Origin of the sequence: Streptomyces sp. NBC_01460, assembly GCF_036227405.1 — a bacterium.
GTDB lineage: Bacteria > Actinomycetota > Actinomycetes > Streptomycetales > Streptomycetaceae > Streptomyces.
In genome coordinates this window covers 917345-975015 of the sequence record NZ_CP109473.1, presented here as the reverse complement: position 1 = coordinate 975015, position 57671 = coordinate 917345, and the positions used below count along the sequence as shown (strand labels likewise).

Annotated in this window: 44 protein-coding genes and 2 pseudogenes (2 of these 46 running past the window's edge); 16 read left to right on the top strand and 30 right to left on the bottom strand. The window is 71.5% G+C overall.

Annotated elements, in window-relative coordinates:
* On the bottom strand, nucleotides 1–931 hold the beginning of the coding sequence (fxsT, locus tag OG488_RS04380) for an FxSxx-COOH system tetratricopeptide repeat protein (protein ID WP_329226088.1). 4595 nt of this gene lie to the left of the window's left edge; only the first 931 of its 5526 coding nucleotides appear in the window; it begins with the start codon at nucleotides 929–931; the stop codon falls past the left edge of the window.
* 221 nt (nucleotides 932–1152) lie between these two features.
* Nucleotides 1153–2604: a PucR family transcriptional regulator gene (locus OG488_RS04375; protein ID WP_329226086.1), complete on the bottom strand. Its 1452-nt coding sequence runs from the start codon at nucleotides 2602–2604 to the stop codon at nucleotides 1153–1155.
* Nucleotides 2605–2706: 102 nt separating this feature from the next.
* On the opposite strand from OG488_RS04375, the gene OG488_RS04370 reads away from it, so the two are divergent.
* The 5 genes and pseudogenes from OG488_RS04370 to OG488_RS39220 form a co-directional block, all read left to right on the top strand.
* Entirely contained in the window at nucleotides 2707–4242 is a 1536-nt protein-coding gene (locus OG488_RS04370) for a purine-cytosine permease family protein (RefSeq protein ID WP_329226084.1), read from the top strand.
* Between the two features lie 60 nt (nucleotides 4243–4302).
* Entirely contained in the window at nucleotides 4303–4704 is a 402-nt protein-coding gene (locus tag OG488_RS04365; protein ID WP_329226082.1) for a YybH family protein, read from the top strand.
* 14 nt (nucleotides 4705–4718) lie between these two features.
* Nucleotides 4719–6158, top strand: a complete 1440-nt coding sequence (locus OG488_RS04360) for a gamma-aminobutyraldehyde dehydrogenase (protein ID WP_329226080.1) — start codon at nucleotides 4719–4721, stop codon at nucleotides 6156–6158.
* Between the two features lie 170 nt (nucleotides 6159–6328).
* Nucleotides 6329–7789: an alpha/beta hydrolase family protein gene (locus OG488_RS04355; protein WP_406461004.1), complete on the top strand. Its 1461-nt coding sequence runs from the start codon at nucleotides 6329–6331 to the stop codon at nucleotides 7787–7789.
* 86 nt (nucleotides 7790–7875) lie between these two features.
* Nucleotides 7876–8145, top strand: a pseudogene (locus tag OG488_RS39220) (maleylpyruvate isomerase N-terminal domain-containing protein); the annotation flags it as partial.
* Nucleotides 8146–8175: 30 nt separating this feature from the next.
* On the opposite strand, the gene OG488_RS39215 reads toward OG488_RS39220, so the two are convergent.
* Together OG488_RS39215 and OG488_RS04345 are read right to left on the bottom strand one after the other, a co-directional pair.
* Nucleotides 8176–8904 carry a hypothetical protein gene (locus tag OG488_RS39215; RefSeq protein WP_443074208.1) on the bottom strand — a complete coding sequence of 243 codons (729 nt, stop codon included), beginning with the start codon at nucleotides 8902–8904 and terminating at the stop codon, nucleotides 8176–8178.
* Nucleotides 8905–8977: 73 nt separating this feature from the next.
* A complete protein-coding gene (locus OG488_RS04345; protein WP_329226075.1) occupies nucleotides 8978–11974 on the bottom strand; it encodes a LuxR C-terminal-related transcriptional regulator in 2997 nt (998 codons plus the stop codon).
* Between the two features lie 654 nt (nucleotides 11975–12628).
* Between OG488_RS04345 and OG488_RS04340 the strand changes: the two genes are divergently transcribed.
* The 3 genes from OG488_RS04340 (at nucleotide 12629) to OG488_RS04330 (ending at nucleotide 15442) form a co-directional block, all read left to right on the top strand.
* On the top strand, nucleotides 12629–14236 hold the full coding sequence (locus OG488_RS04340; protein ID WP_329226073.1) for a S8 family peptidase: 1608 nt from the start codon (nucleotides 12629–12631) through the stop codon (nucleotides 14234–14236).
* Between the two features lie 363 nt (nucleotides 14237–14599).
* Nucleotides 14600–14812: a hypothetical protein gene (locus OG488_RS04335; RefSeq protein ID WP_329226071.1), complete on the top strand. Its 213-nt coding sequence runs from the start codon at nucleotides 14600–14602 to the stop codon at nucleotides 14810–14812.
* 60 nt (nucleotides 14813–14872) lie between these two features.
* Nucleotides 14873–15442: a hypothetical protein gene (locus tag OG488_RS04330; protein ID WP_329226070.1), complete on the top strand. Its 570-nt coding sequence runs from the start codon at nucleotides 14873–14875 to the stop codon at nucleotides 15440–15442.
* A gap of 121 nt (nucleotides 15443–15563) precedes the next feature.
* Here OG488_RS04330 and OG488_RS04325 read toward each other — a convergent pair whose 3' ends face one another.
* From OG488_RS04325 to malX, 5 genes are all read right to left on the bottom strand, one after another.
* A complete protein-coding gene (locus OG488_RS04325; RefSeq protein WP_329226069.1) occupies nucleotides 15564–16691 on the bottom strand; it encodes an NADAR family protein in 1128 nt (375 codons plus the stop codon).
* 174 nt (nucleotides 16692–16865) lie between these two features.
* Nucleotides 16866–19427: an FUSC family protein gene (locus OG488_RS04320; RefSeq protein WP_329226067.1), complete on the bottom strand. Its 2562-nt coding sequence runs from the start codon at nucleotides 19425–19427 to the stop codon at nucleotides 16866–16868.
* Nucleotides 19428–19612: 185 nt separating this feature from the next.
* Entirely contained in the window at nucleotides 19613–20083 is a 471-nt protein-coding gene (locus tag OG488_RS04315) for a MarR family winged helix-turn-helix transcriptional regulator (protein WP_329226065.1), read from the bottom strand.
* Between the two features lie 178 nt (nucleotides 20084–20261).
* On the bottom strand, nucleotides 20262–21479 hold the full coding sequence (locus OG488_RS04310; RefSeq protein WP_329226063.1) for a MalY/PatB family protein: 1218 nt from the start codon (nucleotides 21477–21479) through the stop codon (nucleotides 20262–20264).
* Nucleotides 21480–21481: 2 nt separating this feature from the next.
* Nucleotides 21482–23089 (bottom strand): maltose/glucose-specific PTS transporter subunit IIBC, encoded by a 1608-nt coding sequence (malX, locus tag OG488_RS04305; protein ID WP_329226062.1) that lies wholly within the window; start codon nucleotides 23087–23089, stop codon nucleotides 21482–21484.
* Between the two features lie 405 nt (nucleotides 23090–23494).
* Between malX and OG488_RS39210 the strand changes: the two genes are divergently transcribed.
* The gene (locus OG488_RS39210; RefSeq protein ID WP_371604899.1) at nucleotides 23495–23572 is read left to right on the top strand and encodes a 50S ribosomal protein bL37; all 78 of its coding nucleotides are present in this window, start codon (nucleotides 23495–23497) and stop codon (nucleotides 23570–23572) included.
* Nucleotides 23573–23702: 130 nt separating this feature from the next.
* Here the strand turns inward: OG488_RS39210 and OG488_RS04300 are convergent, their stop codons facing one another.
* The 3 genes from OG488_RS04300 to OG488_RS04290 form a co-directional block, all read right to left on the bottom strand.
* The gene (locus tag OG488_RS04300; protein ID WP_329238425.1) at nucleotides 23703–25670 is read right to left on the bottom strand and encodes an ABC transporter ATP-binding protein; all 1968 of its coding nucleotides are present in this window, start codon (nucleotides 25668–25670) and stop codon (nucleotides 23703–23705) included.
* Nucleotides 25671–25958: 288 nt separating this feature from the next.
* Entirely contained in the window at nucleotides 25959–26504 is a 546-nt protein-coding gene (locus tag OG488_RS04295) for an AAA family ATPase (RefSeq protein ID WP_329226061.1), read from the bottom strand.
* A gap of 69 nt (nucleotides 26505–26573) precedes the next feature.
* Entirely contained in the window at nucleotides 26574–27281 is a 708-nt protein-coding gene (locus OG488_RS04290; protein ID WP_329226059.1) for a DUF2470 domain-containing protein, read from the bottom strand.
* Nucleotides 27282–27533: 252 nt separating this feature from the next.
* Between OG488_RS04290 and OG488_RS04285 the strand changes: the two genes are divergently transcribed.
* Nucleotides 27534–27887 (top strand): VOC family protein, encoded by a 354-nt coding sequence (locus OG488_RS04285; protein ID WP_329226057.1) that lies wholly within the window; start codon nucleotides 27534–27536, stop codon nucleotides 27885–27887.
* 323 nt (nucleotides 27888–28210) lie between these two features.
* On the opposite strand, the gene OG488_RS04280 is transcribed toward OG488_RS04285, so the two are convergent.
* From OG488_RS04280 to OG488_RS04270, 3 genes and pseudogenes are all read right to left on the bottom strand, one after another.
* Complete coding sequence (locus OG488_RS04280; protein ID WP_329226056.1) at nucleotides 28211–28645, bottom strand: hypothetical protein; 435 nt, start codon at nucleotides 28643–28645, stop codon at nucleotides 28211–28213.
* 75 nt (nucleotides 28646–28720) lie between these two features.
* Nucleotides 28721–29564, bottom strand: a pseudogene (locus tag OG488_RS04275) (IS5 family transposase).
* Between the two features lie 818 nt (nucleotides 29565–30382).
* Nucleotides 30383–30571, bottom strand: coding sequence for a hypothetical protein (locus OG488_RS04270; protein ID WP_329226054.1), 189 nt, complete (start codon nucleotides 30569–30571; stop codon nucleotides 30383–30385).
* Between the two features lie 604 nt (nucleotides 30572–31175).
* Between OG488_RS04270 and OG488_RS04265 the strand changes: the two genes are divergently transcribed.
* Nucleotides 31176–34565 carry a CARDB domain-containing protein gene (locus OG488_RS04265; protein WP_329226052.1) on the top strand — a complete coding sequence of 1130 codons (3390 nt, stop codon included), beginning with the start codon at nucleotides 31176–31178 and terminating at the stop codon, nucleotides 34563–34565.
* 164 nt (nucleotides 34566–34729) lie between these two features.
* Here OG488_RS04265 and OG488_RS04260 read toward each other — a convergent pair whose 3' ends face one another.
* Complete coding sequence (locus OG488_RS04260) at nucleotides 34730–35491, bottom strand: DeoR/GlpR family DNA-binding transcription regulator (RefSeq protein ID WP_329226051.1); 762 nt, start codon at nucleotides 35489–35491, stop codon at nucleotides 34730–34732.
* 213 nt (nucleotides 35492–35704) lie between these two features.
* Here OG488_RS04260 and OG488_RS04255 point away from each other — a divergent pair, with 213 nt between their 5' ends.
* Together OG488_RS04255 and OG488_RS04250 are read left to right on the top strand one after the other, a co-directional pair.
* On the top strand, nucleotides 35705–37171 hold the full coding sequence (locus tag OG488_RS04255; protein WP_329226050.1) for an L-fucose/L-arabinose isomerase family protein: 1467 nt from the start codon (nucleotides 35705–35707) through the stop codon (nucleotides 37169–37171).
* A gap of 49 nt (nucleotides 37172–37220) precedes the next feature.
* Nucleotides 37221–38360, top strand: coding sequence for a winged helix DNA-binding domain-containing protein (locus OG488_RS04250; RefSeq protein ID WP_329226048.1), 1140 nt, complete (start codon nucleotides 37221–37223; stop codon nucleotides 38358–38360).
* A gap of 142 nt (nucleotides 38361–38502) precedes the next feature.
* On the opposite strand, the gene OG488_RS04245 is transcribed toward OG488_RS04250, so the two are convergent.
* Nucleotides 38503–39024, bottom strand: coding sequence for an ATP-binding protein (locus OG488_RS04245; RefSeq protein WP_329226046.1), 522 nt, complete (start codon nucleotides 39022–39024; stop codon nucleotides 38503–38505).
* Between the two features lie 181 nt (nucleotides 39025–39205).
* Here OG488_RS04245 and OG488_RS04240 point away from each other — a divergent pair, with 181 nt between their 5' ends.
* Together OG488_RS04240 and OG488_RS04235 are read left to right on the top strand one after the other, a co-directional pair.
* On the top strand, nucleotides 39206–39850 hold the full coding sequence (locus OG488_RS04240) for a dihydrofolate reductase family protein (protein ID WP_329226045.1): 645 nt from the start codon (nucleotides 39206–39208) through the stop codon (nucleotides 39848–39850).
* A gap of 311 nt (nucleotides 39851–40161) precedes the next feature.
* Nucleotides 40162–40293, top strand: coding sequence for a hypothetical protein (locus OG488_RS04235; RefSeq protein WP_329226044.1), 132 nt, complete (start codon nucleotides 40162–40164; stop codon nucleotides 40291–40293).
* Between the two features lie 20 nt (nucleotides 40294–40313).
* Here the strand turns inward: OG488_RS04235 and OG488_RS04230 are convergent, their stop codons facing one another.
* The 8 genes from OG488_RS04230 to OG488_RS04195 form a co-directional block, all read right to left on the bottom strand.
* Nucleotides 40314–40940, bottom strand: a complete 627-nt coding sequence (locus OG488_RS04230) for a dihydrofolate reductase family protein (RefSeq protein ID WP_329226042.1) — start codon at nucleotides 40938–40940, stop codon at nucleotides 40314–40316.
* Nucleotides 40941–41160: 220 nt separating this feature from the next.
* Nucleotides 41161–42159, bottom strand: coding sequence for a nuclear transport factor 2 family protein (locus OG488_RS04225; RefSeq protein ID WP_329226040.1), 999 nt, complete (start codon nucleotides 42157–42159; stop codon nucleotides 41161–41163).
* Between the two features lie 115 nt (nucleotides 42160–42274).
* Entirely contained in the window at nucleotides 42275–43618 is a 1344-nt protein-coding gene (locus tag OG488_RS04220; RefSeq protein ID WP_329226038.1) for an MFS transporter, read from the bottom strand.
* Between the two features lie 442 nt (nucleotides 43619–44060).
* On the bottom strand, nucleotides 44061–44867 hold the full coding sequence (locus OG488_RS04215; RefSeq protein ID WP_329226036.1) for an HpcH/HpaI aldolase family protein: 807 nt from the start codon (nucleotides 44865–44867) through the stop codon (nucleotides 44061–44063).
* Nucleotides 44864–45637 carry an SDR family NAD(P)-dependent oxidoreductase gene (locus OG488_RS04210; protein ID WP_329226034.1) on the bottom strand — a complete coding sequence of 258 codons (774 nt, stop codon included), beginning with the start codon at nucleotides 45635–45637 and terminating at the stop codon, nucleotides 44864–44866. Before OG488_RS04210 ends, OG488_RS04215 begins: the two co-directional genes overlap by 4 nt.
* Nucleotides 45634–46944 (bottom strand): histidinol dehydrogenase, encoded by a 1311-nt coding sequence (hisD, locus tag OG488_RS04205; protein WP_329226033.1) that lies wholly within the window; start codon nucleotides 46942–46944, stop codon nucleotides 45634–45636. Before hisD (OG488_RS04205) ends, OG488_RS04210 begins: the two co-directional genes overlap by 4 nt.
* 89 nt (nucleotides 46945–47033) lie before the next feature.
* Complete coding sequence (locus OG488_RS04200; RefSeq protein WP_329226031.1) at nucleotides 47034–47780, bottom strand: alpha/beta fold hydrolase; 747 nt, start codon at nucleotides 47778–47780, stop codon at nucleotides 47034–47036.
* Nucleotides 47777–48916 carry a hypothetical protein gene (locus OG488_RS04195; RefSeq protein WP_329226029.1) on the bottom strand — a complete coding sequence of 380 codons (1140 nt, stop codon included), beginning with the start codon at nucleotides 48914–48916 and terminating at the stop codon, nucleotides 47777–47779. Before OG488_RS04195 ends, OG488_RS04200 begins: the two co-directional genes overlap by 4 nt.
* A 310-nt stretch (nucleotides 48917–49226) precedes the next feature.
* On the opposite strand from OG488_RS04195, the gene OG488_RS04190 reads away from it, so the two are divergent.
* On the top strand, nucleotides 49227–50225 hold the full coding sequence (locus OG488_RS04190; protein WP_329226027.1) for a LacI family DNA-binding transcriptional regulator: 999 nt from the start codon (nucleotides 49227–49229) through the stop codon (nucleotides 50223–50225).
* Between the two features lie 103 nt (nucleotides 50226–50328).
* On the opposite strand, the gene OG488_RS04185 is transcribed toward OG488_RS04190, so the two are convergent.
* The 5 genes from OG488_RS04185 to OG488_RS04165 all read right to left on the bottom strand — a co-directional run.
* On the bottom strand, nucleotides 50329–51780 hold the full coding sequence (locus tag OG488_RS04185) for an amino acid permease (RefSeq protein WP_329226025.1): 1452 nt from the start codon (nucleotides 51778–51780) through the stop codon (nucleotides 50329–50331).
* Between the two features lie 207 nt (nucleotides 51781–51987).
* Nucleotides 51988–53349 carry a histidinol dehydrogenase gene (gene hisD / locus OG488_RS04180; RefSeq protein ID WP_329226023.1) on the bottom strand — a complete coding sequence of 454 codons (1362 nt, stop codon included), beginning with the start codon at nucleotides 53347–53349 and terminating at the stop codon, nucleotides 51988–51990.
* Between the two features lie 89 nt (nucleotides 53350–53438).
* Nucleotides 53439–54350 (bottom strand): LysR family transcriptional regulator, encoded by a 912-nt coding sequence (locus OG488_RS04175; RefSeq protein WP_329226021.1) that lies wholly within the window; start codon nucleotides 54348–54350, stop codon nucleotides 53439–53441.
* Between the two features lie 180 nt (nucleotides 54351–54530).
* A complete protein-coding gene (locus OG488_RS04170; protein WP_329226019.1) occupies nucleotides 54531–56483 on the bottom strand; it encodes an amylo-alpha-1,6-glucosidase in 1953 nt (650 codons plus the stop codon).
* Nucleotides 56480–57671, bottom strand: the 3' portion of a protein-coding gene (locus OG488_RS04165; protein ID WP_329226017.1) for an MGH1-like glycoside hydrolase domain-containing protein. 200 nt of this gene lie beyond the right edge of the window; the window shows 1192 of its 1392 coding nt (coding positions 201–1392); its start codon lies off the right edge, out of view; the stop codon is at nucleotides 56480–56482. The genes OG488_RS04170 and OG488_RS04165 overlap by 4 nt, the downstream gene beginning before the upstream one ends.

Here is a 57671-nt window from a genome sequence, read left to right as displayed (position 1 = left end):
GGGCGACCGCGCGGGCCGCCGCGCTGTCGCCCCCGAAGCCGGCCTCGGCCTTGTGGGTCAGCTTCGCCCGATAGGCGGCGAGCCCCGTCCGGGTCTCCCTCAGGTAGGCGCGTGCCTGTGCCAGAGCCAGAGGCAGGTAGCCCAGGTCGTCCGCCAGCAGCTCGGCCTCCGCGCGCTCGGCGGGTGTACGTCCTGGCGGGATGTGATTGTCCTGAACCGTACCCGGCGCACAGAGGAGATCCACCGCCGCGTCGTGGCTGAGCACATCGAGGCTGATCAGCTCGGCGCCCTCGGGCCAACCGTCACGACACCTGCTCGTCACCAGCTGGTGTCCCCGGGAGAGCAGCCGCCCGAGGAAGGGAGTGAGGTGCTCCGGCCGTTCGACGTTGTCGTAGACCAGCAACCAGCCGGGGTGCGCCTCCAGCCAGGTCAGCGCCCACTCCGTACGTTCCTTCGGGGTGGCCCGTCTCGCCCAGACCGGGTGCAGGGCGAGCGTGAGGTCGGCCAGGCCGGAGGCGATCTGCTCCTCGCTCTCCGAGGTGATCCACCAGACGAGCGCGTACTCGTCGCGCCGCTCGTGCGCGTAGTGCAGCGCCAGCGCCGTCTTGCCGATGCCGCCCAGGCCGCTCACCGTGGTCGCCGACTTCTGGGTGATGACTCCGCCGCCGTCCTCCAGGGAGGCGGCCAACCGGGTGAGGGACTCGGAACGGCCGACGAAGGGCTGCTTCGAGGGAGCGGGCAGATTGTCGAGCCCCGGCCGAGGGGGGATCCGGACGGCGGCCGCCTTCGCCTCGTCGGACAGGACCGTCGTGTGCTGTTCGGCATGCGGATCGCTGCCGGGCCGGGAACTGTCGCCCTCCTGGCCCAGCAGGGTGGGATGGCTGCGGACGGCCTCCGCCACGGCAGTGCGCGACTGCTCGGTGATGATCATCGCTCCCCCAGGCTGCCGACCACCTCGTACCCGTGTGATCGCGCGCTGTGCCGGAGCCACCGTCACCGGGCGACCGGCCTCGGCGTCCTTGACAACGCGCGAGACGCGGGAAGGTCACTGTAGGGACGCGCGGTGGGGCTGTCACGCCCGGAAGGCCGTCACCGGAGGGAATCAGCCAGCTCCCGCCGGGGTCGATTCCCCCGCCCCGGGCCCCGCCCCGGTCAGTCGGTGAGGCCCAGAGCCCCTGCCGCCTGGATCGCCAGCCAGACCTCCGCCAGGGCACCCGTCGACGTCAGATCGCGCCGGGACAGGGTGCCGAAGCGGCGCAGCCGGTAGGCCAGGGTGTTCGGGTGGATGTGGAGCGCGGCCGCGGCCGTCTCGGTACGACGGTCACGCTCCATCCAGGTGCGGGCGGAGACCAGCAGGTGCGAGTCATGGGCCTCGTCGTACCGCAGGACCTCGCCGAGCACGTGCTCGACGAGCGCGCTCAGGACGGCGGGGTCGTCGGGGAGCCATCGTCCCGTCGCGTCGTCGCCGTACCGGACGACCGGGCGGCCCGACTCCACGGCCTTCGAGACCGCCCAGAGCGCCTCGCGCTCGGCGACCTTCAGCGCGACGCCCGGCAGGAAGGGGCGGCTCATCCCGGCCGCCACGGACGGCAGCCCGCCGACGGCCTCCGCCAGCTCCGGAGCGCCCAGGACATAGCGGTCCTCGCCCCAGGTGAGCAGCAGATGGGGGTGGTCCTCCAGACAGCGCGGCAGCGCCTCGTCGCCGGCGTTGCGGACCACGAGGAGCACGGCCTCACCCTCGATCGCGTGCCGGGCGAGCCGACGCCGGGCCGCCTCCGGATCGAGCACCTCCTGCAGCAGCTCCGCCAGCGTCTCCGCGCCCTCGCGGCGCAGCACCTCGCGCTCGTTGCGCACCATCGCCAGCCGCAGCGCCGCCACGGTGGCGATGTGCTGGACGACGGCGAGCCCCGCGGGCTGCGCGCCCTGACGCTCGTACGCGACGAGGAAGCCCGCAGGGCCGCCGGGCGCCGGCACCGGGAGGACGAAGCCGCCGGGCACCGTGGGCGGGGCGTCGACGGAGGCGGGCAGCACACCGGGATCCGGCGTGGGGACGCCCGGCAGGAGGGGGCGGCCCTGCGGCGTACAGAGGTAGACGTCGTAGCCCGACAGCCCTTCGAGCCGGCGTAGCAGCGCCGGGGTGTCGAGGTCCTCGGCGACCAGCCAGCGCAAGGAGCCGAAGACCTGGAGCTGCGCCCCCAGCCGGTGCCGGGCGTCCTCCTGGACGGAGGCGGCGACCTCCTGCGAGACCGCGATGAAGGGGACGGCGAGCGGCACCTCCAGGACGGGGAAGCCCCGCTCCTCGGCCGCCTCGAAGAAGGCGTCGTGCAGGGGAGGCATGTGCAGCTGAGCCGAGAGCGCGAGGCCCGACACCCCCGCGTCGTCCAGCCGCTCCAGATAGGCGCGCTGCCCGGCCGCGGTGCGGGGGACCGCCAGACCCGCCGTCATGATCACCTCGGCACCCAGCAGCCAGGGCGTCGGATCGGCGAGCTCGCTGGCGTGCGCCCACGACACGGAGCGGCCCAGACCGCTGCTGCCGGCCTTCACCGAGAGCTGGAGCGCGGGGAAGGAGAGCAGATCCTCGACGGTGAGTTTGTTGCTGGCCACATAAAGGAGCGTACATCTCTGTGCCGGACACAGTTGTCGCCGATCATGCAGGGCCACAGACTGCTGGGACGCCCCTACGCATGAACGGAAGGTGGAGCGTCCGTGACGACCTCGATCACCGAAATCGAGACCTATGGTGTCGAGCGGATCCCGGACGCGGACCGCACCGCCCGCCCGATCGATCTGTTCCGCCTCGCCTTCGGCGGCGCCAACACCTTCGCGACCTGTGTGCTGGGCGCCTTCCCGATCCTCTTCGGCCTCTCCTTCTGGCAGGGACTCGCCGCGACCCTCCTCGGGCTCGTCGCGGGCGCGCTGCTGCTGGCCCCGATGGCACTCTTCGGACCGGCCAACGGCACGAACAACGCCGTCTCCTCCTTCGCGCACCTCGGCGTGCACGGCCGGGTCGTCGGCTCGTTCCTCTCGCTGCTCACCGCCATCGCGTTCTTCTCGATCTCGGTCTGGTCCTCGGGCGACGCCCTCGTCGGCGGCGCGCACCGGCTCGTCGACGTACCCGAGTCCGACCTCAGCTACGGCATCGCCTACGCGGTCTTCGCCGGTCTCGTGCTGGCCGTCTGCGTCTACGGTTTCCGGTTCATGCTGCTGGTCAACAAGATCGCGGTGCTGGCCGCCTCCGCCCTCTTCGTGCTCGGGGCCTTCGCCTTCGCGGGCGACTTCGACCCCGGTTACGCGGGAGCCTTCGCCTCGACCGCCGACCCGCTGTTCTGGCCCTCGTTCATCGGCGCCGCGCTGATCGTGCTCTCCAACCCGGTCTCCTTCGGCGCCTTCCTCGGCGACTGGTCCCGCTACATCCCGGCCGGGGCCTCGCGCCGCCGGGTGATGGGCGCCGCGTTCCTCGCCCAGATCGCCACCCTGCTGCCGTTCCTCTTCGGCCTGGCCACGGCGTCGATCATCGCGTCGAAGGCCGCGAAGTACGTCGATCCTGCCGCCCCCAACTACGTGGGCGGACTGCTCGCGATCTCGCCGGGCTGGTACTTCCTGCCGCTCTGCCTCATCGCCCTGATCGGCGGCCTCTCCACCGGCACGACGGCCCTGTACGGCACGGGGCTCGACTTCTCCAGCGTCTTCACGCGGTTCAGCCGCGTCCAGGCCACCTTCTTCATCGGCGTCCTGTCCATCGCGTTCATCTTCGTCGGCCGCTTCGCGCTCAACCTCGCACAGTCCATCTCCACCTTCGCGACACTGATCATCACCTGCACCGCGCCGTGGATGATCGTGATGGCGCTGGGCTACGTCACCCGGCGCGGCTGGTACGACGCGGAGGCCCTCCAGGTCTTCAACCGCCGTCAGCGCGGCGGCCGCTACTGGTTCACGCACGGCTGGAACTGGCGCGGCATGTCCACCTGGCTGGTGTCGGCGGTCGTGGCGCTCCTCTTCACCAACCTGCCGGGCCAGTTCGTCGGCCCCCTCGGCGACCTCGCGGACGGCGCCGACATCTCCCTGCCGGTGGGCCTCGTCCTCGCGGCCGTCCTCCACCTCACTCTCCTCACCCTGTTCCCCGAGCCGCGCGCCGTGTACGGCCCGGACGGTCCCCGCTTCGTGCGGGCGTCCGACACGCCCGTGCCGCCGATCACCGGCGCCGGCGGCGAACGCGTGACCGACCCCGCCCCGGCGCTCTGACCCTCGCCGTCCCACCCATCCGCACCCCGGGCGGACGACGCCCGTGACCAGGAGCAGATCATGAGCACCACCACCGTCCAGGAGGTCCGGGCCGCCGCTGACGCACTCGTCGCGGCCTTCGCCGAAGGCCGCCTCGACGACTACTTCGGCGCGTTCGCCCCGGACGCGACCTTCGTCTTCCACACCACTGCCCGGCGGCTCGGCTCCACGGCGGAGTACCGCGCCCTCTGGCAGGAATGGGTGGAACGGGACGGCTTCCGCATCCTCGGCTGCACGTCGTCCGCCCCGCTGATCCAGCCCTTCGGCGACACGGCCGTCCTCAGCCACGACGTGGAGACACGGATCGCCACGCATGTCGGGGAGGAGACGGTCCATGAGCGGGAGACCATCGTCTTCGCCCGCGCCGATGACGGCCGCTGGACCGCCGTCCACGAACACCTTTCCGCCCGTACCACCGCCTGACCGGGAGACGTTCCATGAGCACCACGTTCCGCAACTACATCGACGGTGCGTTCGCCGACGCCTCGGACGGCCGCACGCTCGACGTGGTGGACCCCACCACCGGCGCCGTCTACGCGACCTCCCCGCTCTCGGGCGAGGCGGACGTCGACGCGGCGATGGCCGCCGCGGCCGCCGCCTTCCCGGTCTGGCGCGACACCACACCGTCCGTGCGCCAGCGCGCGCTGCTGAAGATCGCCGACGCGATGGAGGCACGGGCGGACGAGTTGGTCGCCGCCGAGAGCCGCGACACCGGAAAGCCGCTCCACCTCACCCGCAGCGAGGAGCTCGACCCGGCCATCGACCAGGTGCGCTTCTTCGCGGGCGCGGCGCGGATGCTCGAAGGCCGTTCGGCGGGCGAGTACATGGAGGGGCTGACCTCCATCATCCGCCGCGAGCCCGTGGGAGTGTGCGCGCAGGTCGCGCCCTGGAACTACCCGCTGCTGATGGCGGTGTGGAAGTTCGCGCCGGCGCTGGCGGCGGGCAACGCGGTCGTTCTCAAGCCCTCGGACACCACCCCGGCGTCCACGGTGCTGGTCGCCGAGATCATCGGCGGTGTCCTCGCCGAGCTGGAGCTCCCGCGCGGCATCTTCAACGTGGTCTGCGGCGACCGCGACACCGGCCGTCTGATGGTGGAGCACCCGACCCCGGCGATGGCCTCCATCACCGGTTCCGTGCGCGCCGGCATCCAGGTCGCGCAGAGCGCGTCCAAGGACGTCAAGCGGGTCCACCTGGAGCTCGGCGGCAAGGCCCCGGCTGTGGTCTTCGAGGACGCCGACCTGACGAAGGCGGTCGAGGACCTGGTCGTCGGCGGCTTCTTCAACGCGGGCCAGGACTGCACGGCGGCCACCCGGGTCCTCGTCCACGAGTCCGTCCACGACGAGTTCGTCGCCGCACTCGCCGCGGCGGCGGCCGACACGAAGACCGGGCAGCCGGACGACGAGGACGTGCTGTACGGCCCGCTCAACAACGCCGGCCAGCTGGCCCAGGTCAGCGGCTTCATCGAGCGCCTCCCGGCGCACGCCGAGATCCGGGCGGGCGGCCACCGGGTCGGCGACCAGGGCTACTTCTTCGCCCCGACCGTCGTCTCCGGCCTCCGCCAGGACGACGAGATCGTCCAGAACGAGGTCTTCGGCCCGGTCATGACGGTCCAGTCCTTCACGGACGAGGCCCAGGCCGTGGAGTTCGCCAACGGCGTCGACTACGCCCTGGCCTCCTCGGTGTGGACCAAGGACCACGCGCGGGCGATGCGGATGTCGAAGAACCTCGACTTCGGCTGTGTGTGGATCAACACCCACATGGCACTCGTCGCGGAGATGCCGCACGGCGGGTTCAAGAAGTCCGGCTACGGCAAGGACCTCTCCGCGTACGGCTTCGAGGACTACACCCGCATCAAGCACGTCATGACGGCGCTCTGATCCACGCGGGAACCGCGGTCCGGCACCGGGCCGGACCGCGGTTCCGGGGACGGCGCGCGGGGCGAACAGTATGAACGCAACGGCCATAGGGCTGGCCCGCGCGAGGCAGGGCTCCCTAGCATCCCGGCCTGCGGCGCGACTTCGCGTCCCGTACACACAGGAGCCGTGCCTTGAACACGCCTGACGCACCCTCGGACACCTCCCGGCCGCCCCGATTCCGCCGACGCCTGCCGTCCGTGCTGGCCGCCGGGCTCGCGGCGGTGCTCCTCGGAACGCTCGGCACCACCACAGCCGTCGCGCGGACCGGGCACCCCGCCCCCGTCGACTGCCCGGCCCGCCTGGCGGACACGGCGACGTGCTACTCCGGCCAGGACGCCGACGGGGCGTACTACACGGTCGCGCTGCCCACCCGGTGGAACGGCTCCCTCGTCGTGCACGCGCACGGGGGTCCCGATCTCGGCGACTCCTCCGATCCCTCCCGCAGCGGCGACGACCTCGCACGGTGGGCGGTGATGGTCGACGAGGGGTACGCGTGGGTCGGCTCCTCCTACCGTCGCGGCGGTTACGGGACGCGCATGGCCGCCGCCGACACCGAGAGCGCACGCCGGCTGTTCGTCTCGGAGTTCGGCAAGCCCGAACGGACGTACGTACACGGCCAGTCCTGGGGCGGAAACGTCGCCGCGAAGGTCGCGGAGGCGTACGGATCCAGGCCCGGGGCGTACGACGGGGCGCTGCTGACCAGCGGCGTCCTCGGCGGAGGCTCGCGTGGATACGACTACCGCGTGGACCTGCGCGTGGTCTACCAGTACTACTGCCACAACCACCCCCGGCCGTCCGAGCCGCAGTACCCGCTGTGGCAGGGGCTGCGGGCGGGCTCGACCATGACGAGCGAGGGGCTGCGCGCCCGTCTGCAGGAGTGCACCGGGTTCGCCTCCGAACCCGCGGAGCGCACCGCGCCGCAGCAGCGCAACCTGGACGACATCCTCGCCGTCACCCGTATTCCGGAGCGCTCGCTCGAATCGCACCTGCGCTTCGCGACGTTCACGTTCCGGGACATCGTGACGAACAGGCTCGGCGGACGGAACCCGTTCGGCAACCGCGGCGTCCGGTACACCGGTTCGCACGACGACAAGGCGCTCGACGCCGGTGTCGAGCGCTTCACCGCCGACCCCACCGCGCACCGCGACCTCTCCTACGACAGTGATCTGACGGGCAAGGTGCCCTTCCCGGTCCTCACCCTGCACGCGATCGGCGACCCGACGGCCTTCGTCGAGCACGAGGCGGCCTACCGCGACACGCTGCGGGCCGCCGGCCGAGGGCGGAACCTCGTCCAGACGTTCACGACGGAGACCGAACACAGCGCACTGAGCGACTCCGAGTACGCCACCTCCCTCGCGGCCCTCGACACCTGGGTGCGCTCGGGTCGCACCCCGACGGCACACTCGGTCGCTGCCTCCTGCGGAACGTACGACCGGACCTACGGGAGCGGGTGCTTCTACGACGACGGCTTCCGCCCCGCGCCGTACGCCTCCTTGGTCCGGCCCAGGCCGGGCGGCCTCGCATGGCCGGCGATGACCGCCACGCAGGAGAAGGCGTGGAGCCGGATCGACGGCGTCGGGATCGCCCCCTGACAGGGGGCCCGACGACGAGGGCGGCTGAGCCCACCCACCCGGCACGGTGCTTGTCCGCCCCGGCGGCACCGCACTAGCGTGTCGGCGTGGATCTCTTCTCACGCTCGTGGACGGCTCTGCGCACCGCGGTCGCCGAGCTTCCGGACGAGGACTTCACGCGGCCGTCCGGATGTACCGGCTGGCTCGTCCGGGACCTGGTCTGTCATCTGGTCATCGACTCCCAGGACGTCCTGATCACGCTCGCGACCCCCGAGGCGACGGAACCGACCCGCGACGCGGTGACCTACTGGGAGGTCACCCGCACGCCGCCGGGCGGCGACGACCCGCTCGACGCGCTGACCGTCCGGCTGGCCGCCGGCACTGACCGGGCGGGGCATCCCACCCGCTCAGCCGACGGCGTCGCCGGGCGCCACCCGGTGGGCCTCCAGCTCCGGTGCTGCCAGCAGATCCGCGATCAGCGCGTCGGACCCGCCGACGTAGGTGCTCACCAGGTCCACGTCACCGCCCAGGCACCAGGCCCGGTCCTGCGGCCACCACAGGTCGGGCAGCTCGGCGAACGCTTCCAGGGACACCGGGGAGACGGCTTCGGCCAAGGTGCCGGAAAGCAGCAGCTCGTCCCGGCCGGGTGTCTCGAAGGTGGGGGTGCGGTCGAAGTCGAAGCGCCCGTAGCCGTTCCACAGGCCGTACCAGCAGCGCTCGGGCGTACGGGTGTGCCGCGCCAGGACGGGGATCAGAACAGAGGCGACAGCCGGCGGGGTAGGGCCCTCCGCCGGGTGCTCGTCCCAGATGCCGGGCAGGCCGTACTCGGAGACGTTCTGGTAGTCGCGGTCCATCCCGATCAGCGCATGCCAGTCCGTGCCGGGTGCCACCTCACGCCCGTAGGCGGAGGCGACCGCCGACCACCTCACCGGCCGCTCGTCCAGCTCGGCCGGATGCAGGATCCGTGCGTAGGCGGCGTATCCGGGCGCGGCGACGCCCGCCACCGTTCCGAAGCCGCCGTAGCCGGAGGCGCCTCGGGTGATCCAGTCGGTCGGACTGAGATCGTCGCCCTCCACGCGCAGAAGCCCGTACCTCTCGGGAGCGGGTTCGCGGTGCACCATGCCGTAGTCGTTCACCCAGCGCAGTCTGCCTTGTCGGGCCCCGGCGTGCAGGGGGCGCGGGGAGCCGTACGCGCGGTGATCGCAGCCCTCAGCCCACCGGGGAGATGTCGTTCCTGGAGGTGACGTTCAGCTTTCGCATGATCCGCGCCACGTGGTGCTCGACGGTCCGCGTGGACAGGACGAGGCTCTCGGCGATGTCCCGGTTGGCCCGCCCCTGGACGACCAGACGGGCCACCTCCTGCTCGCGTGGGGAGAGCTCGTCGCCGTAGCCGAGGCGACCGCGGCGATGGGTGGTGACGATGTCGTGGCGGCGCAGCATCCGCTGGCAGCGGGCCACGTCCCAGCGGGCGCCCAGTTCCCGGTACACCTCCAGCACCTCCTGGATGGCGCCGGCCGCCGTCTCCCCGTGCCGGCTGAGCAGGCAGCGCCCGCGGGCCTCCGCGGCCCGGGACGCGTCGAAGGGGCGGCCGAGCCGTACCCACTGCGCCTCCGCGTCCGCCCACAGCCGGATCGCCTCGTCCGGCTGGTCCTCGGCCTCGGCGAGCCACGCCTGGCACATGGTCAGCGCGGTCCGGGCGGCGGGCGCGTCACGATCCGCCGTCCCCGCGGCGAAGTCCGCGACCAGCCGTCGAGCCCGTGCGGTCTGCCCGCTGCCGACGAGGGCCTCCACCGCAGTCGGTGCGACCTCTCCGGCCCACACCCAGCCGCCGGTCCGGTCGAGTCGGTGCAGGGTCTCCTCCACGGCGTCGCACGCCTGCCCGGGCCGTCCGGCCTCCAGATGGACGCGAGCGATGGCGGCGGCGGACGCGGTGAGGATGACGCCGGTGTCGTAGCGGGTGATGCGGGTGGCGTCCGTGAGATCGCGCCGCGCCCGGGGTACGTCACCCAGGACGTGCAGGGCGGTCAGCCCCCGGACCAGCAGGGCCTCGGCTGTCAGGTCGGGTATCTCCCGGTAGAGCCTGGCGGTGTGGCCGGCCGCCTCGTGCAGTCCGTGCCAGCGGCTCCCGTGCCAGGCGAGCACCAGGCGGGCGGTCTGGGTGAGCCCCTCCACGTACGGGCTGCTGGTCTCCGCGAGCCCGTCGGTCGCCCGGTCGAGGAACTCCTGGGCCCGCACGTCGTACCCCAGGGCGGTGGCGGCGTGTGCCAGGTTGGTCCACCCCCGGGTGTGGTGCGCGGCCTCGATGGCGGTCGCGGCCGGCCCGTGCAGCGTCTCCGCGGCGGCCCAGGCCCGGTGGTCGCCGAGCAGCATCAGGGCGGTGGCCCGGTTGGCGGCGATGGAGGCCCGGGCCACAGGGTCGGTGACCTGGCCGGCGAGCGCCTCACCGCGGTCCAGCCACTCCTGGTGCCGACCGATGGCCCATCCCTTGATGGAGGGGATGGCGGCGACCGCCATGGCGCGGGCCGCGGTCTGCGGGTCGGACATCTCCAGGTCGGGAATGGCCTGGGCGACCTCGTTGAGGCTGTCGAGGGCGCCTCCACTCTGATTGCGCAGGACGACGCTCAACTGCAGCCGGATCTCACCGCGCACCCGGGGCGGCGGGTCGTCCTCCTCCAGCACCCGCCGTACCGCGGTCACCACCTCCTCCCCGGCACGGGCCAGATGGGCCGTGCGTGCCAGTTTCTCGGCGGTGTGGACACGTCCCGCCGCGCGGGGGTCCTCGACGACGGCCTGGGTGTAGAGGGTGGTGGCGGTGGAGTAGTCGCCGGCCGTCGCAGCCCGGTCGGCGGCGACGACGAGGCAGCGCAGGCTCTCGCGTATCCGCCCGGCGGCCCTGTACAGCCGGGCGAGGTCGGCCAACGGCAGCGGGCCGCCCCCCGCCCGTCGCAGTGCCCGGGCGGCGCGCAGGCTCAGTCCGGCCAGGCGTGGTCCGGGTATCCGGGCCAGTGCGGTCTCGCGATCCAACGGGTGCCGGAAGCCCGGGTACGGCCCGACGGCCCGCAGCACCGCTCCGCGTACGCACATGTCCAGGGCCGCCCCGGCCCGCTCGGGTGCGATGCCCGCCACCTCGGCGAGGACGCCGAGGGGCACAGCCCGGTCGAGCACCGCCGCCGCGTCCACGATGCGGTGCGCGTCCTCGTCGAGCCGCACACACCGCTGGGCGAACTCCAGCCGCACCCGCGGCGGGACGCCGGCCTCCCGTACGGCGGCGGCCACGACCCCGGCCGGCGGGCCGTCCTCCCCGCCGGCGCGGACACCGCTCTGCGCCGCCGCATGCGCGCCGCCGGCCCGCCCCGCCCGCGTGTCGCCCGTAGTCCTCGGAGCGCCCTCCCCGCCCGCCCGCCACAGCGCGTCGCCCGCCTCCTGCAGCAGCGCGCGGGCCACCCCGGGAAGACCGCCGCTCAGGCGGTGCACCAGCCCCGCCACCTCACCGTGCTCCTCGGTCCACCCCGGCCGGGCGTCCAGCCACTGCCGGACGAACTCCTCCGTCTCCCCGGGAACCCAGGGCTGAACGCGGACCTCCTCGACCCGCACCCGCGCCGGTACGCGCACGCCGACGCCGGGCAGTCCGGGCGCGGCGTCCTCGGTGAGGACCAGCCGCAGCCGGGGCGGCATCGCGGCCATCAGGTGGCGCAGCAGGCCGAGCGTCGAGGGGTCCGCGTGCTGGAGGTCCTCCACGACCAGCACGGAGTCGCCGATCGCCGTCAGGAGTCGCTGGACCGCGCGGGGCAGCAGCCCGCGCCGCACCTCGGGGTCGGCCGCCGCCGCGGGCGGTGGCGGCAGCCGGTCGGCGAGCTCGGGTACGACGAGCCCCACGACTCCGGTCAGGGAAGGCAGTGCTCGGCCGGGAGCGCCGACCGGTCGGTGAGGCAGTCCCGCCAGAGCGTCGGCGACGGGCCCCAGCGGCGCCGGGTCCATCACGTCGGGACAGACCCCGCGCAGGTGTGTCCACCCGGCACACTCTGCTCCGCCGAGTACCTCGTCCACCAGCCGGGAGACGCCGGTACCGGCTTCCCCTCGGACCACCACGACGCTGGGCCCGTCCCGCAGCGCCCTCCGCAACCGCCGTGCCTCCTCGACCCGTCCGACGAATCCGCCGCCGGTGATCTCCGCGCCGTGTTCCGTCTCGGCACCTCGTGCTTCCACGGCTCCGCCTCCCGACGACCACTCGTCCCCGCACCGCGCACCGGGGCCCGTCGACCCGGCCCGGCTCTCCGGCCGGACCACGGCCTCCGCTGCGCACGTGGTCTACCCCGCCGAACGCCCGGGCCGCAATAGGGGTTCACCACCTACGAAATGCCGGCGCCCTCACCCGGTCCCGGTCCCGTCCGTGGCGACCCGCGCGGAGACACCCCCCGGGACGGCCACCATGTCGTCCGGGCCCGCAGGGGCCACCGTCCGCGCCGTCACTTCTTAGGTACCGCTACGGATTGCGGGACCTCTCCCGCACGACCGAAGCTCTGGGCAGCCCGAAATCGCCAACACCGTACGCCGGGTTCCGGCCGACGGAACCGGGACAGGGGGCGGCTGCACACCCCCAGCCGTCCGGCGTGACCGAGCCCGTGCCGCGCGGCCCCCTCCGTGCGGCACAGCGCTCGTCCCGCCACCCGTGGACGCCGTGACCCGAAGGCGCCGCGCGACCGTCATCCACGCCCCAGCTTCGTTCATGTCATGACCTTGACACGTCGATCATGGGCGCGGGCACACCCCGCCCACGGTGACTGCCCCGAACCGGCCGGCGGCGCCGGCCACCCCTACGCCTCGCACCTGGCCCACGCACAACCGACAAAGGGAGAAACCATGGAGTTCGACGCCCGCGTCCTCCGGCGTGCACTCGCCGTCTGCGCCAGCGCCGCCCTGCTCGCCGGGGCCGCCACGACCACGGGGGCGACAGCGGCCCCCGTACCTCCGCCCGGCGGTGAAGGCCGCATCGTCGGCGCCGACCGCCCCGGTGCGGTCGAGGGTTCCTACATCGTCACCTTCAAGGACTCGGTCCCGCGCGGGGACGTACCCGCCTCCGCGAAGGCACTGGCCAAGCGGCACGCCGGCAGCCTGCGCTACACCTACACCGCCGCCCTGCGGGGCTTCGCCGTACGGATGACGGAGGCCCGGGCCGAGGAACTCGCCGCCGACCCCTCGGTGGCCCGTGTGGAAGCCGACGCCGCGGCCTACGCGGTCGACACCCAGACCTCCCCGCCCTCCTGGGGCGTGGACCGTGTCGACCAGCGTGACCTGCCGGTGGACAGCAGCTACACCTACAGCACCCCCGCCTCCGGCGTGAACGCGTACATCGTGGACACCGGCATCCGGATGAGCCACCGCGACTTCGGTGGCCGGGCGGTGAGCGGCTACGACTTCATCGACAACGACAGCAACGCGTCCGACTGCGCGGGGCACGGCACCCACGTCGCCGGGACCGTCGGTGGCAGCGCGTACGGAGTCGCCAAGGGCGTCGGACTGATCGGCGTCCGCGTGCTCAACTGCCAGGGCAGCTCGGGCGACACCTGGGCCCCGGTCCTCGCCGGTATCGACTGGGTCACCAGGAACGCGGCGAAGCCGTCCGTGGCCAACATGAGCATCGGCGGCGGCAGAACCCAGTCGGTGAACGACGCCGTCGCCACCTCCATATCCTCCGGCATCACCTGGGTGGTAGCGGCGGGCAACAACAACGCCGACGCCTGCTCGTACTCTCCGGCCTCCACCCCGTCGGCCGTCACGGTCGGCGCGACGAACAGCCGGGACGCCCGTGCCAGCGGCTGGTCCAACGGCCAGGGCTCCAACTACGGTTCCTGCCTGGACCTCTTCGCCCCCGGCGACAGCATCGTCTCCACGTCCAACTCCGGCGACACGGCGTCCCAGTCGATGAGCGGTACGTCCATGGCCTCCCCCCACGTCGCCGGCGCGGCCGCCCTGCTGCTCGCCGCCAACCCGACATGGACCCCGGCCCAGGTCCGCGACAGGCTGGTCGCCGACGCCACCCCCGACAAGGTCACCGACGTCCGCACCGGCTCGCCGAACAAGCTGCTGTACACAGGTGCCGGCACCACCACCCCGCCGCCCGCAGGTGAGAGGTTCGAGAACACCGACGACTACCAGATCCGCGACAACGCCACCGTCGAGTCACCGCTGCCGGTCACCGGCCTCACCGGCAACGCGCCTTCGGACCTCGCCGTCACCGTGGACATCCGCCACACCTTCCGCGGAGACCTCAAGGTCGACCTGATCGCCCCCGACGGCACCGCCTACCCGCTGAAGACCTACAACAGCAACGACGGCGCCGACAACGTGCAGGCCACCTACACGGTCAACGCCTCCGGCGAGACCGCGAGCGGCACCTGGAAGCTGCGCGTCTCCGACAACTGGGTCAACGACACCGGTTACGTCAACGCCTGGTCGCTCCAGTTCTGACCCCCGCCACCCCACACACCCGGCACGACACGACAGCTCATGGCGCCGCCCCGTCCTCGCTCCCCGAGGGCCGGGCGGCGGCTTCATGAGCCCGGCGCACCCCGGGCCGAGCGAGGGGGACGACGGCCCGAGGGGCGAGCTCGGGGCACGTGATTCCAGAGTGGAGCCGCTCAGCGGCACCAGGTCCTCCTGTGCTGGAGCCCGTTGTCATTCGCCGGCCCCGGACCGGGCCGGCCCGCTGTCATGACCTGAGGGACCGGTTTCTGCCCGGGGCGCGCGACCGGCGTGACAGAGCGGTTCACGTACACGGTCGGACGCTGACCGAACAGCAGCGGCAGGAGAACCCGTCGCCTCGTCCAGGGGATGACGCTTGGCGACGCCCGGAAGGCGCTGCCGGCGGTGCTCGACATCACCGAGTCGGCGCACGGGAAGCCCGACGTCTCCGATCACGGCAAGGACGGCTCCCGCTCCCACGAGCTCGACGCCGTGCCTGACGACGCTGTCGGCCGCCTGGCGGGTGCGCTCCAGGCCCGCACGAACGTGGAAGCCCCCCAAGGCTCTTGCCCCTGCTCCTGACGACTGCGGGGCAGGTCGAAATCGTTCGGCCGGTCTGTGGCCCCGTCCTATGGTTCCGGGATGAGTAACTCTGCTGCGGCTGCTGTCCTCACCACGGCCGACCTGTCTGAAGCGATACGTGCGGTGCGTGCCTTGCTGGTCATCGCGGACATCGGTCGGGGGGAGGTCGACTTCGAAGCCGTGATCAGGTCGCCGGATGTCCTGGCGCACGTACGTGACGTACTGCCCGACCTCGAATGGTGGGCGTCGGCCGACAAGGAGCGCGGCTCGTCGGAGTGCGGCGACGACCCCGCGGCCTGCCTGCCGATCCGCGTGTTCGACTGGGGTCGTCCGCTGGACCGCGCGGAGCCCTTCATCGCCGCCCTGGGGCCAGAAGCCGCAGCTGTTCGGTGGGATCTGGACGCGTGGCCCGCCGTTCCCGAAGCGGGGCTGGAGGCGATCTCGCAGACGTACGCGTACCTCACGCTGACGGTGAATTCCCGGGACCTCTACCAGGACGAACCGTCGCAGGACCACACCATCCACGTGCACGCCCGGGACCGGAACGGTGACCAGATCGCCCGCGTCCCCTGGCTCGCCGATCAAGTGGGCGGCCGGTTCACAGGCAGGGTGGAGACGGCGAACCTGTAACCCACGCACCACCGCCGTCTCCCTCTGCGTCTGTCTCTGTCACATGATCGGCCGGAAGACAGGTGCAGCTTCACGCGGTGTCACTCGACCGAGGCGATCCGCGCCGGACTGCTCCGGTCGGTCAGGGCACGACGTCCAGCTTGGCGGCGACGAGTTCGGAGCGGGCCAGCTCCAGCAGCCGGCCCATCCAGTTCCGTCCTTCGAGCCCGTGTTCCCCCCAGAAGGCGGATCCGACCTCGGTGTAGATCAGTCTGGTGGCGCCTGTGGCCATCAGGGTCTCGGCGAACTCGGGGTGTTGCTGGAATTTCGCGCGCAGCAGGCGCGTCATGACGGCGACCCGAACCTGGGGCCAGTCGTCGCGCAGAGCGGAACCCTCGGCGAGCTTCTGCGCGTCATACGGCCTTTCCGCGCCGAGGATCTCGGCCTGTCGGTGTTCGTCGGCGACCGCCAGCACCCAGTAGGCGTGCGCGACCGTGGGGTAGGTCCGGTTGCCGATGACGAGCGGCGACGGGAATTCGTTGCGCAGCACGAGGGTGCCCGGGTTCTCGGGCCAGCCGCGCGGGAAGACCACCTGGTTGATAAGGACGCTGCTCTCGGCCGGTTCGGTCGGGCCGTCGGCGGGCGTCTTCGTCTCGTACCGCTTTCGCAGCTGCTCGCGCTCCGCGAAGTACTCCAGGGCGGAGGCATGCATCTCGTCGGTGACATCGACGGTGCTTCCGCCCCACAGCTCGATCTGCTTCTCCGGACCGGCCACGATCACCCGGAGGGGGAAATCCTTGCGGTCCATGTCACCCAGGGCGTATCTCCGCAGGTGTTCCGGGATGGCTTCGTAGGCTTCTCGAACAGCGTTCCGGTTGGCCTCGGTCGGCGCGTCTCGGAATACGTCAACGGCGGCAAGGCAGCGACCGGTGGAATCCGGAACGCCGTTGAGCTGGTCGATGTCGTCGCGGACCTCGCCGAGCAGCATCTCAGGCGTCAGCCAGCTCTTCGGCTCGGCGAACTTCCACGAGGCGAGGTGGTGGGCCGATGCCCGGGCGCCTTCGGGCAGGTCGGTGGCGACCCATCCGGAGGCGAGCTTGCCGGCGAAGCCGTCCAGGGTCTCCAGACCCCAGCAGTCGACCATTCCGTCGGCGTAGATCAGCAGGTCGGTGAGGAAGTGGTCCCCGCCGTTGCGGATGAAGGCGTGCCGCCAGGTGCCCTCAACGCGTTCGCCGTCCACGTTCCGCCACGTCCGCCGCCGTATCGCCATGCGCGACAGGGTAGCTGTTCGGGCTCCCACAAGATCGGGATCCAACGGCTTCCGCCGTGCCCTCGCAACGACTCGGGTGGCGACGGCCGGACGAACTCCCCGTCGGCATCGGACGGTTCACGGCGACCTGTCACCACCCCGTGATCCACGAGCCGAGCCCCTTCGCGGGCACCACTAGAGCCGCATGTCGTGAGTGACGGGATCGGCGGCCTCCGTCCGGGACACGTACACGAACTCCGCGTGCGGGGCGTGGCCTGCCGCCGACACGATGAGCGTGTGGCTTCCCGGCCGGAGTCCCTCGACGCGGTACCGGCCCGCCCGGACGGGCCCCGCCGCGACCCGCTTTCCCCGGGCGTCGATCACCGTGACCCAGCCGGAGCACCCCGCAGGGTGTTCGCCGCACCGGACGGCGCCGGTGGCGGTGACTCCTCCGTACGAGGCGGGCGAGGCGTCCGCCGCTTCCGTCGCCGGAACCCGGGCCGTCCGGGGCGCGGGAGCGACCGGCGTACGAGAGGGGTTCACCCCTGCGCCCGCGCCTCCACCCGCGGTCGCCGGGTGCGCGGCCCACTGCGCCACCAGTGCCTGGGTGCGGCGTTCCCTCGGGGAACCCGCCGTCGCCTCGCACGCGTTGTCGTGCACGGTGAGGCCGCACCGTTCCGCGTACCCGGCGAGCGTCTCGTCCAGTGCGGCCAGCTCCCGCAGCGCCGTGCGCATGCGCGCCGCCCGCGGTCCGGGCGGTGCCTTGTCCAGGTCCGCCCTCATCTCCCGTAGCAGGGGGCTCACCCTCTGCCAGCCCTCCTCGGGCTCACCGGTCGTCAGTGAGCGGTCCAGAGCGCGCAGCGAACGGCTCAGCGTCGAGGTGACGCGAGCGAAGCGTTCGGCCGACCGGGGCGCCAGATCGATGTCGACGTCCGCCGCCGCGGCCAGCGCGCGGGCGTGACCGGTGGCCGTGGTGAGCAGGGCGGTGCGGTTGTCCGCGTCACGTCCCCGCAGGCCGCGCGGCATCCGGACCAGCGGACGTGCCAGGCTCACGACCTGGAACAGGGCGGAGTCGACCGCGCGGGCGGCTCCGCGCAGCCGGACGGGGGCGTCGGGGTTCTCCCAGCGCAGGGCGAGCTGCGCCACGAGGTCGTCGACGGCGGACACGTAGCCGCGCTCGGCCTCCCGTGTGATGCGCCGGCTGGACAGCGGGAAGATCAGCGCGGCGCACGCGGTCGCGACGAGTATGCCGAGGCCGTTGTCCAGCAGGCGCTCGCCGAGCAGGTGGTCCATGCCGTCGTAGGGGGTCGTCAGCCCGTACAACTGCACCAGAGCCACCACCAGTCCCACGACCCACAGGGCGTACGCGCGCTGCATCCCCCACGCGCCGAGGGTGAGGCCCGCGACGATGACGGCCAGTGTGCCGTAGACGTGACCGGGGCCCATCAGATGCAGCAGCGTGATCCCGAGCACCGCGCCGATCACGGTGCCCGCCATGCGGTGGCCGAACTTGCGCAGACGCTCGTGCGTCGTGTTCGTGCCGAAGAGAGTGATCATCACGCCGACCAGACCCCAGTAGAAGCGCTGCGGGTCGATCGCGTCGGTGAGGGGACAGACGACGGCCGCGGCGATCCCGGCGTGCAGGGGCGCACGTACGTAGGGGACCGCCCGACGCCAGCTCTTCTCCGTCCGAGCGGCGAGGACACGCTGGGTCGCGGCCGCCGATCCGGCGGGGCGGTCGCGCTCCAGGGCCACGGTCGGCTGGAAGGGGACCTGCGCCGGGGAGTCCGGGGTGCTCCAGCCCAGCGAGAGCCAGCGGGAGAGCGAGCCGGCCAGCGAGTCGAGGAGGTGCGCCACGCGGTGGGCCGCCTCGACGGTCTCCGCCTGCCCGTCCCCACCGCGGTCGTCGCGCACACGGTCGGCCTGACGGCGGATGCGCTCGGCGGCCGGGCGCAGGCCCTGGGCGCTGCCGAGGGGTGTGTCCCGCGCGATGACGAGACCGACGGTCATCGCCTCGCGCAGCTGCGGTGGCACGTCGAGGCGGGTCAGGTCCTGCACGGCGCGGCCGATGCCGCGCAGGGCCAGTTCCGCGTCGAAGAGGTGCCGGTGCAGCAGCTCGGCCATGTCGGGGTCGGCGGCGACCTCCGGCTGGGCGAGCCGGCCGTCGATGGTGACCGTGGTGACGTTGAGGTGGTGCAGGGCGCGCGCCATCCGGCGTACGGCCCGCTCCTGGTCGGCGTCGGGGTCCAGCGCCTCGACGGCCGCGTCCGCCACCCGACGGGCTTCCACGACGAAGGCGCGCTGGGTGCGCAGCAGGTCCTCGCGCGGCATCGGGTAGCACAGCAGCAACCGCGTCAGGAGTACGGCGACGGCGGAGACCAGGGCGACGGCGAAGGCCTTGCCCGTCACGGCCGACGGGATGTTCGCCATCATGCCGACCATCAGGCCGTTGAAGAGCATCATGCCCGTGAGCAGGTGCAGCGGGCCGAACCGGGCGAGGAAGAAGGTGAGTGCCAGCGCGACCACCATCAAGGTGATCTCCAGGCCGCGGTCGCCGTGCAGCTCGGCGGCCAGCCACAGGACGGCGGCGTAGGGGAAGGGCATCCACAGGATGGCGCGGCTGAGCCGCTGCCAGGTGTTCTCGGCGACGGCGAAGGCGCTCATCAGGCCCATCATCCCGCCGACCATCATGCCGATCATGGCCGGGACGTCCAGGGCACGGGCCATCCCGTAGCCGACCGCGAGGGAGGTCACCATCGCGACGAGCGTGCGCCATCCCGCCTGGAGCTGTCCGAGGCCTGGATCCGCCGCGAGAACCCAGTCCCACCGCCGCCGGGGTCCGCCCACCCGGTGCGGTGCCACGGCGCGCACGGCCGTGGGCGCGGGGGGCGTGGGCGGTGTGCGTTCCGGTGCCGTGTCCGACTGCCTGGTGCCTGGGCTGATCAAAAGGGCTCCGAATCCATCGCGTTCAACAGGGTGGTGAGGGCGTCCCGGGCGGCACCCACGGCGCGCTCGGAGTCGTCGACGCCCGCGTCGAGACCTCGCAGGAGCGCCGCGGCCATCCGCCGACGCCCCCGGTCGAGCAGTTCCCGTCCGGCCGGCGTCAGGGACGCCTCCACGACACGCCGGTCGGCCGCGCGTCGTTCGCGCGTGGCCAGACCGCGCTCCTCGAGGCCCTGCAGCACCACGGTCACGCGGGGCTGGGCCATACCGGTGTGCGCGGCGAGAACGGTGACCCGGCGGGGGCCGTCCTCCAGGGAGTCGAGTACGGCCACCTGGCTGCGGCCGAGCCCGAAGTCGCCGGTGCGGAAGAGTGTCTGCGAGAGCCGTCCGATGCCTCGGAGGAGGCCCCGAGCGGCGCTTTCGATGCGCTGCTCGTCGGTGGGGCCTGCCGGGGACGACGATTGATGCATATGGCAATTATATATATGTCAAGAGTCGAGCCGGAACCATGGACGGGCAAAATGCCCGCCCCGTCCGCGTGTCCGGCGATACCGGGGCGTACGGAAGCGGCCCCTGCGGCTGCGGCCCCCGGATCATGAGTCCGGAGCCGCCCGTCGCAGGGGCCGCAGCCCGATCCCGCCGATGTCCTCAGGGCGACAGGCCGGGCGCCCGCCCGGCCCGCGTGAGGCGGTGCAGCGCGCGCACCAGGGCCTCGACGCCCGCCTCCGCCTTGGACCGGGGACACCCGACGTTCAGCCGCAGCCATCCCGGCGCGCCGTAGGCGGCGCCGGGCATGATGGCCACCTTCTCCACCTCGACGAGCTCGCGCTGGAGGGCATCGTCGTCGACGCCCAGCGGCCGGAGGTCGATCCAGGCGAGATATCCGGCCTGCGGAGGCTCCCAGCCGAGCCCCAGGAACTCCTCGCGGAGCCGGTCGGCGACCATCGTGAGGTTCCCCGCGAGATACGCGCGCAGGGCGTCCAGCCAGGGGCCCCCCTCCCTGTACGCGGCGATGTGGCCCACCAGCGACAGCACGGCGGGGGAGGAGAGGCCGTCCGCCTCCTTGAGCTGCCTCAGATACGCGTCACGGGACACGGGATCGCCCATGATCCCGTAACTGCCGGTCAGCGCCGGAATGTTGAACGACTTGGACGCCGAGGTGACCACGGCCCACCGGCCCTCGCCGCCGATTCCCGCCCAGGGGCGGTGGACATGCGGGGCATGAGCCAGGTCGGAGTGGATCTCGTCACTGATCACGGCGACGCCGTGCCGCTCGCACAGCCGCGCCATGCGCTCCAGCTCGGCCTGGGACCAGACCCTGCCCGTCGGGTTGTGCGGGGAACAGAGGAGCAGCACGGCCGTGTCGGGCAGCGCCAGGAGCCGTTCCAGCTCCGCCCGGTCGTCGAGCGGGCACTCCAGCAGCCGCCGCCCGTGGGCCGCCACCGTCCTGGGGAACGCGTCGTACATGGGGGTGTGGGCGACCACGCCGTCACCGGGACGCGACCAGAGCCGGAGCAGCTGCGACACCTGGTAGACGACGGAGGGCGCGTAGACGACCGACGCGGGATCGACGGTGGTCGCGTGCCTCGTCGCGTACCAGTGGACGATCGCGGAGAGGAAGTCGTCCTGGCGCCACCGCGAGTAACCCAGCACGCCGTGGTCCAGGCGGCCGCGGAGCGCGGTCATGATCTCCGGGGCGGTCTCGAAGTCCATGTCGGAGATCGTGAACGGCAGCAGGCCGGGGACGCCGAAGCGGTCCTCGACGTAGTCCCACTGCGTGCACCAGGTGCCGTGCCGGTCCACCGGGGTGCCGAAGTCGTAGGGGTCCCGGGTGGCCCCGGTCGCCCCGGGGGAAGTGGTGGCCATGATCAGCCCACCGGGATCATGGTGGCGATGGCGTCCTTCACGGACTGGACCTGCGGCCCGATGACGACCTGCACGTTGTGGTCGTCGAGCTTGATCACGCCCACGGCGCCGAGCTTCTTCAGCCGCGCCTCGTCGACCTCTCCGGCGTCCTCCACCGTCATGCGCAGACGGGTGATGCAGTTGTCCAGGGACCGGATGTTGCCGGCGCCGCCGATCGCGTCGAGGATGGCCGCGGCGTCGTACTTCCCCGCCACCAGTTCGCGTACGGGCTGCGCCTCGCCGTCCTGTGGGACGGGCTCGGAGTCCTCCTCCGCCTGCTCCGACTCGTCCTCGCGGCCGGGGGTCCTGAGGTCGAAGCGGGTGATCGCCCAGCGGAACAGGAAGTAGTACACGGCGAACCACACGGCAGCGATCACGGGCACCAGGTACCACTTGGTCGTCGATCCCTGGAGGACGCCGAACACCAGCCAGTCGATGACGTTGCCGTCGGTGTTCCCGATGAAGACGCCGAGCAGGGCGGCCGTGAGGAATCCGAGCCCCACCAGGACCGCGTGGATGGCATACAGCCACGGTGCGACGAACAGGAACAGGAACTCCAGCGGTTCCGTGATGCCGCCGACCACGCAGGCCACCACACCCGACACCAGCAGGGCCTTGATCTCCGGGCGCATCTTCCTGTTCGCGCAGTGGTACATCGCGAGTGCCGCGCCGGGGAGTCCGCCCAGGTAGGACGCCATCTTGCCCTGGGAGAGGAAGTGGGTGGCGTCGGTGACCGCCCCGTTCGGTGCCCCCGCGCAGTCCAGGTGCGCGTAGAACATGTTCAGGGCACCGGAGACCTGGTCCCCGCACACGGCCCCCGAGCCGCCGACGTCGGTGAACCGGAACATGGCGACGAGGATGTGGTGCAGGCCGATCGGCCGCAGCAGCACCTCGCCCATGCCGAAGAAGAACGGTCCGAAGACACCGGTGTGCCCGATGCCCCGGCCCACGGCGGTGATCCAGCCGTTGAAGGTCGGCCACACCAGCGGGATGAGCAGGCCGAGGACGCTCAGGACCAGGGCGGAGATGATCGGTACGAAGCGCAGGCCGCCGAAGAAGGCCAGCGCGTCGGGCATCCGCTGGGTACGAAAGCGCTGGTGGAGGAGGCTGACAACGATGCCAACGGCCACGGCTCCGAGGAGTCCCGTATCGATGGACTGCACGCCCAGCACGTCGGCTATGCCGTAGTGCTCGATCGCCTTCCCGTCCTCGAGATCGACGCCCTTGGCGGTGAGGTAGAAGTTCACCGCCAGATTCATGGCGGCGAAGCCGACGAAGCCGGAGAAGGCGGCGACACCCTTGTCCTCACGGGCGAGGCCGAGCGGGATGGCCATCGCGAAGAGGACGGGCAGGAAGGTGAAGGCGACCAGCCCCGTGTTGGCCATCCAGGTGAAGACGAGGTGGAAGCCCTCGGCCTTGAGGAAGGGGAGGTTGTCGGTGACCGCCTCGCTGGACAGCGAGGAGCCGATGCCCAGCATGATGCCGCAGAACGCGAGCAGGGCCACGGGGAGCATGAACGTCTTGCCGAGCCCCTGGAGGAATTCCCAGAGTGCGGCTTTGGTCTTCTGCATGTGTACGGAACTTTCGAGCCTGGGGGGACGGGACCCGGGCGCTCGCCGTGGCGATGTGGGGTCCCACGGGCGTGCGAGCGGCGAAGGGCTGACGAGGGGGTTCCGGCCGTCGCCCGCGACGCACCTGGGGATCGCCCGGTGAGCAGCGCCGGGCAGGGCCGTTCCGCCGCACGGATCACATCACGGCAGGTCGGCGGCTGTCCATGGAGGCGGGAGCGCCGATCGGCGGCGTGCCCGGAGGCCTCGGCGCGGGGAGTGCAGCGCCGGTGGCTGACCGTGAGGTACGCCACTCGTTCGTGCGAGCGTGGGGTGTTTGGCGCCGCAACGGGGGGTAAGGGGCTCTGTGATCGCCGTATCCGACAATCCGGTGGATAGGGTGCAAGAGCTACCGAATGAGGAGGTTCGATGTCCTCGAAGCGACGTCGTAAGAAGAAGGCCCGCCGCAAGAACGGCGCGAACCACGGCAGCCGTCCTCAGACCTGAGGAAGCGGCGACGGTTATCCGGGGGGTGGCACCTGCCACCCCCCGGACGCGTTCCGGATGCCCGTCTCCGCTGCCGCTGCCGCTGCCGCTGCTCCTGCTTCTGCCGCTGCGGGTCCGGTGCCGGCCGGACTCAGGCGGGCTTCCGGGTCGGCGGTGAGGCGGGGCGCGGTACGGAGCTGTGGGGCTCCGCCGCGTACTGGGCGGCCTGCGTGGTGAACATGGCCGCGTAGCGCCCCTGGGCGGCCATGAGTTCGTCGTGCGTTCCCTGCTCGGTGAGCCGGCCCCCGGAGAGGACGTGGATGGTGTCGGCGTGGCGGACGCCGGACATGCGGTGCGTGACGAGCACGACGGCCCGGTGCGGGCCGGCGAGGCGCCGGATGGCGTCGAAGGCGGCGATCTCGGCCTCCGGGTCGAGCGCCGAGGTGGGCTCGTCGACGATCAGCACGCTGTCCGCCCGGCACGTCTCGGTGCGCCAGTGGGTGCGGGCCAGACCGATCTTCTGCCATTCGCCGCCCGAGAGTTCGGACGCCCCGCGGAACATGCGGGCCAGCAGGGTCCGCAGACCGTGGGGGAGCTTCTCGATGACCGGGCCCGCTCCGGCGTAGTCGATGGAGGGCCGGAGCTCCTCCTGCCCTGCGTGGCGGCCGGGGCGGCCGATGCCGATGTTGAGGGCCGCGGTCATCGGCCAGCGCTGGAAGTCCTGCGTCAGCAGCGCCACGCGGTCGAACACCTGCGACCGGTCGAGGGCCGACAGCTCCGCCGTGCCCCAGCGCACCGTGCCGCCATGAGGCAGCAGCAGCCCCGCGAGGATCTTCATCAGCGTGCTCTTCCCCGAACCGTTCTCACCGACGACGGCGGTGACCGAGCCCATGGGGAGCGTGATCGACACCCCGTCCAGTGCGGGGGCGTCGCGGTCCGGGTAGCGGTAGGTGACGCCGTCGAGGACCACCCGGCCCACGCGCTCCGGCAGACGCCCCCCGCTGCCGGGGATGGCACGCCGGGCGGCCTCCGCCAGGAACCGCTCGTGGTCCTGCACGTACAGGCTCTCCTCGTGGAGCTGGTTGACGTTCATGACGAGGGCCCCCAGGCTCGCCGAGCCGGACCGCACGGCGATCACCGCGGTGCCGGCCACCGCCAGACTCATGTGGCCGGCCAGGATCAGCCAGAGCATCACGCCGTACGTGGAGGCGAGTGCGAGACCGGACAGTGCCGCGGCCATCAGCTCGGTCATCGCCTTGCCGTTCGCCAGCCGCTTCTGCTCGGCCTCGGCGCTCTCCGCCATGCCGCGGTACTTCTCCAGGAGGAACGCGCCTACGGAGTGGATCCGCACCTCCTGGGCCGCGCCGCGCTCGGTGAGCAGGTTCGCGATCAGCCGACTGGCACGCAGGTGCTCGACCCACGCCATCACGGACGCGTACCGCTCCTGGGCGACCCGCATCGCCCCCCAGCCGCGAGGGGCCGCGATCAGCAACAGCATGGGGAGCAGGGCCGGGTGAAGGACGGTCAGGATGCTTGCCGTCGCGACCAGGGAGATCGTGCCGTTCAGTGCGGCCACGCACGCGCCGATCATCCGACGGGCGGAGGCCGCTCCGAACTGGGCGACGTCGATCAGCCGGCGGAACTCCGGGTCCTCGATCGCCTCCAGCTCGACCACGGTCGCCGCTTCCAGGTACTCCGTCGTCGCGATCCGTTCGACCAGCGGTTCCAGGCGGCCGGCCCGTGACGTGGACAGGCCGGCGAGACCGGCGTTGACCACCGCGACAGCGGCCACGACGATCAGCGCGGGCAGGGCGGCCCGCAGCCGCTCGACGGGATCGCCGCCGCCGAGCAGGGCGTGCATCACGGAGTTGACCGCGAGGAGGGTCACCGCGGCCGCGATGCCCTGGCCGATCTCGCTGACGCCGACGGCCAGCAGCGCCGGCCGGTCGGCGGCCCAGGCCCGGCGTAACGTGGAGCTGATCAGGCGGGGCATGGCCCGCACCGCCGACAGCATCGTCAGGTCCAGCCGGGCGCGTTCGTGCTCGGCGAACACGCCGTCGTAGCGCAACGGGCCGCCGAACAGCTCCTGTTCGGCGGCGGAGACCACCGGCTCGATCATGCGGGCCCGCCGGAAGAATCCCCTCACGTACGGCCTCCCCGGCCGTGGTCGGTCCCGTCCTGCTCCCTCACGCGTACCTCCCCCGTCTCCGGTCGGCCCCCGGCCCGCGGTACGCACCGGGGCGGACGCTCAGCGGAAGCGTCGGCCGACCCCCAGAGAAGTGCCCAGAAAACATGCCGCCGTAGCCCACCCGCAGGCGTACGCCGGAGCGGAGCCGATCCTCGGCGGGAGCCGCCGAAGAGCGGGTGCGTGACGTGCGCCAGGTCCCTGCTCCCGACTCCGGAGGCCTCAGTCCTCGTGGGCGGGCAGGCCCGCGAGACCGGTCTCGCGCATGACGCGGTCGATCGTCCCGTCGAGGGTGCTCCGGCTGTCGAGGACGGACTCGATGCCGCCGGGCAGGAGATCGCGCTCCCGGTACCAGTCACGCAGCTGGTACTCCGTCACCTGCGCGAGGTACACCGGATCGGCCTTGGCGGCGTGGCGGACGAACGTCTCCTCGATCGGGATGTCGAGGTAGTAGCAGCGGGAGACGCCGCGGTGGTCGGCGACCAGGCGCGTGAGCATCTCACCGTAGCGGTCGGCGTACAGGATGCCCTCGACGACGACGTGGTAGCCGGCTTCGAGCGCGTAGCGCGCGACCGTGTCGATCAGCCCGATGTTTGTGCCGCCGGGCCGGTCCCGCTCACGCAGCACGGTCCGGCGGAGGTTGTCCTGCCCGACCACGGCCAGGCCGCGGCCGAACCGGTCGCGGACCCCGGCCGCCACCGAGGACTTGCCCGATGCCGAGTTCCCCCGTACGACGATCAGCCGGGTCTCTTCGCTTCCCGTCCTCATCCGCAGCAGGCTACCGGCCGCGCGGGATGCCGTGTGCCCGATCGTGCGCGGTATCCGAGCCCGCCCGGGTCAGGTGAGCAACTGGTTGCGGTGGGAGGCGCGACGTGCGGCGGCCAGCAGGGCGTGGATCTGCGGACCGGCCTGGTCGAGGCGGGCCAGGGGCTTCGCGAACGGCAGCCGCACATCACGGTGGCTGCCTGAGTACTCCAGGCGCAGGGTCACGCCGTAGCGGTCCATCGCCAGGGGGAGGATGCGCTTCACGCCCTTGTCCGGCTGTGGTTGCACGAGGCGGAGGAGCAGCGGGACGAGCTCGCCGTGGTCGTCCACGAGGTGGGTCAGCATTCCCGCCTCGCTGCTGGCGATCGGATCGGGGTCCGTCTCCTGCAGTGTGTCCAGGGTGACGAATGCCCGGCCCCTGTCGTCCTCGAAGACCGCCTGGCCGAACTCCATGCAGGTGCTCTCCGCGGATTCCGTGCTGTACGGGGCGGACAGCAGGCCGGTCACCGTGACACGGGCGCGTGTGCGGTCACGTACCGGCGTGGGCGCGATGTCGGTGAACTCCAGCCGGACCGGGACGCGCGGCCCGGCCGGGGCGAGGCCCGGCTCGGACGGTTCGTGGAGGTGGATGTGGCCCATCGCGGCCGTTCCGTCGAGCCGGTGCACCTCGACGGGGTCGTGTCCGTCGCTCACCACCGTCATCGAATGGGCCGCGGTCAGGATCGACAGCACGCGTTCGGCGGGGGTGGGCTGGGTGACGCGGGAGGTGAAAGGACGCATCCAAGTTCTCCAGAGAGCAGGCGGGGAGACCTCATTACGGCTACTTAGGTATGCCTAACCTAACCTATGAATCCCGGTTCGGGTAGCGCGCCGCCCTGCCCGACGGATGTGCGAGACGCTGCCCTGCGGGGAGGAACCGTAGGATCTGCGCGCCGGACCGTACTGCGGCGCGGAGGTGGTCCGGTGGCCTGCCCGCAGTGGAGCCGGGGGAGTCGGCCGGAGGCGTGCGACAGCGACGAGGGGTGCCGGACCGTGGCGAACCGCTGGGTGGGAGTGACCGTCGACTGCGTCGACGTGGAGCGCGTGTCGGCCTTCTGGAGCGTGCTGCTCAACCGTCCGCCGGGCCCTTCCCGGCCGGGCTGGGTCTACCTCGGCCGTCACGACGACCCGCAGCCGCGCCTCGTCTTCCAGCCGGTGGCCGAGCCGAACCCGGGCAAGGTCCGCCTGCATCTGGACGTCTTGGTCGACGACATCGACCAGGGCATCACGCAGGTCCTCGCCCTGGGGGGCCGGTCCACCGGCGAGCGGCACGACTACGACGAGGGTGTCGTCGTCGTGATGGCCGATCCCGAAGGGCACGAGTTCTGCCTGGCGCAGTTCTACTGAGGGGCGATGCGAGTGCCGGCCGCCTGCTCGGGCGGGCCGGGTGTAGCGTTCCAGGATTGGCCATCAATTGACCTGAGGTGAGATGGAATTGGGCGTCGAAACGGTATTCGCTGGGTCTTTCCTCGTGATCGGTGGACTCGCTCTGATCTTCGCCCGAACATATCTTTCGAGGCGCGTCCGGAACCAGTGAGGAGTATTCGGGCAAGAGGATTCTCGGCGCCCTGAGGTGGCAGGATTCGCGCCGGGGGCTGCCGGCATATTTATGCTCTTAGAGGTCCTGACAAAGGCTTTGCGTGGATCGGGGGCTGATCAATCAGGCGGCTTCAGTGACCGATGTCGCATGCTTCGTAGCTCTTCAGCCCGACCGTCAGCAGGGGCGGCACGAGTGTGTGCATGTACCAGCTCAGGTCGGTGAACTCGACCGAGTCAGGTAGACGCCGCCGGTTGATGGTCGGGATGAAGCTGCAGGTCATGCGGCCAGGGAAGAACAGGAGCTGACCGCCTGTGCTCGCCTTCCCGTGGTAGATGCAGACGGCCACGTGGTGGTTCGCGTGCTCGGGTGCGTCAAGGATGGCCAAGACATCCTGCGTGTGGTCGCGGGTCGTGGTCCGCCAGTCGTATAGGTCGTCGTCGTCATTCACCATGAACGAGAGCGGATCCTCCAGCGCCCAACCTGTGGCGGTCAACGCCCTGATGCCGGCGCGGACCGTGAGCTCGTGGGCGAAGGTGAAGTCGATGTCTGCGGTCCTGGACGACACTGATGGCTCCCGGTGAAGGTTCGACGGCACCGCATCGTTGCCGAAGATGCGCCGAACTGTCGATCGAATTGCGGATCAAGGCCCCTGGCAGAGGCGTTGGACGTGGCGGTAGGTGATGAGGCAGGTGGCGAGGCCGAGGAAGGCTTCGTGAATGTCGTCGCGTCTTTCCCGGCGGACGCGTAGGCGCCGGAAGCCGTGGAACCAGGCGATGGTGCGATCGACGACCCAGCGGTCGACGCCAAGGCCGGAGCCGTGCGGGACGCCGCGGCGGGCGATCACCGGTTTGATGCCCTGGGCCCAGACGAGACAGCGGTACTTGTCATGGTCGTAGCCCCGGTCGGCCAGCAGCACGTCCGGCCGGCGCCGTGGTCTGCCGAGCAGGCCCGCTACGGACGGGACCTTCGCAAGCAGAGGCAACAGCTGCGTCACATCGTTGCGTTTTCCGCCGGTCAGCGACGCAGCGAGTGGGATGCCCTGCCCGTCGACAAGGATGTGGTGCTTGCTGCCCGGACGTGCTCGGTCGACCGGGCTGGGTCCGCTTTCGGGCCGCGTCGGGCGGCCCGGACGTGGGTGGAGTCGATCACCGCCCGGGACCAGTCCAGCTGCCTCGCCGACCGCAGCTTCGTCAGCAGGACTGCATGGAGCCGGTCCCACACCCTGGCCTCGTTCCACGCGCAAGGCGCCGCCAGCACGTCATGCCGGACCCGAAGCCGAGCTCTTGGGGTAGGCACTCCCACTGCATGCCGGTGTGCAGCACGAACAGGATCCCGCACAGAGCCCGCCGGTCGGGCACTCGCGGCCTGCCTGTCACCAGCTTCGGCACCGGGACCGGCAACAACGGCTCGATGAGCACCCACAGTTCATCCGAGACGATCCACGGCCGAGAGTTTCTTTTTGCCACGGATGCCTCAACGAGCATCCAAGCCGACAGTCACATGATCAACGGCTTCTGTGAGGACCTCTCAGGCGGTGTACTGCTCTTCGCTGGAGTCCTCACGGCGGAATGATGTGACACGTAGTCGCCGTAGCCGCGCGATTCCGGGTGTGTCCCGCCCTTTCCGGCGAGACGGGACACGCCGCCCTCTGCACCGTGATGTACGACGGCCCGCCCTGCCCGGCCTCAGGCGTCCAGGCTCCATCTTTCAAAGACCGCTTCTGGTGTCCCTGCGGGTGAGCCAGGCTCCGAAGAGAGCGTCTGCAAGCCGATGCCTGTTGCGAAGGCCGGATGATGGGCTGACACTCCGGTGCCGCCGTGTGAACGACGTGTGGGATCCGCGCCTTGGGACAGCAGGAAGCACGTGGCACCCACATGGAGGGGCTCCCCGGTCTGGACGTGTCCGCCGATCTCTCCGTCGACGGCCCGGTGCAGGAGGGTGAATCCGTTGGACTCCTCGTGGATGTCGGCTCCTGCCGCCAAGAGGTCGCGCAGTTCCTCCAGCCGGTCCTGTTCGACAGCCAGGTGCGTCCGTGGCATCTCCCTCACCGCACCCCCCTACCGGGACCGGACGGGAATCGAGTGGGCCGCCGGCAACAGCGCCGGAGTCCGAAAGGCGACCTCCCGCGGAACGCGGGCGGCGAGGTGAACCCATCATGCTGCCCACCCCCGATTTCCGGGCCGTGGCATGAAGACGCCGCCTCCTGCGAGTCCCGGGCGCCGCTGAAGGCTCGTAGGCGGTCAGCCCTCTGCTGGATCCTGGTGCCGGCGGAGTGTTGCCGCGGCGGGCCGAGAATCTCTGGTCATGAAGCCCGAGGGCGGTTCTTCAGGTACCAGTCGAGGAAGCGTTCGCTGACACCCTTGCCCTCACCGAAGTCCTCCTTGAGGACCCGCCACATGTACGTACTGTCGTGTCCGGGCGCGAAGGTGCTGTCCGCGCCGATCTGGGCGTCGCAACCGCAGAGGCAGAGGTGGGGGCCGGCGGTGCTCATGATGGCCTCCTGGGTTCTCACGAGTGGATGGGATCCGCATTCTCTCGCCCTCGGGCGGTGATCCGGAAGCTCTGTCGCGAAGCGCGGGCTCGGCCGCCCCTCTCGGTCCTCGCAACGTCCAGATGTCGGAGGCGCTTTCGGGTCCGGTGACCGAGCCCCCCGACCGGAGCGTGGCCCCGCGCATCAGGGGCCGGAGAGCGCTGGGTTCCGGTCCTCGAAGGCATGGCCGGTCAGGTCCCCCGGGCGAACAGGATCAGCGCGCAGCAGGGGGTGATCCTCTCGCGGCCGCTGAGCTGCGCGGACGGTGGGTGTGCGGGTGGTGCCCGTGTGAGGACCGTTGACAAATGTGTGACCTGCTAGAAACCTGTCACCCCAGCACCGCAAAATATTGACCGGATCACTCAAAATCCTAGGCAATACACGCGAGTTCCCGGCAGGTGGCCTGCTCCCTCACCTGTCGGCGTCCGGGATCGTCCCCCCATCGGTGTACCGGCAGCCGCCACCCGGCCGTCGCCGCCCGCCCGACGCCGTAGAGGCGTCGCGCCGGAGGCGACGCTCAGGTGTGCTCCTTCCGGTCCCGCAGCCTCACGGAACAGAGGACAGCATGAGATGGAAGAAACTCGGCTGGCGGTTCGTCGCCGGCGCGGTGACAGCCGCGCTGATGACCGTCGGGCTCCTGCCGGTCACCGCGACCGCGGCAGCCCAGCGCACCGACCTGGCCCTCGGCAAGCAGGCGACGACCAGCGGGTCCCACGGTGCCTACCCGGCGTCGAACGTCACCGACGGCAGCCAGCAGACGTACTGGGAGAGCCCCGGGACCTTCCCGCAGTGGGTCCGGATCGACCTCGGCAACCGGTTCGACGTCGACCAGGTGGTACTGAAGCTGCCCACCACGTGGGAGGCGCGGACCCAGACGCTCGACGTCCAGGGCAGCACCGACGGGAGCACTTTCAGCGCGCTGTCGAGTTCGGCCGCACGGGCGTTCAGCCCGTCGGCGGGCAACACCGTGACGATCGGCTTCACCGCGAAGCAGGTGCGGTACGTCCGCGTCCAGGTGACCGCCAACACCGGCTGGAACGCCGCGCAGCTCTCCCAGGTGGAGGTCTACGGCGAGGAGGACACCGGCCCGCCGCCCGCGAGCGGTTCCAACCTGGCGCTGAACAAGCCGATCGAGGCCTCCTCGGTCGCGCAGACCTATGTGGCGGCCAACGCCAATGACGACAAGCTCGGTACGTACTGGGAGTCGAACGGCCACCCCTCGACCCTCACGGTGAAGCTCGGCGCGAACGCCGACATCGAGGCCGTCGTCGTCAGACTCAACCCCGACCAGGCGTGGGGGACCCGCACCCAGAGCATCCAGGTGCTCGGCCGGGCCCAGTCCGCCACCGGCTTCACCTCGCTGAAGGACCGGGCGGACCACGTGTTCAGCCCCTCCGGCAACCAGAACACCGTGACCATCCCGGTCAGCGGACGGTACGCGGACGTCCGGCTCACGTTCTTCACCAACACGGGCGCTCCCGGTGCCCAGGTCGCCGAGATCCAGGTCGTCGGGACCGCCGCCCCCAACCCCGATCTGACCGTCACGGACCTGACGTGGTCGCCGGCCTCGCCGTCCGAGAAGGACGACGTCACCGTGAACGCCACCGTGCGCAACACGGGCACGGCGGCCGCCGCCGCGACGACCGTCGACGTCAGCGTGGAGGGCGTCGTCGCAGGCAGCGCGCCGGTGGGAGGCCTCGCCGCCGGGGCCTCGGCCACGGTGGCCGTCGGCGTCGGCAAGCGTCCGATGGGCTCGTACACCGTCTCGGCGGTGGTCGACCCGACCGACACGGTCGTCGAGCAGGACAACAGCAACAACAGCCGCACCGCCTCGTCGAAGCTCGTGGTGGGCCAGAGCCCCGGTCCCGACCTGGAGGTGCTCGGGATCACCTCCAGCCCGTCGAACCCCGCCGTGGGCGCACCCGTCACCTTCACCGTCTCCGTCCGCAACCGCGGTACGACGGCGGTGAGTTCCTCGACCGTGACCCGTCTCCTGGCGGAGAGCACCACCCTGAACGGCGCGACCGGCGCCATCCCGGCCGGGGCCACCGTCACCGTGCCGGTCAGCGGGAGCTGGACCGCGAAGAGCGGCGGGGCCAACCTGACCGCCACCGCGGACGCGACCGGTGTCGTCGCCGAGACCAACGAGAACAACAACGTCTACTCGCGGGCCATCGTGGTCGGCCGCGGGGCCGCAGTCCCCTACACCGAGTACGAGGCCGAACAGGGCACGTACAAGGGGGCGTTGCTCAAGTCCGACAAGGAGCGCACCTTCGGGCACACCAACTTCGCCACGGAGTCGTCGGGGCGCGAGTCCGTGAGGCTGAACACCACGGGCGAGTACGTCGAGGTCACCTCCACCGTCCCGTCGAACTCGATCGTGGTCCGCAATTCCGTCCCCGACGCACCGGGTGGCGGAGGGGCGGAGGCCACGATCAGCCTGTACGCCGACAACACCTTCGTGCGGAAGCTGACGCTCTCCTCCAAGCACAGCTGGCTCTACGGCGACACGGACAGCCCGGAAGGCCTGACCAACCAGCCGGGGACGGACGCCCGCAGGCTGTTCGACGAGTCCAACGCCCTGCTCGGCCGGACCTACCCCGCCGGGACGAAGTTCCGTCTCCAGCGCGACGCCGGTGACTCGGCCTCCTTCTACATCATCGACCTGGTGGACCTGGAGCAGGTGGCACCGGCGGCCGCCCAGCCGGCCGGATGCACGTCGATCACCACCTACGGAGCCGTCCCGAACGACGGCATCGACGACACCGACGCCATCCAGCGGGCGGTGACGGCCGACCAGAACGGCGACATCGGCTGCGTGTGGATCCCGCCGGGGCAGTGGCGGCAGGAGCAGAAGATCCTGACGGACGACCCCCTGAACCGGGGCCAGTTCAACCAGGTCGGCATCAGGGACGTCACGATCCGTGGCGCGGGCATGTGGCACTCCCAGCTCCACACCCTCACCCAGCCGCAGAACGCGGGCGGCATCAACCACCCGCACGAGGGGAACTTCGGCTTCGACATCGACGACAACACCAAGATCTCGGACCTGGCGATCTTCGGCTCGGGCACCATCCGGGGCGGTGACGGCAACGCCGAGGGCGGAGTGGGCCTGAACGGGCGTTTCGGCGATGACACCAAGATCACCAACGTGTGGCTGGAGCACGCGAACGTGGGTGTCTGGGTCGGCCGCGACTACGACAACATCCCGGACCTCTGGGGACCCGGCGACGGCGTCGAGTTCACGGGCATGCGGATCCGCAACACCTACGCCGACGGCATCAACTTCGCGAACGGCACGCGTAACTCGACGGTGTTCAACTCCTCGTTCAGGAACACCGGTGACGACTCGCTGGCCGTGTGGTCGAGCAAGTACGTGAAGAACCCGTCGGTGGACGTCGGTCACGACAACCACTTCCGCAACAACACGATCCAGCTGCCCTGGAGGGCCAACGGCATCGCGATCTACGGGGGTTACGGGAACACCATCGAGAACAACATCATCTCCGACACGATGAACTACCCCGGCATCATGCTGGCGACGGACCACGACCCGCTGCCCTTCTCCGGGCAGACGCTGATCGCCAACAACGCGCTCCACCGCACGGGAGGGGCGTTCTGGGGCGAGGCCCAGGAGTTCGGCGCGATCACGCTGTTCGCGGCGGGCCAGGACATACCGGGGGTCACGATCCGCGACACCGACATCCACGACTCCACCTACGACGGGATCCAATTCAAGTCGGGCGGCGGATCCGTGCCCGGGGCGCAGATCTCGCACGTCCGCATCACCGACTCCGTCAACGGGTCGGGGATCCTGGCCCACGGTGGGGCACGGGGCAGCGCGACCCTGACCGATGTGACCATCACCGGTTCGGCCGAGGGCGACGTCGTCATCGAACCCGGATCACAGTTCGTCATCAACGGCAGCGCGGGAACGGCGGCCGCCCGGAAGTAGACGGGGGCGAGGCGGCGACCGTCCGAAAGCGGACGGGGACCGCGAACGACCGGAAGGAGAGGAGGCTCCGGGGGCCGGGCACGACCTGGCCCCCGGAGCCTCACCCACGCCGGAACCACCTGGCCCGGCACGGCCGCCGTCCGAGCGGGCCGGCCGGCCGGGCGTCAGATGATCTCGACCAGCCCTCGATAGGGTTCGAGCCGATCGTCCCCGGGGTCCAGGTCGGTCACCAGGACGTCCATCTCGTCCAGTGACAGACACGTGGCTACGGCACGGCGCGCCAGTTTCGAGGAGTCGACGGCCAGGACGGTCCGCTCGGAGACGGCCGCCAGGACGCGTTTGACCGCCGCCTCGTCAGCGGTGAACTCGGTCGATCCGACGGATCCGTCCAGATGGGTCGCGGACAGGAAGCAGGTGTGCAGGGCGAACTGCCGGAGCGTCACCTCCGCCAGCGGGCCCACCAGGCTTCCGGTGTGCGGATCCGCTGTGCCACCGGTCGCGTAGGCCCTGCATCCAGGGGTCCTGGAGAGCTCGTGGAACGTCTCGAAGCCGGTGGTCACCGCCGTCAGGTCGAGCGTCGGCTGCTCCTTCAGGCGCCGGGCGAGGCGGTGGACGGTCGTCGATCCGTCGAAGCCGATGCCGCCCTTGTCCGGCACGAGGGTCAGGAGCTTCGCGGCGATCGCGTCCTTGGCCGCTGCCGAGCGTCCCAGGCGGTGGTCGAACGTCCAGGCGTCGACGGGCACGGCTCCGCCACGCACCCGGCGGATCTCGTTCCGCTGCTCCAGGACCTGGAGGTCGCGCCGGATGGTCATCGTGCTGACGCCGCAGGCCGATGCCAGATCATCGACGCGGCGCACCCCCTCCCGGAGTGCTGTCATGATCGACGCCCTCCGGTGGTCCCCCTCGGCGCTGGTCTCCTCTGACATGGTCTGTTTCTACCACGGCGAACATGGTGTCCTGGGGGCGCTTTCACGCCTCCTCGGTGGTGGTCGTCAGGTGCCGTTCTCCTTGGAATCCGGGTGCGCCCCGGTCCCGCGACCGTCCCTCACCTCGAAGATTGATACGTTTCAACCCCTTGTCGGAGGTGTGCGAGGGCTGTTTAATCGCTCGGCATCGGAACATCCACGAAGGGGTGCTTGATGACTGACGACGTCTCCTCCGCAGCGCTCGACGGATCCCTCGTCCCTGTCCGGCGACGACCCACACGGGTGGGGCTGGTGTCCGGCGGGCTCGGTGCGTACTGGCCGCAGTTCCCCGGTCTCCTCGACCGGCTGCGGGAGTCGGCCCTCTTCGTCACGCGGCGGTTCGAGGGTATGGGCTGCGAGGTGGTCGACGCCGGCTTCGTCTCCGACCCGCAGGAGGCCTCCAAGGCCGCAGAGGAACTGCGCAAGGCCGACTGCGACATCGTCGTCACGTTCCTGACGACGTATCTGACGGCATCGATGGTGCTGCCGATCGCTCAGCGCACCCACGCGCCCGTCCTGGTCATCGACCTCCAGCCGACCGAGGCGATGGACCACGCGAACACCGACACGGGTGCGTGGCTGGCCTACTGCGGGCAGTGCCCACTGCCCGAGGTCGCCAATGTCTTCCGGCGCAGCGGGATCTCCTTCCGGTCCGTCTCGGGGCATCTGCACGACGAGAACGCGTGGACACGGATCGGCAGGTGGATCGCCGCGGCGGGTGTGCGCGGCGCGATGCGTCACGGGAGGCACGGTCTGATGGGCCACCTCTACCCCGGCATGCTGGACGTATCGACGGACATGACCCTGGTGTCCAGCCAGTTCGGTGGTCACGTGGAGGTGCTGGAGTTCGACGACCTGAGGGTCAGGGTTGCCGCGGTGACGGACGAGGAGGCCGCCGAGCGTGTCGCACTGGTCCGCCAGGTGTTCACACTCGACGCCTCCGTGAAGGAGGAGGACCTCGACTGGGCGGCCCGCGTCTCCGTGGGACTGGACCGCCTGGTGGAGGAGTTCGAGCTCGACAGCCTGGCCTACTACCACCGCGGCCTCGACGGCGAGATCCACGAGCGGCTCGGCGCGGGCATGATCCTGGGTGCCTCTCTGCTGACGGCGCGCGGGATCCCTGTCGCCGGGGAGTACGAACTCCGTACCAGCCTCGCCATGCTGATCGCCGACACCCTGGGCGCAGGCGGGTCGTTCACCGAGCTCCAGGCCCTCAACTTCCGCGACGGAGTGGTGGAGATGGGCCACGACGGGCCGGCGCACCTCGCCATCTCGTCCGAGGAACCGCTCCTCCGGGGCCTGGGCGTCTACCACGGCAAGCGCGGCTGGGGTGTGAGCGTGGAGTTCGACGTGAAGCACGGGCCTGTCACCGCCTTCGGGATCGGACAGGAGGCGGACGGCACGTTCAGCTTCATCGTCTCCGAGGGCGAGGTCGTCCCCGGACCGCTGCTGGAGATCGGGAACACCACCTCGCGCGTCGACTTCGGCTTCGACCCGGGGGAGTGGACCGATGCCTGGTCCTCGACCGGGATCGGCCACCACTGGACCGTCTGCACCGGTCACCGTGCCAAGGACTTCAAGGCCGCGGCCGACCTGCTCGGCGTCCCCTTCCTCAAGGTCGACGGCCCCAACGACCTCTGAGGAAGGGAGGCGTCCTCGGAGCGGCGGACCACGGAGCCATAATCCCTTCATGAGTCTCACCGCACGGCAGCTCCTCCTTGCCACGCTGGACCGTCAACTCCTCCTGGAGCGGCAGCGGATCGACGTGGCCGAGGCGGTCCGCCGGCTCTGCGCTCTCCAGGCGCAGTCACCCGCCTCCCCGTACGTGGCCCTGTGGAACCGGGTCGAGGACTTCGAGCCCGCGGATCTCGACGAGGCCTTCGCGGACCGCCGGATCGTGAAGGCGACACTCATGCGGATCACGCTGCACGCCGTGCACGCGGAGGACCATGCGCCCTTCCACGCCGCGATGTCGAGCTGTCTGCGGGCGTCCCGGCTGTACGACCGCCGTTTCACCTCGACCGGGCTGTCGCCGGAGGAGGCGGACGCCCTGCTTCCCGCTCTCGCCGAGTTCCTGGGGGAGCCCCACACCGGCCCGGAGGTGGAGGAGGAGGTGACGCGTCGGTTCGGCGAGCACGCGCACCGCGTGTGGTGGGCGTTGCGGACGTACGCGCCGTTGCACCATGTCCCCGCCGGTCGCCCTTGGTCGTTCGCCCTGCCGAACGTCTACCGCTCCTCCCTGGCCCCTTCCGCGCCGACACCGCCGGAGACCGCCGCAGGGGTGCGGAAACTGCTGCTCGCCCACCTCCGGGCGTTCGGACCGGCGTCGGCCCAGGACTTCGCGCGGTTCACATTGCTGCCGCGCGCCGCGATCACCCAGGCTCTGCACGAGCTCGACGACCGACTGGCGCGGTTGACAGGCCCGGGCCGCGCCGTCCTGTTCGACCTGGCGGATGCTGTCGTCCCCGCCGAGGACACCCCGGCACCGCCCAGACTGCTGCCGATGTGGGACAGCACCATGCTGGCCCACGCCGGCCCCGGCCGGACCGTTCCTGCGGAGTACCGACCGCTCGTCGTCCGGCGGAACGGCGACGTACTGCCCTGCATACTCGTCGACGGGCGGGTCGCCGGTGTGTGGCGCGCGACCGAGGCGGGCCTCGAACTGTCTTCCTTCCACACACTGGGCAGGCCCGGGTGGGAGGGGCTGACGGCGGAGGCGGCGAAGCTGTCCGCCCTGCTGGCCGACCGGGATCCAGCCGTGTACCGGCGGTACGGGCACTGGTGGGACAAGGGGCTCCCCGTAGTCGAGACCAGGGTCGTCAAGGGCTGACCGGCATCGAAGGGCGGGACGAACTGAGGGCCGCTGAGCCCTCGACGGGCTGTGCCCGGTCCTCTCAAGGATCCGGCGACGAACGTGCGCGGGGAGCGTTCCCTCATGCCGCCTGCGCATGTTCTCGCGCGGAAGGCGGACCTCAGCTCTTGACGGCCTCCGCGATCCGCAGGGCCGCCTCGGCGGGGGTGAGGTGGGTGGTGTCGACGACCTCGGCCTCGTTGTGCAGCCATGTGCGGGCCGCCTCGGCGTACGGTTCGAGGTAGGCGAGGCGGAACGCGGAGGGGCCGAGAACGGTGTCGCCCTCGATGCGCCCGAGGAGGGTGTCCTGGTCGGCATGGAGGACGAAGTGCCGCACGGGAATGTCATGTCGGGCGAGACCGGAGCTGATCTCGCGCCAGTACTGCTCGACCAGGACGGTCATGGGCATCACCAGAACGCCGCCGGTGTAGTCGAGCACCTGGCGGGCGGTCTCGACCACGAGCGTCCGCCACGGCGGCCAGTGCTGGAAGTTGTCCGTGTCGGGCAGCCCCGGCCTGATGTCCATGAGCGTCTCGCCGACCTTCTCGGCGTCGAACACCCTCGAATCCGGTATCAGTTGCTGCACGAGTGGACTGGTCGTCGTCTTGCCCGCGCCGTGGGTCCCGTTGAGCCATACGATCATGGGACCCACGCTAGCCCTCCGTCTTCTCGCGGGTCACTGATTCGGCCGACTGCTCGCACCGTGAGCCGTACGCGGGCCGCGGGAGCTCGACGAGGACCGCACGACGCGGCGATGAGTTCTCCTGGTCCGGCCGGTCTACTGTTCGCCGAGTGATCAGAACGCGCGCAGCAGGAGGAGTGGCATGAGCCAGTTACTGCGGGTCCAGAACTTCACCGTCTCGAGCGACGGGTTCGGCGCGGGCGAGGGCCAGAGCCTGGAGAAGCCGTTCGGCCATGCCGATCCGGGGAACTTGCTCGCCTGGGCCTTCGCCACCGACCACCCACCCATCAAACGCTCCGAACCCGGTGGCCGAGGTCTGGACGACTACTTCACGCGGGACTACGCCCGTAACATCGGCGCCGAGATCATGGGCCGCAACAAGTTCGGGCCGCAGCGCGGGCCCTGGCAGGACCATGAGTGGCAGGGCTGGTGGGGTGACGAGCCGCCGTTCCACACGCCGGTGTTCGTCATGACGCACCACACGCGCCCGTCGTTCACGCTCTCCGACACCACGTTCCACTTCGTCGACGGCGACCCGGCCGCGGTGCTCGCCCAGGCGAAGGAAGCCGCGCGGGGCAAGGACGTCCGGCTCGGCGGCGGGGCCACGATCGTCCGGCAGTTCCTCGAGGCCGACCTCCTCGACACCCTGCACGTGGCGGTCGCGCCGACGAAGCTCGGCTCCGGGGCCCGGCTGTGGGAGTCCCCCGACGAGCTGCTCGACCGCTTCCACCGGGACGTCGTCCCCAGCCCGAGCGGCGTGACGCACCACCTGTTCTGGCGGAAGTGAGACCGGACCGACCGACCGGCGCAGGTCCTGTCGCCGGCACCCGCAGCATGGCCGCCCGGCGGCGTCCTGGCCCCGCGGGGCGCTGCGGGTGCTGGTCGGGTCCGCAGCCGGCGCGGACGCCGCGGGTCGAGCCTCAGTCCGCGCGGGCTGCGGCCCTCCCGCCAGGGCGGCCGAGGGGTCGGGAGTGAACAGCTTGGCTGCCGTACTTGCATTCGAGTTCGAGGCGCGGGATAAATGTGGGGAAGAAGGGCATAGGCGACTTTCCGAAGTTGCCGTGATCAACTCGCCCGAACGACACGAGGTGAAGATCCATGGGCAGGATGACCTCCGCGATCAAGCAGTTGCGCGGGCGGATCATGGAAGCGGACGGCAAGGCCCTGCAGGACCCGCGACTGCGGGACGAAGGGCGCCGGCTGCAGGAGAAGGGACGTGGGGGCCGGTAGCACTCACCCGGCCCGGGCCCTCAGGGCGCGGAGTCCTGGGATTCAGCGCCGTACACCCCGTGATCAGGCAGTCCCGTCGGCTCGAAGGTGTGCACCGAGAGCCCTCGCGGCGTCGTCCGGTGGCTGACGAGTCGCAGGCCGGCCGGAGTGCCGTCGTCCGGGAAGAGCCGTCGGCCGCGGCCGACCACGACCGGGGCGATCACGAGCCGCAGCTCGTCGACCAGGCCCGCTGTCAGCAGGGACCGGGCCAGTCGGGAGCTCCCGTGGACCTGGAGGTCCCGGCCCGGCCGGCGCTTCACCTCGGCGACCTGCGACGGCACGTCTCCGTCCAGGATCGTCGTAGGGTCCCACCCGGCCGTGGTCAGGCTGTGGGACGCGACGTATTTCGGCAGGCCGTTCATCCGGGGCGCGAAAGGGTGGTCGGTCATCGTCGGCCAGTCGCGGGCGAAGTTCTCGTAGGTGCGGCGCCCGAAGAGCAGCGCGTCCGCCGTGCCGAGCCAGCCGGCCGCCACCTCGACGAACTCCTCGTCCAGGTACGGCACGAACCAGCCGCCCTGGTCGAAGCCGTCCGAGGGGTCCTCGTCAGGGGACCCCGGGCCCTGGGAGACACCGTCGAGCGTCAGGAACTGCTGAACGACAAGCTTCATCACACATCCCTCTCTTCCGCTCCGGCGTGGTCCGCGCCGACGCGGCCACGGGATACGACTCTGCCACTCCTCGTGGGGCGGGACGCGGTGACACCCGACGATTCCGGTGTTCCCGTGCGGATGCCGTGAGGGGGACGGCCGGCGGCCGGGCAGGGGTGGGGGAGAGGGGGCCGCACCGTCGGCTCCCCTCTCCCCCACCCAGCGGCGCGAGGACTGCCGCTCAGTAGATGTTGGCCTCCACGGCCGGGCCGTCCCCCCGGGTGCTGTTGATCTGGGCCCGCAGCGAGATCTCGTCGTAGACGCGGAACTCCCGCACGATGCGGCCCTCCTGGATCAGGAACTGGGACACGCCGAGCACGGTCACCGGCTGATCGGTCAGCGGGCCGAAGACCGGTGTGCCCCGGTAGGTCCCGTGCATCGTCCAGGTGACGGCGACCCGCAGTCCGGCGTACCGCGGCGCGTGGTTGGTCTGGATGTCCCGTACCTCGAACCGGGCGTCCGGGAAGGCGCCGACCATGGCCAGCAGATCGCTCTGGTAGCGCTCGGGGCGGATGACGGTCCGGTCGCCGATGGTGTGCAGGAAGAGGTCCCGCACCATGAAGTCGTTGACCCTGTCCAGCCGTCGCCGGGTCCAGACCTCGTCGATGAACTCCAGGACCATCTCGCACTCGGGCCGGAACTCGTCCGGGCGGGGGCCGCTGACGCCCACGGACAGGACATCCTTGGGCGGCTCCTCGGTCATCGACCCGCTGTATCCCTGGAACCGCAGGGCGCGGGCCGCCTCGTCCGGGTCCACGCCCCGCTGCAGGCAGTCCGCCAGCTCGTCCCGGACCACCCACTCCTCGACCATGCGGCCGCGGCGGTAGAGGCAGTTGGCGACGGTCCGCTTGCGGATGCGGATGTTGCGCCCGTCGACCAGGTGCTCGTCGGCGGAGAAGACCAGGTGGGAGCTGAGGAAGGCGTCGTTCCCGCGGGCTTCCCACACCACGTCCTCGGCCTGGCCGATGTGTCCGGGCGTACTGCCCATGCGCATCGTGCTCCCCTCGATCACGCCGTCGCGGCCCACGACGGTGCCGAGGCTGGTGTGCACGATCGAGTCGGGCTCGTAGTTGTCGACGATGTAGGAGATGTCACGTCCGACCCAGATGCGGTCGGTCACCTCACGGATGAAGTCGTCCGGGTCCTTGTAGGGGAGGTAGGCGGCGGGGTCCAGCGGCATGGGACGTACCTTTCTCGATCTGTTTCGAACAATGGAATGCGTATGTATTGGAGGATGGTTCAGTGGGGCGGAGAGGGGGCGTCCCCAGGAGGTGCGGCGCGGTGACGGGTATCCCTCACCGGGCGAATTTGTCCGCCCCGAGATGACTCCGGTACGTCTCCGTCATGAAGGCGCTCACCACGACGAGGGCCATGACCGCGGCCACCGCCAGATAGGCCCACACGGCGTAGATCGTGTCGAAGGTGGTGACGAGCAGGGCGGCGACGAACGGGGTGATCCCCATGAAGATGGAGAACGAGCTGTTGTACGCGATGGCGCTCGCGCTGAAGCGGGTGCGTGTCGCGAAGAGTTCCGCCGCGCAGACCGTCACGATGCCGGTCAGGAAGAACTCGGGCACGATGTAGATCAGTTGGCTCGCGACGGCCGCTCCGAAGGTGCCCTGCTCGCCGACCCGGAAGGCGAGCGGCACCAGGACGATGCACGCGACGGCTCCGGCGATCAGCATGGGCTTGCGGCCGATCCGGTCCGAGAGGATTCCGGCGAGGGGCAGCATCGGGATGAGCACGGCGATCGAGATCGCGTTGGAGGTCAGCGCCATCCAGCGGGGCAGGCCGAGCGTTCCCGTCAGGTACTCCGGGTAGAAGGTGACCCAGCTGTAGGACAGGATCGCGGCCATGATCGAGATGCCGCAGAACGCGAGCATCGGACGCCACTGCGTGCGCAGGGCCTCGCGGATCGGGGCCTTGACGACCACGGCGCCGTCCTCGGTGGCCCGGACGAACTCGGGGGACTCCTCGATCCGCCGGCGCAGCCAGATCCCGACCGCGCTCAGGGGCAGCGCCAGGAGGAACGGGATGCGCCAGCCCCACGAGTCCAGCGAGGGGCCCTGGAACAGCCAGCTGGCGAGTGCGGCGGTGCCGGCGCCGGCGAGGATCCCGACGAAGCAGCTGTTGGAGGCGTACGAGGCGTAGTAGGCACGCCGGTTCGGCTCCGCCCACTCGACGATGAAGGTCACCGCCCCGACGTACTCCCCGCCCGACACCATCCCCTGCACGACGCGCAGGAACAGGAGCAGCAGGGGCGCGAGGATCCCGATCTGGTGATACGTCGGGAGGGCACCGATCAGGGCGGTGCTCACCCCCATGAGCACGATGGTCCAGAGCAGTGTCTTCTTCCGGCCGACCCGGTCTCCCCAGCGGCCGACGAGCGTTCCCCCCAGGGGGCGGAAGAGGCAGGCGACGGCGATGATCGCGTAGGTGCTCAGCACCGCCACCGCCTGGTTGCTCTCCGGGAAGAAGGCGGGGGCCAGGACCGGGGCCATGTAGCCGTAGAGGCCGTAGTCGAACTGCTCGACGAAATTCCCGACGCTTCCCGCGCCGATGGCTCGGCGTATCTCCTTCCGCTTCTCCGGGTCGACCTCGTGCGTGGCGACGGCGGTGGGCGGCGCTACAGCGGACATGGGTTCTCCGTTCGCGCGGTGAGAGTTATGCATACGTATGAACTTCCGCCGAACACTAGGGAGCGCGGAGTGGGGCGTCAAGAGGTGCGCGCGACGGATTCGGCGCGCTCCGGGAGGCCGTGACGGGCTGCCGCGCGACGGCGCGGGAGGCCGGGGTGTACGCCCCTCACCTGGGCCCCGCGCGGACTGCGGGGCCCAGGGGGCCGTCGGGGCCCCGGATCTCGACGGGTGCCCTCACGCCCCTCTTGGCGGAAGCCTCGAAGGGCGGCCCTGCGGAAGCCCCGACGGGCGCCCCGCGGGACGCCGCTGCGGAGGACACAAGGCGCCTCCTCGCCGCCCCCGGCCGGGATGCCCCGGACGGTATGACGCCGGACGGTATGACGCCGGACCCGGACGGTACGGCGCCGGGGCGGTGCGTGGCGGTGCGGGGCGGTACGTCGTCTCACGACGGCCGGTCGCCCTCCCCGCGCGACGCAGGGGCCGCGAGGGACCGGAAGGTGTCCATGAGGACCTGGGTCGTGTTGTAGAGCACCAGCTCCGCCCCCGCCCGCTCGGCCTCCCGGGCGCCCTCCACGCCCGGCACGATCGTCATGACCGCCCGCCCGGCCGCGTGGGTCGCCCGGTGGGCGGCGGCGACCAGCCCGTCGATCACGTCCGGCCCGGGGAAGGCGCAGTCCGCCGCGAGGTCGGCCGGTCCCACGAGCACCGCGTCCACCCCCTCCGAGGCGGCTATCTCCCCGGCGGCGGCGACGGCCTTGTCCGTCTCGATCATCGCCACCACCAGGGCGTCCCGCGAAGCGGCGACGTGCTCGGCCGCCGACACGGTGCCGAAGCGGCCGGCTCTGCTGTACGTCGCGAAGCCCCGTGTCCCCAGGGGCGGATAGTGGACCGCCTCCACCGCCCGGCGCGCGTCCCGCGCACTGTCGACGTGCGGGTGGATGAGGCCCGCGGCCCCCAGGTCGAGGCAGCGCAGGGCGAGAGCGGGCTCGGAGGTGCCGACGCGGACCAGGACGTCGATGCCCCGGGCGGCCGCTGCGGTCATGTGGTGCTGGAGCACCGTCATGTCGGCCGGCCCGTGCTCGCAGTCGATGACCACGTAGTCGAGGCCGGCGACACCCGCCATCTCCACCAGGGTCTCCGACGGAAGCCGCAGCAGCGCACCGTACAGCCGTTCGCCGGCCGCGAGCCGTGCCTTGAGGGAAGGACGCCCCGCGGGGGCCGGGCGGCGATCCGCTCGTGCCGCCGTCACCGTGCCACCATCCCCGCGGAGAGGTCGATGTCGGCGCCGCACAGTCCCGGCATCCGCAGCATCGCGCTCACCGCCGCGCCCACCTCCTCCTCGGTGACCATCCGCCCGAGGGCCGACCGTGACACGAACTCCTCCTCGGCCTCCGCGTGGCTTCTGCCGGTGCGCTCCGCCTCCAGGCGGAAGTTCCGCTCCATCCGGGGCCCCGACACGGGCCCCGGGGACAGCGAGTTCACGGTCACCCCCAAGGGCCCGACCTCGCCCGCCAGCGTCGCGGTCAGCCCGATGACCGCCATCTTCGACGCGCAGTAGGGCGTGCGCCGCAGCAGCGGCCGCTTGCCCGACACCGAGGCGATGTTCACCACGTCGCCCGCGCCCCGCTCCGTCATGGACGGAAGGAACGCCCGGCACATCAGGAACACCCCGCGCACGTTCACGTCGAAGACCTCGTCCCATTCCCGCACCGGGATCTCGGTGAGCGGCGCCACCGGGCCGGCGATCCCCGCGTTGTTGACCAGCACCGAGATCTCCTCGTGCGCGAGGCTCTCCGCGAGCCGTTCGACCTCCTCGGGCCGCGACACGTCGCAGACGCGGTGGACCACACCCGGCCCCAGGCGGGCGGCCGTCGCCTCCAGGGTGTGTCCGTTGCGGCCCGTGATCACCACACGAGCCCCGTCGGACAGCAGCGAGCGCGCGATCGCGGCGCCCAGGCCGCTGCCGCCTCCGCTGACGAGCGCGGTGCGCCCGGCCAGCGGGGCCGTACCGCCGCTCATGCGCCGGCCTCGTCGTTCCACGGCAGCGTCCCGTTGCCGTACTTCGCCGCCCGTACGTCACCGGAGCGGGCGTGCCCCTCGAACAGCTCGACGCGCGCCGCGCGCCCGCAGACCTCGCCGAGCAGGGCCGACGAGGCGGTGTCCGTGACCTCCTGGTAGGTAACGGTCTTCAGGTACTTGCCCACCCACAGACCGCCGGTGTAGCGCGCGGCCCCCCGCGTGGGCAGGACGTGGTTGGTGCCGATGACCTTGTCCCCGTACGAGACGCAGGTGCCCTCGCCGAGGAAGAGTGCGCCGTAGTCGCGCATCCGGTCCAGGGCCTGGCGCGGGTTCTCGGTGAGGACCTCGACGTGCTCGCTGGCGTAGGAGTCCGCGATCTCGAAGGCTTCCGCCAGGGAGCCGGCCACGACGATCTCGCCGTGGTCCCGCCAGGCCGGACCGGCGAAGTCCTTCGTCGGCATGCCCGGGAGCAGCCGCTCGATGTGGGCCTCGACCTCCCGGCCCAGCTCCTCGGACGTGGTGACGAGCACGGCGGGGGAGTCCGGGCCGTGCTCGGCCTGCGAGAGGAGGTCGACGGCCACCACGAACGGGTCCGCGTGCTCGTCCGCGATCACCAGGATCTCCGTCGGGCCCGCGAACAGGTCGATGCCGACCTCGCCGAACAACTGCCGCTTGGCCTCGGCGACGTACGCGTTGCCCGGGCCGGCGATGAGCGGCACCCGGCCGATCGTCTCGGTGCCGACGGCGAGCGCCGCGACGGCCTGCACCCCGCCGAGCAGGTAGATCTCGTCGGCGCCCGCCAGGTGCATCGCCGCGACCGTCGCCGCAGGGATCTCGCCCCGTATCGGCGGGGTGCAGGCGGCGACCCGCTCCACCCCGGCCACCTTGGCCGTCACGATGGTCATGTGCGCGGAGGCGGTCAGCGGGTAACGCCCGCCGGGCACGTAGGCCCCGGCACCGGACACGGGGACGTGACGGTGTCCGAGGTGGACGCCGGGCAGGGTCTCGATCTCGATGTCCCGCAGCGAGTCGCGCTGGGCCTGGGCGAACGTGCGCACCTGCCGCTGGACGAAGCGGATGTCCTCCAGCACCGTCTCCGGAACCCCGGCGACGATCTTCCCGATCTCGTCCTGACTCAGCCGGAAGGACTCGGGACTCCAGTCGTCGAACTTCTCGGAGTACTGGCGGACCGCTTCGTCACCGCGCTCACGGATGTCGTCGAGGATCGCGCGGACGCGCTCGGCGACATCCGCGCGGGCCGCGCGCACCTGACCGGCGGGCACGGGGGACTTGAGGAACTGAGGCATGACGGCTCTCTTCTCGGTGTGGCGGTGGCGGTGTGGGGAGGAGGTGATTCCGGCCGGAGAGGACCGGCCGGCCGTACGGCCGGACGGGGTCAGGACAGCGCGGGCGGCCGGGAACTCCGCACCCGTACGAGCAGGTCCCGCAGCGCGGCGGAGACGTCGGAGGGGCACTGCCAGGGCAGCAGGTGTCCGGCCCCGGGCACCTCACGCAGCTCGGCGTCCGGGGCGGCCCGCGCGATCAGCCGGTGGAAGTCCGGGGGACAGAGGGCGTCGCGCGCCCCGGAGAGGACCACGGTGGGGCAGCGGGCGGTGCGCAGCGCGTCCACGCGGTCCGAGCGGGTCGCCTGCGCGGCGAGCTGGGCGCGTGCGGCGGCGGGGCCCACGGCGCGGGCCATCCGCCGGTACCGCTCGGCCTCCCCGCCCGAGGGGCCCGGTGGAGCGGGGAACATACCCGGCAGGGTCTCCTCGACGACGTCCGCGAAGCGTCCGTCGGCGATCAGCCCGTCCCAGGCGCGCCAAGCGGCGTACTGGTCGGGGCGTGGTGCGCCCGCGTTCGCCGACATGACGCAGAGGCCGGCGATCCGCTCCGGGGCCAGGTGCAGCGCCTCGAAGGCGACGACGGCTCCGAGGCTCAGTCCGACGGCGACGAAGGGGCCCGGCACCGACGACAGGAGGTCCTGGGCCAGCGCACCGATGGTGGACCTCCCCAGCGCGAGGTGGTGGACGTCGTGGCCTTCGGGGTACTCCACCTCGGACCAGAGGCTCGTGTCGCACAGCATCCCGGGAACGACCACCAGGGGCAGCGGGCGCGACGGGCCGACGCGGGGCACGGCGGTCACCAGCGGCGCGCTGAGCGGGGCAGCAGCGCGTAGGGCGCGAGGTAGCCGTTGTGGTCGATGCCGAGACCCGCGTCGGCGGCGCTCTTGGAGACCTCCTCGTCCCAGTCCAGACGGACGCGGCCGTCACCGGAGTTGACGACCAGGAGATCGCCCTCCTCCTCGCCGACGTTGCGCAGCGTGCGCCAGGCGTCCTGGGGGACGGACAGCATGTCGCGCGGTCCCAGCCTCACCGAGACGGGGTCCGTGCGGTTGAGCGTGACCTCCCACAGGCCGTCCTTGACGATCAGGGTCTGCGTCTCGTGCTGCCGGTGGAGCGACACGCCCTGGCCCGGTTCGGCGCGCAGCCAGGCGGCGTTGTGGCCGTGCGGATTGAAGATCCGGGGTTCCTGGTGCGGATCCTCGGTCATGCCGTATCCGATGACGCAGCTCAGGCGCGCCCCTCCGCCCGGCAGGGTGCTGTCCAGGAAGGGCCGGTCGGACCAGACCAGCTCGCCGGACGCCGCGACACGGCGCTTCATCTCGTCGGCGCTGTAGTGGCGCAGCCGGTCGATGTGCTCCTGGGCCATCGGCTGGGTCAGCTCGGAGCCGGACGGGATCTCGTCGCCGGCGACCGTGTCGACCAGTTCGTTGTCGGCGGTGAGGTACAGGCCGTGTCCCTCGGCCTCGCGCAGGACCGAGGGGCCCCAGATGATGCCGCCGGTGTGGTCCATGCCGAGCACGGTGAACATCCAGCCGTCGTCCGGGCCGGTGTTGGTGAAGCCGCGGAAGATCCAGGTGGGCACGGAGGCGATGTCGCCCGCCCTGAGGAGGTGTTCCCCCTCGGTGCCGTCGGCGCCCCAGCGCAGCAGGTACTCGCCCTCGGTGCAGACGAACACCTCGGCCGTGTAGTGGAGGTGGAGGTTGTTGGTGACGCCGTGGGGCATGGCGGCCGCGCCGATGTTGTAGCCGTGCGGCAGGCGGAGGTTGACGTGCTGTCCGGCGGCCTGCGAGACGCCGGGCCCGATCATGGCGTAGTTCTCCTTCCGGTCCGATCCCGGCGTACGGCAGTCGATGAAGGCCTGGTCGCACGAGACGAAGTCGCTGCGGCGGATCGTGCGGCGCCCCAGCTCCGCGGTGGACACGACGGCGTCGGGCATGGCTTGCTCCCTCACTTGGAATACGTATGCATTCCCATGACAGGCCTTCCCTCGGGCAATGTCAAGGGATCATGCGAGGTCGATTTCGGGCGTAGGGTGCGCAGGGCTCCCGGTGTGCGGGCCGGGGGATCCGCCGGGATGCTCCGGAAGCGCGACCGCTGGGCGGAGGGAGTGCGGGTGTCCGGGGCGTGGCGCCTGCCGCGGCGGCCCCAGGTGCAGAGGCGCCGGTCAGCCATGGGGTGTTGGCTACATACGTATACTGAAATCCGGGGAGCCGGCGGTGGCGCCCTGGGCGAGGAGAAGAGGGCGGATGGCGATCACGAGTCACGACGTGGCGAGGCTGGCGGGCGTCTCCCAGCCCACGGTGTCCCGGGCCCTGCGGGACGACAACCGCGTGTCCGCGGCCACCCGGGAGAAGGTCAGGCGGGCCGCGGAAGCGCTGAACTACGTGCCCAGCGAGGCGGGGCGGACCCTCTCGACCCGTTCCACGCGCCGGATCGGCGTCATCGTGACCGATCTGACGAACCCGTTCTACCCCCACGTCATCGCACCCCTGCACGACGAGCTGCAGCGCCTGGGCTACCGCATGATGCTCCTCATGGAGCGCTCCGACGAGGCGGTGGCCGAGGAGAAGCTCCTGGACCAGTCCCTGGACGGCGTCGTCCTCGCGACGGCCACCACCGACTCCCGTCTTCCGGCCCAGCTCGACCGCCGCGGCATGCCCTACGTCTTCCTCAACCGTGACACCGGCGGCAGCGGCGACTACGCCTCCGTCGTCGACAACGAGGGCGGCGGGCGCCTGGTCGCCGACGTCCTGGTCGGCCTGGGCCACCGGAGGATCGCGGGCATCTTCGGCGCGGCCAACACGACGACCGGGCGTGAACGCGAGCTGGGCTTCCGGCTGGCCCTGGCCGACGCGGGCATCGGGCTCCCGGAGGACCGGGTGGCACGCGGAGCTTTCGAGTACGACACCGGCTACGGCGCCCTGCCCTTCCTGCTCGACGCTGCCGAGACACCCACGGCGGTCTTCTGCGGCAACGACGTGGTCGCCATCGGCGTCCTGAACGCCGCCCTCAAGGCAGGGCTCAGGGTTCCCGACGACCTGACCGTGATCGGCTTCGACGACCTCCCGATGGCCGCCTGGGAGGTGTTCCGGCTGACCACGGTCCGGCACGACCTGCGGGAGCTGTCGCGTCAGGCTGCGCGGCTGCTGGTGCGGCGCATCGACGGCGGCGCGGACCCCGCCGGGGAACGCCTCGTCCTGCCGACCGAATTCGTACCCCGCGCCACGCACGCCCGGATCTCCTGACCCGTCGCAGCCACGCACGCCCGGCTTTCCTGATCCGTCGGCGCCACGCATCCCGGCGTCGCCAGGGCCGTCGGCGATACGCACGTCGGCGTCCCCCGGCCCGTCAGCGCTGCGGCGATCCGGCCGGGAGGGACGCGGTGCGGCCGCTCTCCGCGGTTCCTGGGGCGGCCCCCTCCGCACCGGACCGGCCGCCGTACCGCTTCTGCCTCAGTACGCCGACGCCGACGAGCACCGCGGCCAGGGCGAGCGAGAGCCAGAGTTCGAGACGGTGACCGGGCAGCACCGCCATGAGGACCAGCACCCCGGCGATGAAGGCGATCGTGGCAAGGGTCAGATACGGGAAGGCCCACATCCGCACCTCGCCCGGCTCATCCTCCTTGCGGCGGGTGGCGTACTGGGTGATGGCGATGACCATGTACATCATCAGGGCGATCGCACCGCTCGACGCGATGAGGTACGTGAAGACGCTCGGCAGGAGGTAGTTGGCGATCACCGCCGCGACGCCGATGACGGTGGAGGCGACGACCGCGTTCCGGGGGACACCGGACGCCGATGTGACCGCCAGTGCGGCCGGCGCGTCCTTGCGGCGGGCCAGCGAGAAGGCCATGCGTGAGGCGGTGTAGATGGCCGAGTTGAGACAGCTGCTCACCGCCACGACGAGGACCACGTCCATGATCCGGCCCGCGCCGGGGATGTTCATACGGTCCAGGACCGCCTGGTAGGAACCGGCGGCCAGGCCGTCGGCGTTCCACGGCACCAGGCTGACCACGACGAAGATCGAACCGACGTAGAAGAGCCCGAGGCGCCACACGACGGCGCGGACGGCCTTCTTGATGTTCTTCCTCGGCTCCGCCGACTCGGCGGCGGCGATCGTGACGATCTCGCTGCCCTGGAAACTGAACATCGCCGTGAGCAGGCCGGCGAGCACGGCGACCCCGCCCTTGGGGGCGAACCCTCCGTTGCTCCACAGGTTCGACACCCCGTGGGTGTCCGAACCGGGGAGCACACCGAAGATCGCGAGGGCGCCGAGCACGAGGAAGGCGATGATCGCGACGACCTTGAGGAGCGCGAACCAGTACTCGAACTCGCCGTAGTTGCGCACGGCGAGCAGATTGCTGCCCGCGAGCAGGGCGATCATGGCGAGAGCCGGGATCCAGCTGGGGAGCGAGGTGAGCCCGGCGATGACCTCGCCCGCGGCGATCGCCTCGATGGGGATGACGAGGATGTAGAACCACCAGTACAGCCAGCCGATGGAGAAGCCGGCCCAGCGGCCCAGTGCGCGGTCCGCGTAGGTGGAGAAGGAGCCCGTGTCGGGATGGGCCACGGCCATCTCTCCGAGCATCTGCATGACGAGCACCACCAGGGTGGCGGCCAGCAGGAAGGAGATCAGGACGGCGGGACCGGCGGCGGCCACGGCGGTGGACGAGCCGACGAACAGGCCGGCTCCGATGACGCCTCCGATGGAGATCATCGTGATCTGGCGTCCCTTGAGGCCCTGGGTGAGCGCGGGACCCGACCCGTCCGACGGGGGAGAGGCCGGTGAGGGATGGTGCATGGGGAGAATCCTCGCGGGAGTGGGAGCGCAGGTGCCCCTGCTGCAGGACTGTGCTCGTCCGCCTCGGGCGGGCGACGCCGGCCGGCGGCCCGGGAACACCGGCTACGACTGTGCACGGTGTCGCGGGCGCCGACAACCCCTCGCCCCCGCCGGGGCGGCATGGAGGCGGAGGCGAGGGACGGGATCAGAGCTGTTCGCGCAGCGTCGTCAGAGCTGTTCGCGCAGCGCCTCGGGGACGGAGTCGAACGCGCCGGAGGTGCGCCCGATCCGGTCGATGCGGACCGTGGCGGTCGCCCCGTGGGCGGCGAGCCCCTCGAAGGCCGAGATCCGCTCGACGGCGGGCGCCAGGGCGGCCGTACCCTCCCGGGCGGTCCGCTGGTACGTCAGCGGCTTGAGGAAGCGGGAGACCGAGAGCCCCGCGTTGTAACGGGCCGTCTTGCCGGTCGGCAGGACGTGGTTCGTGCCCGCGATGCCCTTGTCCGAGTAGGCGACGGTGGACCACGGGCCGATGAAGAGCGAACCGTAGTTGGTGAGGTTTCGCAGGTAGAAGTCGTCGTCCTCGGTCTGGATCTCCAGGTGCTCCGGGCCCAGGATGTCCGACACGGCGACGGCCTCGTCACGGTCGCGTACGACGATGACCGAGCCGAAGTCCCGCCAGGCGGGCCCGGCGATGTCGCGGGTGGTGAGGGTCTCGAGCTGGCGGTCGATCTCGGCGGCGACCGCACGGCCCGTCCGCTCGGAGGTCGTGATCAGGGCGGCCGGTGAGTTGGGGCCGTGTTCGGCCTGCCCGAGCAGGTCCGCGGCGACCCAGGCCGGGTCGGCGCTGTCGTCGGCGATGACGGCCACCTCGGACGGACCGGCCAGCAGGTCGATCCCGACGCGGCCGAAGAGCTGCCGCTTCGCCTCGGTCACGAAGGCGTTGCCCGCGCCGACCAGCATGTCCACCGGGGCCTCGCCCAGCAGGCCGAACGCCATCGCGCCGAGGGCCTGGACACCTCCGACGGCGAAGACGCGGTCGGCCCGGGAGAGGTAGGCGCCGTAGAGGACGGCGGGGTGGGCGCCGTGTTCGCCGGACGGGGGCGTGCACGCCACCACCGTCGGCACGCCGGCCGTCTTGGCCACACCCACGGTCATGAACGCGCTGGCCAGCAGGGGGAAGCGGCCGGCCGGGAGGTAGGCGCCGACCCGGGACACCGGCACGTAGCGCTGGCCGCCCGCCACCCCGGGGGCCACCTCGATCTCGAAGTCGGTCAGGTGCTCGCGCTGGGCGGAGGCGAAGCGGTGCGTGCGCTCGTAGCCCATCTCCAGGGCGGTGCGGACGTCGGCGGGCAGGGAGTCCCCCGACTTCTTGAGCTCGGTGGCCCCGATCTCCAGCTCGCCGGACCAGCCGTCGAGCTCCTTGCCGTAGGCACGGACCGCGTCCATGCCCTTGTTCTCGATCTCCTTCAGCATCTGGGAGACCCGCTCGACCACCTGGGGGTCGCGCTGGGCGGGAGGCCCGTCGACCGCCGGCTTCTTGATCCAGCGGAAGGGGGCGAGGGTCTTCTGTTCGTCGTGCGTGATCTGCATGCCTGGGACGGTAGACGCGACGCTGCCACAGGACCAGAGGGGCCTTGCCTGCGTCTCCCACAGGGTTTCCCTGTGGTTCGCGGGACGGGTCAGAGCGGCAGGCCGTTGCCGATCTCGCGGAGGGTGTCCTCGGCGAGGCGGGCGAGTTCCCTGGTGGCGCGCGAGAGGGGGTGGCCACGCCGTCTGACCAGTGCGATGGTGTCGTACAGCGGCTCGGCGAAGGGAACGGTGCGCAGTCCTGCGGGGAAGGAAGGGCTGGCGATCACCGCCCGGCTGGCGATCGTGTCGCCGATGCCGGCCGCGGCCAGCTTCAGCGCCGCCTCCACGTGTTCGAGCTCGATCAGCGGATCGACGCCCACCCCGGCGAGCTGGGCGCGTGCCGCGATCTGCCTCCTGGTCGGGTCCTTCCACCCGTAGTGGGCGTCGTAGAGCACGAGAGGGGCCCGCGAGAAGGCCTCGATGGTGACCGGGGTCCGGGTGCGCTCGGCGCTCGCGCTGACGTAGTACACCTCGTCGCGCATGAGCGGGGTGACCGCGAGTCCGTCCTCGTCGACGGGCAGGATGACCAGGCCCGCCTCGATCTGGCCCGCCGCGACGGCCGTGGCGGTCTCGGCCGAGTTCTGCCCCACCAGCCTCACGCGGACGGACGGGTACCGGGCGTGGAACATCTGCACGAGATTGGCGAGCAGGTAGTAGTCGGCGTTGCGCAGCACCCCGAAGGTGGCCGTGCCCCCGCCCAGGGACCCGAGGGAGTGCACGGCCCGCATCCCGCTGTCCGCCGCCTCCAGCGCCTCCTGGGCGTAGGGGAGGAGCTCCTGCCCCGCCGCCGTCAGGCTCAGGGTGCGGCTGCCGCGGAGGAACAGCTCCGCGTCGAGCTCCGCCTCCAGGCGGCGGACCAGCTCGGAGGCGGACGCCTGGGCGATGTCCATGGCCTGCGCGGCGGCGGTGAAGGACCCGAGGCGCTCCGCCTCGACGAAGGCCCGCAGTTGATTGAGGGTCATGCCGCCTCCTCGTGCGGGGCGGACGCGGGGAGGCGGTCGCGGCGGAGGTGCTCCGGCCGCGCGGGGGAGGGATGTGTGGTTCTGCGCATGCCTGCACCTTAGGAACCCGTGGCCCCGGACACCGCACCGGCGTCCGGGGCCGGCCGGCGCGGTGTCCGGGCCTCTCCCGTGGCGGCCCGGCTAGTCCGTCATCCCCCGCAGCGCCGTGAGGACGGCAAGGGGAGTGGCGGCCGCCCACGCCTGCGGTGAGCATGAGTGGGGATACGGCACCGGGCGGGGGTGCTGGGCGCGGGAGTAGCCCGCCATGACCTCGGGCAGACGGTGCCCGTGGTGTGCCGACGCCTCCAGCAGACCGAGGGCGACCGTGCGCGCCTCGTCGTCGAGCCCGCACCGGGCCAGACCGAGCAGGACGACCGCGTTGTCGTGCGGCCAGGACGTGCCCCGGTGGTACGAGAGCGGGTGGTACGCGGGCTGGCCGGACGCCAGGGTGCGGACGGCCCAGCCGGAGAAGAAGTCGGGTTCCAGCAGACGCCGCCCCACGCGCTCGGCGTGCCGGCCGTCCAGGATGCCCGACCACAGCAGGTGCCCGGCGTCGGAGGCCAGCGAGTCGACCTGCCGGCCCCGGCCGTCCAGCGCGAGCGCGGGGAAGTCGGGGCCGGTCATCCAGAAGTCCCGCAGGAACCGCTCCCGCAATTCGGCGGCGGCCTTCTCCAGACGGTCGGCGTACGCGGGGTCGTCCCACACCGAGCGGGCCGTGCGCGCGGTGCGCACCAGCGCGTCGTAGGCGTACCCCTGTGCCTCGGCGACCGCGATCGGGCCCTCGGCCTGGGTGCCGTCCAGGAAGCAGATCGCGCCCTCGGAGTCCTTCCAGTTCTGGTTCACCAGGCCCTGCGGGTCGGGCGTGTAGACCAGATAGCCGCTGTCGTCCAGGCCGCCGTCGCGGAACATCCAGCTCACGGCGGCCCGCGCCTCACGCTCCAGGCGGGCGACGAGCGTGCGGTCGCCGGTGGCCTCCGTGTAGCTGTCCAGCAGCACCAGGAAGAGCGGGGTGGCGTCCACCGAGCCGTAGTAACGGCCGTACGGCACCTGGCGGAAGTGGGCCAGCTCGCCGTGGCGGATCTCGTGGACGATGCGCCCCGGCTGCTCCCCGCGGCCGGCGTCGTGGACGGTGCCCTGGGTCGCCGCGAGGGCCAGCAGGGTCCCCTCCGCCAGCTCGGGCCGGTAGGGCAGCGCGAACAGCGAGGTGAAGAGGGAGTCCCGGCCGAACAGCGTGAGGAACCACGGGATTCCGGCCGCCGGCACCCGCAGGCGCTCGCCGTCCGGGCCGGTCGCGGGAACCCGCAGGGCGGCCAGGTCGCTCAGCCCGCGCGCGCACGCCGCGGCCAGACCGCCCGGAGCGCCGGGCGGCATGGGCAGCGGCGCCCCGGTGAAGGCGGACGTGTCGGCCGCCTGCTCCGCTACCGCCTCGGCCGGCGAGCCGACGAGGGCCGGCGCGGGTGCTCCGTGCGCGTACGCCGTGACGGAGAGCAGGAGTTCGGCCGCGCCGTGGGCGGGCAGCTCCAGGTGCCAGTCCAGCCGGTGCGCCGTGTCCCGTTCGCCTACGGGGCGGACGGCGGCCGGAGCCGGGGAGGCGCACACCGCCGTCCGGGACAGCCAGTCGCCGCGCTCGTAGGTGAAGGTGACTCCGTCCGGGTGGACGGCCGCCGAGTGCCGGGCGCCGTCCTTCTCGTACCGGCGCTTGTCGGAGCGCAGCTCGAACTGGTCGGCGAAGTCGGCGTCCGCGGTCAGCGACAGCACGGCGGTGACAGGCACGGGGCGGTTGTTCACCAACCGCAGACACTCCGTCAGGACGCCGCAGTCCACGGCCTGTTCACGAAAAACGGTGTACGCGGCCGGTTCGTCCCGGGTGCCCGGCGGCGTGAGCACGCACAGCGCGGAGGCCTCGCCGCCCGACGGCACCAGCACGTCCGGTGCCGCACCGTCGACGGTCAGCGTCCACCGGCTCAGGTGGCGCGCGTCGCGGTGGAACAGCCCGTCGGGGGAGGTGCCGCGCCGGCCACCGACACCGCCGTCGGGGCCCAGGACGGCGAAGGTGCCCGCACGGACCAGGGTGGTGTCCGCTGCGCCGTTCACGTGCGTACTCCGATCGAAGGGGTGCTCGGGCCGCCGTCGCCGGAGGCCGACCCGGCCGCGGCGAGCAGATCGAGGGTGAGGGCCGCCGTCCAGCCGAAGGCACGGGTGCCGCGGGCCTCGGCCGTGACCGGGTCCACGTACTCGGCGAAGGCGCTGGCCCCGGCGGCGTCGAGCATGGCCGTGCGCAGCGCGTCCGCCGTGCGGGGGCGCCCGTACAGGCGAAGCCCGCGCTCCAGCAGCCAGTTGGTGTTGAACCAGGCGGGACCGCGCCAGTAGCGGGAGGGGTCGAAGGCGTGCCCGGCGAAGTCGTACGACGGCGCCATCGGCACGTCGCCCAGGCGGAAGCCCGGGCCCGACGCCGTGTCGAGCAGGGCGTCGGCGATGTGCCGGGGGAGCCCGGGGACGATGAGCGGGACGAGCCCGGCGACACTGCGCTCGGGGATCAGCTCGTCACCGACCACGTCGCGGCAGAGGAACATGCCGTCGGCGGGCGACCAGAGCCGCTCCACCAGCGCCGCCGTGAGCCGCTCGGCCCGCGCCTCGTGCGGGGCGGGGTCCGCCCCCGTCCCGGCGGCGATCCGGGCGAGCGCGTGCTCCGAGACGATCAGCAGCGCGTTGACACAGGGGTCCTCGACCGCGAAGGCGTGCGTCCCCCGCACGTCCGCGTAGCCGCTGTCCCGGTAGTCGGAGGCGAGCCGCACATAGCGGCCGTAGTCCAGGTCGGTGGGGCGCTCCGAGGCCTGCCCGTGGTCGAGGTCGGCGCGCCGGTACGAGCCCGGGGCGGCCGGCTCGACGCGCCGCAACGGGCCGTCCCAGCACGGGCTGTTGTCCATGCCGGGCTCCCACGGATGCACCATGGCGGCCAGGCCGCCGCCGCCGAGGTCGCGGGCGCCCGTGAGGTAGTCGTGCCAGGCCACGAGCCGGTCGTACACACGGGGCAGGAAGCCGCGGCTGCGCGAGGCCTCCGGGTCGGCCTCGTGGACGAGCCACGCGGCCAGCGCGTGCACGGGGGGCTGCACGATGCCGGAGGTCTCGGTCCCGGCCGGGGCGCCCGCGGGGGCGCCTGCCGTGGAGGAGCGCCAGAAGTCGGGGCTGGGGAAGTACGCGTCCAGGGGCACCGCGGGGCTGAACACGATGTGCGGGACGCGTCCGTCGGCCCACTGGGCGCCCAGCAGGCTCTCCAGCTCG

Coding starts and splice junctions, on each gene's coding strand:
- OG488_RS04365 (WP_329226082.1), top strand. CDS start 4,303: ATGAGCACCACCACCGTCCAGGAGGTCCGGGCCGCCGCTGACGCACTC.
- OG488_RS04360 (WP_329226080.1), top strand. CDS start 4,719: ATGAGCACCACGTTCCGCAACTACATCGACGGTGCGTTCGCCGACGCC.
- OG488_RS04340 (WP_329226073.1), top strand. CDS start 12,629: ATGGAGTTCGACGCCCGCGTCCTCCGGCGTGCACTCGCCGTCTGCGCC.
- OG488_RS04335 (WP_329226071.1), top strand. CDS start 14,600: ATGACGCTTGGCGACGCCCGGAAGGCGCTGCCGGCGGTGCTCGACATC.
- OG488_RS04330 (WP_329226070.1), top strand. CDS start 14,873: ATGAGTAACTCTGCTGCGGCTGCTGTCCTCACCACGGCCGACCTGTCT.
- OG488_RS04325 (WP_329226069.1), bottom strand. CDS start 16,691: ATGGCGATACGGCGGCGGACGTGGCGGAACGTGGACGGCGAACGCGTT.
- OG488_RS04320 (WP_329226067.1), bottom strand. CDS start 19,427: ATGGTGACCTCCCTCGCGGTCGGCTACGGGATGGCCCGTGCCCTGGAC.
- OG488_RS04315 (WP_329226065.1), bottom strand. CDS start 20,083: ATGCATCAATCGTCGTCCCCGGCAGGCCCCACCGACGAGCAGCGCATC.
- OG488_RS04310 (WP_329226063.1), bottom strand. CDS start 21,479: ATGGCCACCACTTCCCCCGGGGCGACCGGGGCCACCCGGGACCCCTAC.
- malX (WP_329226062.1), bottom strand. CDS start 23,089: ATGCAGAAGACCAAAGCCGCACTCTGGGAATTCCTCCAGGGGCTCGGC.
- OG488_RS39210 (WP_371604899.1), top strand. CDS start 23,495: ATGTCCTCGAAGCGACGTCGTAAGAAGAAGGCCCGCCGCAAGAACGGC.
- OG488_RS04300 (WP_329238425.1), bottom strand. CDS start 25,670: ATGATCGAGCCGGTGGTCTCCGCCGCCGAACAGGAGCTGTTCGGCGGC.
- OG488_RS04295 (WP_329226061.1), bottom strand. CDS start 26,504: ATGAGGACGGGAAGCGAAGAGACCCGGCTGATCGTCGTACGGGGGAAC.
- OG488_RS04290 (WP_329226059.1), bottom strand. CDS start 27,281: ATGCGTCCTTTCACCTCCCGCGTCACCCAGCCCACCCCCGCCGAACGC.
- OG488_RS04270 (WP_329226054.1), bottom strand. CDS start 30,571: ATGAGCACCGCCGGCCCCCACCTCTGCCTCTGCGGTTGCGACGCCCAG.
- OG488_RS04265 (WP_329226052.1), top strand. CDS start 31,176: ATGAGATGGAAGAAACTCGGCTGGCGGTTCGTCGCCGGCGCGGTGACA.
- OG488_RS04260 (WP_329226051.1), bottom strand. CDS start 35,491: ATGTCAGAGGAGACCAGCGCCGAGGGGGACCACCGGAGGGCGTCGATC.
- OG488_RS04255 (WP_329226050.1), top strand. CDS start 35,705: ATGACTGACGACGTCTCCTCCGCAGCGCTCGACGGATCCCTCGTCCCT.
- OG488_RS04250 (WP_329226048.1), top strand. CDS start 37,221: ATGAGTCTCACCGCACGGCAGCTCCTCCTTGCCACGCTGGACCGTCAA.
- OG488_RS04245 (WP_329226046.1), bottom strand. CDS start 39,024: ATGATCGTATGGCTCAACGGGACCCACGGCGCGGGCAAGACGACGACC.
- OG488_RS04240 (WP_329226045.1), top strand. CDS start 39,206: ATGAGCCAGTTACTGCGGGTCCAGAACTTCACCGTCTCGAGCGACGGG.
- OG488_RS04235 (WP_329226044.1), top strand. CDS start 40,162: ATGGGCAGGATGACCTCCGCGATCAAGCAGTTGCGCGGGCGGATCATG.
- OG488_RS04230 (WP_329226042.1), bottom strand. CDS start 40,940: ATGAAGCTTGTCGTTCAGCAGTTCCTGACGCTCGACGGTGTCTCCCAG.
- OG488_RS04225 (WP_329226040.1), bottom strand. CDS start 42,159: ATGCCGCTGGACCCCGCCGCCTACCTCCCCTACAAGGACCCGGACGAC.
- OG488_RS04220 (WP_329226038.1), bottom strand. CDS start 43,618: ATGTCCGCTGTAGCGCCGCCCACCGCCGTCGCCACGCACGAGGTCGAC.
- OG488_RS04210 (WP_329226034.1), bottom strand. CDS start 45,637: ATGAGCGGCGGTACGGCCCCGCTGGCCGGGCGCACCGCGCTCGTCAGC.
- hisD (WP_329226033.1), bottom strand. CDS start 46,944: ATGCCTCAGTTCCTCAAGTCCCCCGTGCCCGCCGGTCAGGTGCGCGCG.
- OG488_RS04195 (WP_329226029.1), bottom strand. CDS start 48,916: ATGCCCGACGCCGTCGTGTCCACCGCGGAGCTGGGGCGCCGCACGATC.
- OG488_RS04190 (WP_329226027.1), top strand. CDS start 49,227: ATGGCGATCACGAGTCACGACGTGGCGAGGCTGGCGGGCGTCTCCCAG.
- OG488_RS04185 (WP_329226025.1), bottom strand. CDS start 51,780: ATGCACCATCCCTCACCGGCCTCTCCCCCGTCGGACGGGTCGGGTCCC.
- hisD (WP_329226023.1), bottom strand. CDS start 53,349: ATGCAGATCACGCACGACGAACAGAAGACCCTCGCCCCCTTCCGCTGG.
- OG488_RS04175 (WP_329226021.1), bottom strand. CDS start 54,350: ATGACCCTCAATCAACTGCGGGCCTTCGTCGAGGCGGAGCGCCTCGGG.